The 55,453-nt window shown below is 74.5% G+C and carries 57 protein-coding genes and 1 tRNA gene (2 of these 58 running past the window's edge); 33 read left to right on the top strand and 25 right to left on the bottom strand.

Annotation, left to right across the window (positions count from 1 at the left end):
• Both HOP40_RS33865 and HOP40_RS33860 read right to left on the bottom strand, forming a co-directional pair.
• Positions 1-238: the 5' portion of an acyl-CoA desaturase gene (locus tag HOP40_RS33865; RefSeq protein ID WP_172167301.1), read on the bottom strand. It extends 698 nt beyond the left edge of the window; the window shows 238 of its 936 coding nt (coding positions 1-238); it begins with the start codon at positions 236-238; the stop codon falls past the left edge of the window.
• Between the two features lie 74 nt (positions 239-312).
• Positions 313-1,674: a mycothione reductase gene (locus tag HOP40_RS33860; protein ID WP_172167299.1), complete on the bottom strand. Its 1,362-nt coding sequence runs from the start codon at positions 1,672-1,674 to the stop codon at positions 313-315.
• A gap of 112 nt (positions 1,675-1,786) precedes the next feature.
• On the opposite strand from HOP40_RS33860, the gene HOP40_RS33855 reads away from it, so the two are divergent.
• The gene (locus tag HOP40_RS33855) at positions 1,787-2,251 is read left to right on the top strand and encodes a GNAT family N-acetyltransferase (protein WP_172167296.1); all 465 of its coding nucleotides are present in this window, start codon (positions 1,787-1,789) and stop codon (positions 2,249-2,251) included.
• 19 nt (positions 2,252-2,270) lie between these two features.
• On the opposite strand, the gene HOP40_RS33850 is transcribed toward HOP40_RS33855, so the two are convergent.
• On the bottom strand, positions 2,271-3,182 hold the full coding sequence (locus HOP40_RS33850; RefSeq protein WP_172167294.1) for an SCO6745 family protein: 912 nt from the start codon (positions 3,180-3,182) through the stop codon (positions 2,271-2,273).
• A gap of 91 nt (positions 3,183-3,273) precedes the next feature.
• On the opposite strand from HOP40_RS33850, the gene HOP40_RS33845 reads away from it, so the two are divergent.
• The gene (locus tag HOP40_RS33845) at positions 3,274-3,735 is read left to right on the top strand and encodes a lipopolysaccharide assembly protein LapA domain-containing protein (protein ID WP_172167291.1); all 462 of its coding nucleotides are present in this window, start codon (positions 3,274-3,276) and stop codon (positions 3,733-3,735) included.
• Between the two features lie 52 nt (positions 3,736-3,787).
• Here HOP40_RS33845 and panB read toward each other — a convergent pair whose 3' ends face one another.
• Positions 3,788-4,663, bottom strand: a complete 876-nt coding sequence (gene panB / locus HOP40_RS33840; RefSeq protein ID WP_172167289.1) for a 3-methyl-2-oxobutanoate hydroxymethyltransferase — start codon at positions 4,661-4,663, stop codon at positions 3,788-3,790.
• Between the two features lie 133 nt (positions 4,664-4,796).
• On the opposite strand from panB, the gene HOP40_RS33835 reads away from it, so the two are divergent.
• The 9 genes from HOP40_RS33835 to HOP40_RS33795 all read left to right on the top strand — a co-directional run bounded on the left by HOP40_RS33835 (position 4,797) and on the right by HOP40_RS33795 (position 15,677).
• Entirely contained in the window at positions 4,797-6,353 is a 1,557-nt protein-coding gene (locus HOP40_RS33835; RefSeq protein WP_172167286.1) for an alpha/beta hydrolase, read from the top strand.
• Positions 6,354-6,418: 65 nt separating this feature from the next.
• The gene (glnA, locus tag HOP40_RS33830; protein ID WP_172167283.1) at positions 6,419-7,762 is read left to right on the top strand and encodes a type I glutamate--ammonia ligase; all 1,344 of its coding nucleotides are present in this window, start codon (positions 6,419-6,421) and stop codon (positions 7,760-7,762) included.
• A 56-nt stretch (positions 7,763-7,818) separates the two neighbouring features.
• Entirely contained in the window at positions 7,819-8,649 is an 831-nt protein-coding gene (locus tag HOP40_RS33825) for a GNAT family N-acetyltransferase (protein WP_172167280.1), read from the top strand.
• Positions 8,650-8,719: 70 nt separating this feature from the next.
• The gene (dnaG, locus tag HOP40_RS33820; protein ID WP_172167278.1) at positions 8,720-10,573 is read left to right on the top strand and encodes a DNA primase; all 1,854 of its coding nucleotides are present in this window, start codon (positions 8,720-8,722) and stop codon (positions 10,571-10,573) included.
• A gap of 67 nt (positions 10,574-10,640) precedes the next feature.
• Positions 10,641-11,180, top strand: a complete 540-nt coding sequence (locus tag HOP40_RS33815; RefSeq protein WP_172167275.1) for a hypothetical protein — start codon at positions 10,641-10,643, stop codon at positions 11,178-11,180.
• Complete coding sequence (locus HOP40_RS33810) at positions 11,177-11,938, top strand: trans-aconitate 2-methyltransferase (protein ID WP_172167273.1); 762 nt, start codon at positions 11,177-11,179, stop codon at positions 11,936-11,938. The genes HOP40_RS33815 and HOP40_RS33810 overlap by 4 nt, the downstream gene beginning before the upstream one ends.
• A 163-nt stretch (positions 11,939-12,101) precedes the next feature.
• Positions 12,102-13,760, top strand: a complete 1,659-nt coding sequence (locus tag HOP40_RS33805) for an NAD(P)/FAD-dependent oxidoreductase (RefSeq protein WP_172169732.1) — start codon at positions 12,102-12,104, stop codon at positions 13,758-13,760.
• Complete coding sequence (locus HOP40_RS33800) at positions 13,757-15,190, top strand: ATP-binding protein (protein ID WP_172167271.1); 1,434 nt, start codon at positions 13,757-13,759, stop codon at positions 15,188-15,190. The genes HOP40_RS33805 and HOP40_RS33800 overlap by 4 nt, the downstream gene beginning before the upstream one ends.
• Positions 15,191-15,278: 88 nt before the next feature.
• A complete protein-coding gene (locus HOP40_RS33795; protein ID WP_172167269.1) occupies positions 15,279-15,677 on the top strand; it encodes an OsmC family protein in 399 nt (132 codons plus the stop codon).
• Here HOP40_RS33795 and galK read toward each other — a convergent pair.
• The 4 genes from galK to HOP40_RS33775 are packed head-to-tail and all read right to left on the bottom strand — an operon-like array spanning position 15,674 to position 20,694.
• A complete protein-coding gene (gene galK / locus HOP40_RS33790) occupies positions 15,674-16,753 on the bottom strand; it encodes a galactokinase (protein WP_240157418.1) in 1,080 nt (359 codons plus the stop codon). The two genes, HOP40_RS33795 and galK, sit on opposite strands and share 4 nt — an antisense overlap.
• A 55-nt stretch (positions 16,754-16,808) precedes the next feature.
• Positions 16,809-17,912: a galactose-1-phosphate uridylyltransferase gene (gene galT, locus HOP40_RS33785; RefSeq protein ID WP_172167267.1), complete on the bottom strand. Its 1,104-nt coding sequence runs from the start codon at positions 17,910-17,912 to the stop codon at positions 16,809-16,811.
• Between the two features lie 40 nt (positions 17,913-17,952).
• On the bottom strand, positions 17,953-18,720 hold the full coding sequence (locus tag HOP40_RS33780; protein ID WP_172167265.1) for a DeoR/GlpR family DNA-binding transcription regulator: 768 nt from the start codon (positions 18,718-18,720) through the stop codon (positions 17,953-17,955).
• Positions 18,721-20,694 (bottom strand): beta-galactosidase, encoded by a 1,974-nt coding sequence (locus HOP40_RS33775; RefSeq protein ID WP_240157417.1) that lies wholly within the window; start codon positions 20,692-20,694, stop codon positions 18,721-18,723. It abuts the gene before it with no gap.
• A 162-nt stretch (positions 20,695-20,856) separates the two neighbouring features.
• Here HOP40_RS33775 and HOP40_RS33770 point away from each other — a divergent pair.
• The 6 genes from HOP40_RS33770 (at position 20,857) to HOP40_RS33745 (ending at position 26,074) form a co-directional block, all read left to right on the top strand.
• Positions 20,857-20,928 (top strand) — tRNA-Asn (locus HOP40_RS33770).
• Between the two features lie 34 nt (positions 20,929-20,962).
• Positions 20,963-21,262, top strand: coding sequence for a hypothetical protein (locus HOP40_RS33765; RefSeq protein WP_205347024.1), 300 nt, complete (start codon positions 20,963-20,965; stop codon positions 21,260-21,262).
• A 104-nt stretch (positions 21,263-21,366) separates the two neighbouring features.
• Positions 21,367-22,548 carry an ABC transporter substrate-binding protein gene (locus HOP40_RS33760; protein WP_172167263.1) on the top strand — a complete coding sequence of 394 codons (1,182 nt, stop codon included), beginning with the start codon at positions 21,367-21,369 and terminating at the stop codon, positions 22,546-22,548.
• A 7-nt stretch (positions 22,549-22,555) separates the two neighbouring features.
• Complete coding sequence (locus HOP40_RS33755; protein ID WP_172167261.1) at positions 22,556-23,425, top strand: branched-chain amino acid ABC transporter permease; 870 nt, start codon at positions 22,556-22,558, stop codon at positions 23,423-23,425.
• A 10-nt stretch (positions 23,426-23,435) separates the two neighbouring features.
• Positions 23,436-25,295 (top strand): branched-chain amino acid ABC transporter ATP-binding protein/permease, encoded by a 1,860-nt coding sequence (locus HOP40_RS33750; RefSeq protein WP_172167258.1) that lies wholly within the window; start codon positions 23,436-23,438, stop codon positions 25,293-25,295.
• Entirely contained in the window at positions 25,292-26,074 is a 783-nt protein-coding gene (locus tag HOP40_RS33745) for an ABC transporter ATP-binding protein (protein WP_172167256.1), read from the top strand. Before HOP40_RS33750 ends, HOP40_RS33745 begins: the two co-directional genes overlap by 4 nt.
• A gap of 4 nt (positions 26,075-26,078) precedes the next feature.
• Here HOP40_RS33745 and HOP40_RS33740 read toward each other — a convergent pair whose 3' ends face one another.
• Complete coding sequence (locus HOP40_RS33740) at positions 26,079-26,393, bottom strand: biopolymer transporter Tol (protein WP_172167254.1); 315 nt, start codon at positions 26,391-26,393, stop codon at positions 26,079-26,081.
• 198 nt (positions 26,394-26,591) lie between these two features.
• Between HOP40_RS33740 and HOP40_RS33735 the strand changes: the two genes are divergently transcribed.
• The 4 genes from HOP40_RS33735 to HOP40_RS33720 all read left to right on the top strand — a co-directional run bounded on the left by HOP40_RS33735 (position 26,592) and on the right by HOP40_RS33720 (position 29,740).
• A complete protein-coding gene (locus HOP40_RS33735) occupies positions 26,592-27,644 on the top strand; it encodes an LLM class flavin-dependent oxidoreductase (protein ID WP_172167252.1) in 1,053 nt (350 codons plus the stop codon).
• 64 nt (positions 27,645-27,708) lie between these two features.
• Positions 27,709-28,911: a cytochrome P450 gene (locus HOP40_RS33730; RefSeq protein WP_172167249.1), complete on the top strand. Its 1,203-nt coding sequence runs from the start codon at positions 27,709-27,711 to the stop codon at positions 28,909-28,911.
• Positions 28,912-28,920: 9 nt separating this feature from the next.
• Complete coding sequence (locus HOP40_RS33725; protein ID WP_172167247.1) at positions 28,921-29,112, top strand: ferredoxin; 192 nt, start codon at positions 28,921-28,923, stop codon at positions 29,110-29,112.
• A 31-nt stretch (positions 29,113-29,143) separates the two neighbouring features.
• Positions 29,144-29,740: a TetR/AcrR family transcriptional regulator gene (locus HOP40_RS33720; RefSeq protein ID WP_240157416.1), complete on the top strand. Its 597-nt coding sequence runs from the start codon at positions 29,144-29,146 to the stop codon at positions 29,738-29,740.
• A gap of 3 nt (positions 29,741-29,743) precedes the next feature.
• On the opposite strand, the gene HOP40_RS33715 is transcribed toward HOP40_RS33720, so the two are convergent.
• Positions 29,744-30,313 carry a dihydrofolate reductase family protein gene (locus tag HOP40_RS33715; protein ID WP_172167245.1) on the bottom strand — a complete coding sequence of 190 codons (570 nt, stop codon included), beginning with the start codon at positions 30,311-30,313 and terminating at the stop codon, positions 29,744-29,746.
• A gap of 109 nt (positions 30,314-30,422) precedes the next feature.
• Here HOP40_RS33715 and speG point away from each other — a divergent pair, with 109 nt between their 5' ends.
• A complete protein-coding gene (speG, locus tag HOP40_RS33710) occupies positions 30,423-30,935 on the top strand; it encodes a spermidine N1-acetyltransferase (protein ID WP_172167243.1) in 513 nt (170 codons plus the stop codon).
• Between the two features lie 249 nt (positions 30,936-31,184).
• Here speG and HOP40_RS33705 read toward each other — a convergent pair whose 3' ends face one another.
• The 4 genes from HOP40_RS33705 to HOP40_RS33690 all read right to left on the bottom strand — a co-directional run bounded on the left by HOP40_RS33705 (position 31,185) and on the right by HOP40_RS33690 (position 33,875).
• Positions 31,185-32,186 (bottom strand): zinc-dependent alcohol dehydrogenase family protein, encoded by a 1,002-nt coding sequence (locus tag HOP40_RS33705; RefSeq protein ID WP_172167241.1) that lies wholly within the window; start codon positions 32,184-32,186, stop codon positions 31,185-31,187.
• Between the two features lie 112 nt (positions 32,187-32,298).
• Entirely contained in the window at positions 32,299-32,655 is a 357-nt protein-coding gene (locus tag HOP40_RS33700; RefSeq protein WP_172167239.1) for a TraR/DksA family transcriptional regulator, read from the bottom strand.
• On the bottom strand, positions 32,656-33,255 hold the full coding sequence (locus HOP40_RS33695; RefSeq protein ID WP_172167236.1) for a hypothetical protein: 600 nt from the start codon (positions 33,253-33,255) through the stop codon (positions 32,656-32,658).
• Positions 33,252-33,875 (bottom strand): TetR/AcrR family transcriptional regulator, encoded by a 624-nt coding sequence (locus HOP40_RS33690; protein WP_172167234.1) that lies wholly within the window; start codon positions 33,873-33,875, stop codon positions 33,252-33,254. Before HOP40_RS33690 ends, HOP40_RS33695 begins: the two co-directional genes overlap by 4 nt.
• 118 nt (positions 33,876-33,993) lie before the next feature.
• Here HOP40_RS33690 and HOP40_RS33685 point away from each other — a divergent pair, with 118 nt between their 5' ends.
• Genes HOP40_RS33685 through HOP40_RS33675 form a run of 3 tightly spaced genes read left to right on the top strand, consistent with a single transcriptional unit; the run spans position 33,994 to position 37,184 of the window.
• A complete protein-coding gene (locus HOP40_RS33685) occupies positions 33,994-34,785 on the top strand; it encodes an SDR family NAD(P)-dependent oxidoreductase (RefSeq protein ID WP_172167231.1) in 792 nt (263 codons plus the stop codon).
• Positions 34,786-34,810: 25 nt separating this feature from the next.
• A complete protein-coding gene (locus tag HOP40_RS33680) occupies positions 34,811-36,307 on the top strand; it encodes an acyl-CoA synthetase (protein WP_172167229.1) in 1,497 nt (498 codons plus the stop codon).
• 58 nt (positions 36,308-36,365) lie between these two features.
• On the top strand, positions 36,366-37,184 hold the full coding sequence (locus HOP40_RS33675) for a siderophore-interacting protein (RefSeq protein ID WP_172167227.1): 819 nt from the start codon (positions 36,366-36,368) through the stop codon (positions 37,182-37,184).
• On the opposite strand, the gene HOP40_RS33670 is transcribed toward HOP40_RS33675, so the two are convergent.
• The 3 genes from HOP40_RS33670 to HOP40_RS33660 form a co-directional block, all read right to left on the bottom strand.
• Positions 37,185-38,441 carry a geranylgeranyl reductase family protein gene (locus tag HOP40_RS33670; RefSeq protein WP_172167224.1) on the bottom strand — a complete coding sequence of 419 codons (1,257 nt, stop codon included), beginning with the start codon at positions 38,439-38,441 and terminating at the stop codon, positions 37,185-37,187.
• A 158-nt stretch (positions 38,442-38,599) separates the two neighbouring features.
• The gene (locus HOP40_RS33665) at positions 38,600-39,748 is read right to left on the bottom strand and encodes a fatty acid desaturase family protein (protein ID WP_172167222.1); all 1,149 of its coding nucleotides are present in this window, start codon (positions 39,746-39,748) and stop codon (positions 38,600-38,602) included.
• Positions 39,749-39,797: 49 nt separating this feature from the next.
• Positions 39,798-40,802 carry a ferredoxin reductase gene (locus HOP40_RS33660; RefSeq protein WP_172167220.1) on the bottom strand — a complete coding sequence of 335 codons (1,005 nt, stop codon included), beginning with the start codon at positions 40,800-40,802 and terminating at the stop codon, positions 39,798-39,800.
• A gap of 63 nt (positions 40,803-40,865) precedes the next feature.
• Between HOP40_RS33660 and HOP40_RS33655 the strand changes: the two genes are divergently transcribed.
• Entirely contained in the window at positions 40,866-41,633 is a 768-nt protein-coding gene (locus HOP40_RS33655; protein ID WP_172167218.1) for a MerR family transcriptional regulator, read from the top strand.
• 240 nt (positions 41,634-41,873) lie between these two features.
• On the opposite strand, the gene ilvA is transcribed toward HOP40_RS33655, so the two are convergent.
• Positions 41,874-43,121 carry a threonine ammonia-lyase IlvA gene (gene ilvA, locus HOP40_RS33650; RefSeq protein ID WP_172167216.1) on the bottom strand — a complete coding sequence of 416 codons (1,248 nt, stop codon included), beginning with the start codon at positions 43,119-43,121 and terminating at the stop codon, positions 41,874-41,876.
• A gap of 109 nt (positions 43,122-43,230) precedes the next feature.
• Between ilvA and HOP40_RS33645 the strand changes: the two genes are divergently transcribed.
• Positions 43,231-43,479, top strand: a complete 249-nt coding sequence (locus HOP40_RS33645) for a hypothetical protein (RefSeq protein WP_172167214.1) — start codon at positions 43,231-43,233, stop codon at positions 43,477-43,479.
• 78 nt (positions 43,480-43,557) lie between these two features.
• Here the strand turns inward: HOP40_RS33645 and HOP40_RS33640 are convergent, their stop codons facing one another.
• From HOP40_RS33640 to HOP40_RS33625, 4 genes are all read right to left on the bottom strand, one after another.
• Complete coding sequence (locus HOP40_RS33640; protein ID WP_172167212.1) at positions 43,558-43,899, bottom strand: UBP-type zinc finger domain-containing protein; 342 nt, start codon at positions 43,897-43,899, stop codon at positions 43,558-43,560.
• A gap of 305 nt (positions 43,900-44,204) precedes the next feature.
• On the bottom strand, positions 44,205-44,651 hold the full coding sequence (locus HOP40_RS33635) for a group II truncated hemoglobin (protein ID WP_172167210.1): 447 nt from the start codon (positions 44,649-44,651) through the stop codon (positions 44,205-44,207).
• 273 nt (positions 44,652-44,924) lie between these two features.
• A complete protein-coding gene (locus HOP40_RS33630; protein ID WP_172167208.1) occupies positions 44,925-45,986 on the bottom strand; it encodes a LacI family DNA-binding transcriptional regulator in 1,062 nt (353 codons plus the stop codon).
• Positions 45,983-46,399, bottom strand: coding sequence for a DUF1772 domain-containing protein (locus HOP40_RS33625; protein WP_172167206.1), 417 nt, complete (start codon positions 46,397-46,399; stop codon positions 45,983-45,985). Before HOP40_RS33625 ends, HOP40_RS33630 begins: the two co-directional genes overlap by 4 nt.
• Before the next feature lie 92 nt (positions 46,400-46,491).
• On the opposite strand from HOP40_RS33625, the gene HOP40_RS33620 reads away from it, so the two are divergent.
• Entirely contained in the window at positions 46,492-47,706 is a 1,215-nt protein-coding gene (locus HOP40_RS33620; RefSeq protein ID WP_240157415.1) for an MFS transporter, read from the top strand.
• On the opposite strand, the gene HOP40_RS33615 is transcribed toward HOP40_RS33620, so the two are convergent.
• Positions 47,645-49,045 carry a hypothetical protein gene (locus HOP40_RS33615; protein ID WP_205347023.1) on the bottom strand — a complete coding sequence of 467 codons (1,401 nt, stop codon included), beginning with the start codon at positions 49,043-49,045 and terminating at the stop codon, positions 47,645-47,647. The genes HOP40_RS33620 and HOP40_RS33615 overlap by 62 nt on opposite strands.
• Before the next feature lie 106 nt (positions 49,046-49,151).
• Between HOP40_RS33615 and HOP40_RS33610 the strand changes: the two genes are divergently transcribed.
• The gene (locus HOP40_RS33610) at positions 49,152-49,844 is read left to right on the top strand and encodes a GOLPH3/VPS74 family protein (RefSeq protein ID WP_172167200.1); all 693 of its coding nucleotides are present in this window, start codon (positions 49,152-49,154) and stop codon (positions 49,842-49,844) included.
• Positions 49,845-49,851: 7 nt separating this feature from the next.
• Here HOP40_RS33610 and HOP40_RS33605 read toward each other — a convergent pair whose 3' ends face one another.
• Together HOP40_RS33605 and HOP40_RS33600 are read right to left on the bottom strand one after the other, a co-directional pair.
• Positions 49,852-50,451, bottom strand: a complete 600-nt coding sequence (locus HOP40_RS33605; RefSeq protein ID WP_172167197.1) for a trimeric intracellular cation channel family protein — start codon at positions 50,449-50,451, stop codon at positions 49,852-49,854.
• A gap of 20 nt (positions 50,452-50,471) precedes the next feature.
• Positions 50,472-51,221: a helical backbone metal receptor gene (locus HOP40_RS33600; protein WP_172167195.1), complete on the bottom strand. Its 750-nt coding sequence runs from the start codon at positions 51,219-51,221 to the stop codon at positions 50,472-50,474.
• A gap of 133 nt (positions 51,222-51,354) precedes the next feature.
• On the opposite strand from HOP40_RS33600, the gene HOP40_RS33595 reads away from it, so the two are divergent.
• The 4 genes in view from HOP40_RS33595 to HOP40_RS33580 are tightly spaced (each overlapping or abutting the next) and all read left to right on the top strand, a layout consistent with a single transcriptional unit that may run on beyond the window.
• Positions 51,355-51,684 carry a bifunctional 3-phenylpropionate/cinnamic acid dioxygenase ferredoxin subunit gene (locus HOP40_RS33595; RefSeq protein WP_172167193.1) on the top strand — a complete coding sequence of 110 codons (330 nt, stop codon included), beginning with the start codon at positions 51,355-51,357 and terminating at the stop codon, positions 51,682-51,684.
• Positions 51,681-54,053, top strand: coding sequence for a GcvT family protein (locus HOP40_RS33590; RefSeq protein WP_172167191.1), 2,373 nt, complete (start codon positions 51,681-51,683; stop codon positions 54,051-54,053). Before HOP40_RS33595 ends, HOP40_RS33590 begins: the two co-directional genes overlap by 4 nt.
• Positions 54,050-55,174 (top strand): N-methyl-L-tryptophan oxidase, encoded by a 1,125-nt coding sequence (gene solA / locus HOP40_RS33585; RefSeq protein WP_172167189.1) that lies wholly within the window; start codon positions 54,050-54,052, stop codon positions 55,172-55,174. The genes HOP40_RS33590 and solA overlap by 4 nt, the downstream gene beginning before the upstream one ends.
• Positions 55,171-55,453 carry the 5' end (the start) of an aromatic ring-hydroxylating oxygenase subunit alpha gene (locus HOP40_RS33580; RefSeq protein WP_172167187.1) on the top strand. The gene runs 839 nt beyond the window's last position, so the window shows 283 of its 1,122 coding nt (coding positions 1-283); it begins with the start codon at positions 55,171-55,173; the stop codon falls past the right edge of the window. Before solA ends, HOP40_RS33580 begins: the two co-directional genes overlap by 4 nt.

Here is a 55,453-nt window from a genome sequence, read left to right as displayed (position 1 = left end):
TGAAGTAGCGGTGGAACCCGACGGTGATGCCGAGGCCGCTGGCGACGTAGAACGGCAGCGCGATGGCGACGTCGACCCACGTCAGCCCCCAGCCCCACGCGACCGGCACGGCGGCCAGCAGGGCGAGCAGCGGCACGATCACGAAGACGTAGACGGCGACGGTGGACGCGACGCCGCGCTGCCCGTCGAGGAGGGGCTTGGGCCCCGTCGCGCGGGCGGGGCTCTCGGCTACGGACATGCGCACCTCGGTGTCGACGGGGGAAGGGTGGCCTCACCAACCGGCCCAGTATCCAGCATTCGCGCCCCGGGCCCCTACAGATCGAGCCCGAGCAGTGCGTTCTCGACCACTTCGGGCAGCGCGGGGTGGATCCAGTACTGCCCGGTGGCCATCTCGCGGGCGCCGGTCCCGAACGCCATGGCCTGGACCAGCGGCTGGACGACCGTGCTCGCCTGCGGACCCATGACGTGCGCCCCGAGGATCCTCCCGGTGCCGCGCTCGGCGATGACCTTGCAGAAGCCGGTCGTGTCCTCCATCGCCCAGCCGTAGGCGACGTCGCCGTAGGCCTGGACCTTGACGACGTGGTCGAGCCCCCGCTCGCGGCACTGCGCCTCGGTGAGCCCGACCGAGGCGATCTGCGGCGAGGTGAACACCGCCGCGGGGACCGCGTGGTGGTTCGTGGTGCGCAGGTCGTCGGGGTGGGCGAGGTTGTGGGCGACGATCTTGGCCTCGTGGTTGGCGACGTGCTTGAGCGCGTAGGGCGAGCTGACGTCGCCGAGCGCGAACACGCCCTCGGCCGTGGTGCGCTGGTGCCCGTCGACGACGATCCGGCCGTCGTCGTGGACCTCCACACCCGCCTTCGCGAGGTCGAGCCGGTCGCCGTTGGGGGTGCGGCCGGTGGCGACGAGGAGCAGGTCGCCCTGCACCGTCGACCCGTCCTCCATGGTGAGCTCGACGCCGGCCGCGTCGTGGCGCGCCGCGGTGACCCACTGCCCGAGCCGGACGTCCCAGCGGTCGCGCACGGCGGCGGTGAAGCGCTCGGCGACGGTCTCGTCCTGCGAGCGCAGCAGGTGCCGCCCGCGGCCGATGATCGTGACGCGGGAGCCCAGCGCGGAGAAGACGTGCGCGAACTCGGCGCCGATGTACCCGGCGCCCACGACGACCAGGTGCTCGGGCAGCGCGTCGATGCGCATGACGGTGTCGGACGTCTCGTAGGGCACGCCCGAGTCGGTGATGACGGCCGGGATCGCCGGGCGCCCGCCCGCGGCGATGACGACGCGGTCGGCGGTGAACGGCTCGGCGCCGTCGACGGAGATCTCGCGCGGGCCGGTGAACCGGGCGTGCCCCTCGTAGACGGTGATGTTGGGGCAGCGGTCGACGCGGTACTCGCGCCCGCCGGCGGAGATGGGGTCGATCCGGCCGAAGACGCGGTCGCGGATGTCGGTCCAGCGGACCTTGTCGACGGTCGCGTCGATCCCGTAGCGCGCCGCGTGGCGGATGTGCTCGGCGACGTCGGCCGGGTAGACGTACATCTTGGTGGGGATGCAGCCCACGTTCAGGCAGGTGCCGCCGAACACCCCGTGCTCGACGATCGCCACGTCGAGGTGGTCGAAGCGCGAGTCGACGATGGAGTTGCCGGAGCCGGTGCCGATGACGGCCAGATCGTGGTGTCGCACCAACCGGAGGTTAGTCCGGCGTGCGACGCCACGCGGGGTGCGAGTGGCCGGTACCGCACCCGCTCGCCCGCCGGACCCGGTAGCGGCGGCCCGGGTCTGGTAGGTAGAGGGCATGACCAACGACGTGATCGCGGCGACCGTCCACCGGGCCTGGGCGGCGGACCTCGATCCGCGGACGCTCTACGCCATCCTGCGGCTGCGCGTCGACGTGTTCGTCGTCGAGCAGTCCTGCGCCTACCCCGAGCTCGACGGCCGCGACCTCGAGGACCGCGCCCGCCACTACTGGCTCGGCGGCGAGGGCCGGCCCGAGCCGGTGCTGGGCACGCTGCGGCTGCTCAAGGAGCCCGACGGGGAGCACCGCGTCGGCCGGGTGTGCACCGCGCCCTCGGCCCGCGGGCACGGCCTGGGCCGGCGGCTGATGGAGGCCGTGCTCGGCGAGGTCGGCTCGCGCCCGTGCGTCGTCGACGCCCAGGCGCACCTGGGGGAGTTCTACCGGTCGCTGGGGTTCGAGCCCACGGGCGAGGCCTACGACTGGGACGGCGTGCCGCACGTCCCGATGCGCCGCCCCGGCCGCTGAGAACCCGGCCGCCAGGAGCTCAGCCCGCCGCGCGCTTGCGCGGGTCCGGCGGGAACGCCCCCACCTCGACGCAGCGCCGCGACCACGCCGCCAGCTCCGCGGTGACCGGCGCCAGGTCGGCGCCCAGCGCGGTCACCAGCGCCTCCTGCGACGCGTCGGTGGCGGCCTCGATGCCGTCGCGGACCGCGCGTCCCGCCTGCGTGATCGCGCCGTCGCCGAGCAGGCCGTCGGCCTCCAGCCGGGCGACGGCGGCCGCGGCCGCCGCCTCGGGCCACGCGCGGGTGCCGGAGTACTCGCCGACGGGGTAGCCCAGCCAGACCTCCATGAGCACGCCCATCCGCACCGGGTCGAGCCCGGCCGCGACGCACGCGGCCACGTGGCCGTCGCCGCGGTGCTCGCGCACCAGGTCGGCGGCGCGCCACAGGCGCCCGAACGGGTCGGCGAGGCGCGGCTGGGCGCGCAGGGCGGAGAACAGCGGGCGGCCGGTGCCGTCGACACCCTCGACGGCGGCCTCCAGGACCCCCGCGACGCGCGCCGCGTCGTCCGCCGCGGCGTCCCCGAGGGCGGCCCGCAGGCTCGCCGCGGTGGCGGCGTCGCGCAGCGCGATCAGCTCCGGCAGCGGCACGAGCGCGCGGCCCGTCGTCCACATCGCGTCGACGAGCCCGGGCTCGAACACCGCGAACGCCGCCGCGACGACGGCCGAGGGCACCTCGCCGAGCGGGGCGGCACGGCCGGTGACGTAGCCGGTGAGGAAGTCGTGGCCGCGCGCGGCGAGCGCCGCGTTGACCGGCTCGGACCAGACGGCGTGCATCGCCACCGGCTCCAGGGCGTCGCGCAGGGCGCGGGCCGGGGTCGCGGCGGGCCCCGGGACGGCGGCGGGGGAGTCGGGCGGAGCGGCGAAGAAGGCGTCCCGGGCGGCGGCGTAGTCCACGGTCGGACGTTAACCGACCGTGCTCCGCCTCACACGGCAGGTTGCGGGATACTTCCCGGCGCAACCGCGCAACGACAGGAGTGGTGACGGCATGAGCGAGGACCCGACCCGGGCGACCCGATCAGGCGGGCCGGCCTACGGGAGCGTCGGGCCGAACGACCCGCACGCCGATCCGGCCACCGATCCCGGCATGCGCCCGGTCGGGCCGGGTGCCGGTCCCGACGGTCAGACCGTCGCGGTGCCGCAGGACCCGGACACCGCGCCGGTGCCCACCACCCCGGCGCCGCGGCGCGACCCGGTCCCCGTCGGCCGCTCCCGCACGGGCGGGCTGTGGACGGGGCTGATCCTCTCGGCGATCGTCGGCGTCTTCCTGCTGGTGTTCATCCTGCAGAACAACGTGCCGGTCGTGATCGAGTTCCTGGGCCTGTCGGGCACGCTGCCGCTGGGCGTGGCACTGCTGCTGGCCGCGATCGCCGGGCTGCTGCTCGTCGCCATCCCGGGCGGACTGCGGATCCTGCAGCTGCGCCGGATGGCCGGGCGCGCGGGCCACTAGGGGGTGGGTCACCGCACGGGCACGCGTCGGCGCGTGCCCGTGCGGGAGGTCCTCAGGAGTACGAGTGCTCGGCGTCGGGGTACTCCCCGCCGCGCACCTCGTCGCCGAACCGCTTCGCGGCGTCGAGCAGGATCGACCCGACGTCGGCGTACTGCCGCACGAACCGCGGCTTGCGGCCCCGGTTCATCCCCGCCATGTCCGACCAGACGAGCACCTGCGCGTCGCAGTCGGGACCCGCGCCGATGCCGATCGTCGGGATGGCGAGCTCGCCGGTGACGCGCTTGGCGACGTCGGCGGGCACCATCTCCAGCACGACGCCGAACGCGCCGGCGGCCTGCATCGCCAGGGCGTCCTCGATGAGCTTCTCCCCGGCGTCGCCGCGGCCCTGGATGCGGAAGCCGCCCAGCGCGTGCTCGCTCTGCGGGGTGAAGCCCAGGTGGGCCATCACCGGGATGCCGGACGCCGTGAGCGCCTCGACCTGCGGGGCGAACCGCGCCCCGCCCTCGAGCTTGACGGCGTGCGCGCCGCCCTCCTTCATGAAGCGGAAGGCGGTGGTGAGCGCCTGCTCGGGGCTGATCTGGTAGCTGCCGAAGGGCAGGTCGGCGACGACGAGCGCCTGCTGCGAGCCCCGGACGACGGCCTTGACCAGCGGCATCAGCTCGTCGACCGTGACCGGGATCGTGTTGTCGTAGCCGTAGACGTTGTTGCCGGCCGAGTCGCCGACGAGCAGGACCGGGATGCCGGCCTCGTCGAAGATCTCCGCGGAGTACACGTCGTAGGCGGTGAGCATCGGCCAGCGCTCGCCGCGGTCCTTCATCTCGCGCAGGTGGTGCACGCGCGTGCGCTTGGGCCTGGGGGCCGCCTCGCGGTACGGGGCCTGCACCTCGGTGCCGGGTCCGGTGCTCCGGGCTGCTGCGTTGTCAGACATCGTTGTCCGTCCTCCCTCGAGGCCCTCGCGGGTCCCCGGGTTGTCAGGTGGTGACGATCGAAGCGTGACAGCCCGGCGGCCCGGCGGCACCGGTGAGCGACGGAGTTCACACGGCCTGGCATGATCGCGGCCGATGGACGTCCGCCACGCCGCCCCCGCCGCCGCCCTCGCCGTGCTGGCTCTGGTCGCCGCGTGCACCACGACGACCACGGGTCGGGGGGCCGCCGCGGCCGGCGCCGCCCCGCCCGGGCTCGAGGCGTTCTACGACCAGGACCTGAGCTGGGGGCCGTGCGCCCCGTTCGCCGTCACGGCCGACGACACCGACGCCTACGCCGACCCCGCGCTGGACTGCTCGCGCGTCACGGTGCCGCTGGACTACGCGCAGCCCGGGGGCGAGACGGCCACGATCGGGGTCCTGCGCAAGCGCGCCACCGGCGACCGCATCGGGTCCCTGCTGATCAACCCGGGCGGGCCCGGCGCGTCCGGCATGAGCTACGCCCCGTCGATCGCCGGGCAGATCGTGGGCACCCCGCTCGCCGAGCGCTTCGACCTCATCGGCTTCGACCCGCGCGGCGTCGGGGCCAGCGAGCCCGCGATCGACTGCGAGACCGACGCCGAGCGCGACCAGGAGCGCGCCGACATCGACGCCGACGCGTCGCCGGAGGGCGTCGCGCTCCTGGAGGCCGACTCGCAGGAGTTCGTCGCCCGCTGCGTCGAGCGCGTCGGGGTGGACGTGCTGGCCAACGTCGGCACCCGCGACGTCGTGCGCGACCTCGACGTCGTGCGCGCCGCCCTCGGCGACGACGAGCTGACGTTCCTGGGCTACTCCTACGGCACGTTCATCGGTGCCAAGTACGCCCAGGCGTTCCCCCGCAACGTCCGCGCGCTCGTGCTCGACGGCGCCGTCGACCCGGCCCAGAGCGCGGTGGAGAGCGCGGTGGCGCAGAACGCCGGGTTCCAGCTCGCGTTCGACGCGTTCGCCGCCGACTGCACGACGCAGCCCGGCTGCGCGCTGGGCACCGACCCGGCGCGGGCCGTCGACGCGTTCAAGGCGCTGGTCCTGCCGCTCTACGACGCGCCCGCGGCCGTGCCCGACGGCCGCACGCTGGGCTACGCCGACGCCATGACCGGCGTCATCCAGGCGCTCTACAGCGAGCAGCTGTGGGAGCCGCTGCGGCTCGGGCTCTCCGAGCTGGCCGTCGGCCAGGGGCGCGTGCTGATGCTGCTCGCCGACCTCTACGAGAGCCGCGCCGAGGACGGCACCTACGACGACTCGCTCGAGGCGTTCCCGGTGATCAGCTGCCTCGACGAGGAGCGGCTCACCGACCCGGCGGTGTTCCTGGAGATCGACACGCGGGCCCGGGAGGTCGCCCCGTTCCGCGACGACGGCCGCGGCCCGACCGCCGCCCGCCCGCCGTGCGCGTTCTGGCCGGTGCCGCCCACGACCGAGCCCGCACTGCCGTCGGTCGCGGGCCTGCCGCCGGTGCTGGTGGTCTCGGTCACCGGCGACCCCGCCACCCCGTACGAGGCGGGCGTGCGCCTGGCCGACCAGATCGGCGGCGTCCTGCTGTCGGTCGAGGGCAACCAGCACACCGTCGCGCTGTCGGGGGTGCCGTGCGTCGACGACGTCGTCACCCGCTACCTGGTCGACCTCGCGGTGCCCGACGACGGCACGAGCTGCACGATCTGACGACGTCGACCGCCGTGACCGGCCACGAAACACGTTCGTAACGCGGCGTTCCTAGGCTCCGGCCCATGGATCGCCAGCAGGAGTTCGTGCTCCGCACGCTCGAGGAACGCGACATCCGCTTCGTGCGGCTGTGGTTCACCGACGTGCTCGGTTACCTCAAGTCGGTGGCGGTCGCCCCCGCCGAGCTGGAGGGGGCCTTCGCCGAGGGCATCGGGTTCGACGGCTCCGCGATCGAGGGCTTCGCGCGCGTCTACGAATCGGACATGGTCGCCCGCCCCGACCCGTCGACGTTCCAGGTGCTGCCCTGGGAGACGGCGTCGGGCGAGCACTACTCGGCCCGCATGTTCTGCGACATCGCCATGCCCGACGGCTCGCCGTCCTGGGCCGACCCCCGCCACGTCCTGCGCCGCGCCCTGAGCAAGGCCGCCGAGGCGGGCTTCACCTGCTACGTCCACCCCGAGATCGAGTTCTACCTCCTGCGCGACCTGACCTCCGACGGCTCCGAGCCGGTGCCGGCCGACAACGGCGGCTACTTCGACCAGGCGAGCCACGACGTCGCCCCGCACTTCCGGCGCAACGCGATCGAGACGCTGGAGTCGATGGGCATCTCCGTCGAGTTCAGCCACCACGAGGGCGGCCCCGGCCAGCAGGAGATCGACCTTCGCTACGCCGACGCCCTGACGATGGCCGACAACATCATGACCTTCCGGTACGTGGTGAAGGAGGTCGCGATCACCCAGGGCGTGCGGGCGTCGTTCATGCCCAAGCCGTTCTCCGCGCACCCCGGCTCGGCGATGCACACGCACTTCTCGCTGTTCGAGGGCGACCGCAACGCCTTCCACGACCCCAACGACCCCTACGAGCTGTCCGAGACGGGCAAGGCGTTCGTCGCGGGCGTGCTGCGCCACGCGCGCGAGATCAGCGCCGTCACCAACCAGTGGGTCAACTCCTACAAGCGCCTGATCACCGGCGGGGAGGCGCCCACGGCCGTGTCGTGGGGCCACGCCAACCGCTCCGCGCTCGCGCGGGTGCCGATGTACTCGCCCGGGAAGTCCTCGACCCGGCGCGTGGAGATCCGCACGCTCGACACCGCCTGCAACCCCTACCTGGCGTTCGCGGTGATCCTCGGTGCCGGCCTGCAGGGCGTCGCCAAGGGCTACGAGCTGGGCCCGGCCACCGAGGACGACGTCTGGTCGCTCACCGACACCGAGCGCCGCGCCATGGGCTACGAGCCGCTGCCGCAGAACCTCACCGAGGCGCTGCACGCGATGGAGGGCTCCGAGCTCGTCGCCGAGATCCTGGGCGAGCACGTGTTCGACTTCTTCCTGCGCAACAAGCGGGCGGAGTGGGACGCCTACCGGCGCAACGTCACCCCCTACGAACTGGCCACCTACCTGCCGGTCCTCTAGGCCGGCGCCGGGGAAATCGGGACGGTCCCGCCGCGCGGCGGTGGGACCATCGGGGCATGCGCGTCACCCTCCACGAGTCGGTCGCGGCGTTCGCCGCCGCGGCCGGCCCGCTCTACGCCGCCGACCCGGCGCGGCACACGATCGCGCTGACGGTCCTCGACGCGCTCCGGGCCCGGGGCGACCGCGCGGGGCTGCTGCTCACCGTCGCCCGCGGCGGCGAGACCGTGGGCGCGCTGCTGCAGGAGCAGGGCCGGCCCGCCACGGCGTCGGCGCTGCCGCCCGCCCTGGCCACGGCGGCCGAGCGGGTCGTCGACGCCGACCTGCCCGCCGTCAACGGGCCGGTGGCGGAGGTCGAGGCGTTCGCGGCCGCCCACACCGCGCGCACGGGCCTGCGCTCCGAGGTCGCGATGCGGATGCGGCTGTTCCGGCTCGTCGCGCTGACCCCGCCGTCGGCGGCGCCGGGGTGCGCGCGCGTCGCCGGGCCCGGGGACGTCGACCTGCTCACGGAGTGGCACAGGGCCTTCGCCGCCGAGGCCGTCAGCTCGCTGGACCCGCCAGCGGACCCGCGGCCCGGCGTCGTCGGGTCGATGGAGCAGGGGGCGGGGCACCTGCTGTGGGAGGTCGACGGGCGGCCGGTCGCGTACGCCGCGGCGCGGCGCCCGGTGGGCCCGATGTCGCGGATCGGGCCGGTGTACACGCCGCCCGAGCACCGGGGCCACGGCTACGGCACGGCGGTCACGGCGGCGGCCGCCGCGTGGGCGACCGGGGCCGGGGCGCGGGAGGTCGTCCTGTTCACCGACCTGGCCAACCCCGTCAGCAACGCGATCTACCCGCGGATCGGCTTCCGGCCCGTCCTCGACGCGCTGGAGCTGCGGTTCGTCCGCTGAGCCGGGGTCCCCGTGCCCGCCGGCCACGGCTCGGGCCGGGGACTCCGCGCGCGGGCCTAGACTCGCAGGCGTGGCGGGACGCATCCGGGATTCGGACATCACCGAGGTCCGCGACCGCACCCGCATCGACGAGGTCATCGGCGAGTACGTGGCCCTGCGTCGCGCCGGGTCGGGGTCGCTGAAGGGCCTGTGCCCGTTCCACGACGAGAAGTCACCGAGCTTCAACGTCCGCCCGACGCACGGCACGTTCCACTGCTTCGGCTGCGGCGAGGGCGGCAGCGTCTTCGACTTCGTCATGAAGATCGAGGTCGTCGGGTTCGCCGAGGCCGTGGAGCGGCTCGCCGACCGGATCGGGTTCCGGCTCACCTACACCGGCGGCGGCGCGTCCGTGCAGCGCGACCGCGGCACCCGCTCGCGGCTGCTGGAGGCCAACAAGCGGGCCGCGGAGTTCTACGCCGAGCTCCTGCGCACCCCCGAGGGCGCGCCCGGCGTCGAGTTCCTCACCTCGCGCGGCTTCGACGCGGCGGCGGCGGAGCGGTTCGGCTGCGGCTGGGCGCCCGCGGGCTGGGACACCCTCACCAAGCACCTGCTCGCGGGCGGCTTCTCCCTCGACGAGCTGATCAAGGCCGGGCTGTCGAAGGAGGGCAGGCGCGGGCCGATCGACCGGTTCCACCGCCGGCTGCTGTGGCCGATCCGCGACCTCGGCGGCGAGGTCGTCGGCTTCGGGGCGCGCCGGATCTTCGACGACGACGGCATCGAGGCCAAGTACCTCAACACCTCCGACTCGCCGGTCTACCGCAAGACCAACGTGCTGTTCGGGCTCGACCTCGCCAAGCGCGAGATCGCCAAGCGGCGCCAGGTCGTGGTCGTCGAGGGCTACACCGACGTCATGGCGATGCACCTCGCGGGCGTGCCGACGGCCGTCGCCTCCTGCGGCACGGCGTTCGGCACCGAGCACATCGCGGTGATCCGCCGGCTGATCGGCGACGACTCGTTCGACCTCGGCGAGGTCATCTACACCTTCGACGGTGACGCGGCCGGGCAGGCGGCGGCGCTCAAGGCGTTCGAGGGGGAGCAGAGCTACACGGGCCAGACCTACGTCACGATCGCGCCCGACGGGCAGGACCCGTGCGAGCTGCGCCAGTCCCACGGCGACACCGCCGTGCGCGACCTGGTGGCCCGCCGCGAGCCGCTCTACGAGTTCGTCATCCGCTCGATGCTGCGAGAGCACAACCTCGAGACGCCGGAGGGGCAGACCGCGGCGCTGCGCCGGGCGGTGCCGCTCGTCGCGCGGATCAAGCGCGAGGACCTGCGCGACGAGTACGCACGCCGCCTCGCCGGCTGGACCGGCTGGCCCGACGAGTTCGCGGTCGTCCGCCGCGTCCGCGAGGAGAGCGGCACGGCGCCGGAGAAGGTGCGCGGCCGCCGCGACGCCCCGACCCCGCCGCCGCGCGACGACCCCCGCCTGCACCTGCAGCGCGAGGCGCTCAAGGCGGCGCTGCAGCTGCCCGCGATCGCCGGTCCCGCCTACGACGAGCTGCCCGAGCAGGTGTTCAGCCACCCCGCGCTGGCGGGCGTCCACCGCGCGGTGCAGGCGGCGGGCGGGGTGTGCGCGGGCCTGGAGGGCTCGACCTGGCTCGACGCGGTGAGCGCCGAGTGCGTGCCGGAGTCGCGGCCGCTGGTGCACGAGCTGGCCGTGGAGCCGCTGCAGATGCCGCGGCGCGGGATGGAGGAGGCGCGGTACGTGGGGAGCGTGGTCGCCGGCGTGAAGCTGGCCCTGGTCGAGGCGCAGGTCGCGGAGCTGAAGGGGCGGCTGCAGCGCACCAACCCGCTGGAGGACGCCGACGCCTACCACCAGCTGTTCGGCGACCTGGTGCCGCTGGAGCAGTACCGGATCGCGCTGCGCGAGCAGGCGGCGCGGTGAGCGGCTGCGCCACCCGTGAGTGGCAACGAGTGCCAGAGCCCTCTTTTCCACTCACGGCAGGTTCCCGATGATCCGGCTCAATCCGCTGAAGGCGATCCGCAGGGTGCTGGGCCGCGACGACCTCCCCGCCGGGTTCACCGGCGAGCTGGAGCCCGACGAGCGGGTCCTCGCCGTCGCGCCGATGCCCGACGGCGCGAGCTGCGTCGTCACCACCTGGGGCATCTGGACGCCGGGCGAGGACGGCGCGCACCGCGTCGGCTGGCACCGCGTCAGCAAGGCCGTCTGGGGCGCCGGGGTGATCGCGCTCGTCGAGGCCGACGAGGAGCCCGCCGGGGGAGCGGTGGTCCTCACCGACCGGCCCGTGCGCCGGATCCGGCTCACCGAGCCCGGACGCGTGCCCGAGGTCGTGCAGGAGCGCGTCACCGCCTCCATCCGCAGCCGCCACCACCGCGAGCTGCCCGGCGGGGGCGCGTGGTTCGTGCAGCGCAAGGTGCCCGGCCGCGACGGCGTCGTCCTGCAGGTGCGGCCCGACCCCGGCACCGACCCCGCGGCGGTCCGCCAGGTCGCGTCCGACGCCGCGGCGGCGCTCGGGCTGGGCGCCCCGTGACGTCCTGGGACCCGGCGCTCTACCTGAGCTTCGACGACCACCGCGCCCGCCCGTTCCACGACCTGCTGGCGCGCATCGGCGCTGTCGAGCCGCGGAGGGTCGTCGACCTCGGCTGCGGTCCGGGCCACCTCACCGCGCTGCTGTCGGGGCGCTGGCCGGGCGCCGCGGTCACCGCGCTCGACTCCTCGCCGGAGATGGTCGCGGCCGCCCGGGAGAACGGGGTCGACGCCGACCTGGTCGACGTCCGCGACTGGACGCCCGCTCCCGACGCCGACGTCGTCGTCACCAACGCGGTGCTGCAGTGGGTGCCGGAGCACGTGGCGCTGCTGCCGCGCTGGCTCGAGGCGCTGCCGTCGGGGGCGTGGTTCGCGATGCAGGTGCCCGGCAACTCCTCGGCGCCCTCGCACCACCTCGTCCGCGAGGTCCTCGACCAGCCGCGCTGGCGCGGGTCGGTGGCCGTCGGCGACGGGGACGCGCTGCCCGAGCCGGCCGCGTACGCCGACCTGATCGCGGGCACCGGCGCCGAGGTCGACGTCTGGGAGACCACCTACCTGCACCGCCTCACCGGCGCCGACCCGGTGCTGCGCTGGATCAGCAGCACCGCCCTGCGCCCCGTCCGCGACGCCCTGCCCGCGGCGGAGTACGACCGGTTCCGCGACGAGCTGGCGCCCCGGCTGCGCGGCGCCTACCCGCCCCGCCCCGACGGCACGACCTGGTTCCCGTTCCGCCGGGTCTTCGCCGTCGCGCGCACCGCCTGACCCTCCCGCCAGTCAGTCGACTCCGCCGGGAGAACACCAGCGCCTCCCGACGCCCGACCGCCCCCGCCCCGGATCGGGGTAGGTTCGATCTCGGCGTGCAGCGTCGCGCGCACCGCCGCGTCCGTCGAACGTCGTCTGGGGAGTCCGCGTGTCCCAACCCACCGTGAGCAAGCCCGTCCTCCTGACGGTCGACGACGACCCCGGGGTGAGCCGGTCGGTGGCCCGCGACCTGCGCCGCCGCTACGGCCAGGACCACCGGATCGTCCGGGCCGAGTCGGGCGCCGACGCGCTCGAGGCGCTGCGCGAGCTGGTGCTGCGCGGGGAGCCCGTCGCGGCGATCCTCGCCGACTACCGGATGCCCGGGATGAACGGCATCGAGTTCCTCGAGCAGGCCATGGACATCGCGCCGCACGCCCGCCGCGCCCTGCTCACCGCCTACGCCGACACCGACGCCGCGATCCAGGCGATCAACGTCGTCGACGTCGACCACTACCTGCTCAAGCCGTGGGACCCGCCGGAGGAGAAGCTCTACCCCGTCGTCGACGCGCTCATCGAGACCTGGCGCGCGGTCGGCCAGCGGCCCGTCGACGAGATCCGGCTGGTCGGGCACCGGTGGTCGGCCGAGTCGTTCGCCGCGCGCGACTTCCTGGCCCGCAACGCCGTGCCCTACCGCTGGTACAGCAGCGACGACGCCGAGGGCGCCCGGCTGCTCGACGCCGCGGGCGCGGGCGCGGACGACCTGCCCGTCGTCATCACCGTCGACGGCACCGCGCTGCGCGCCCCCACCGACGCCCAGATCGCGTCGGCGTGCGGGCTCACCGTCGACCCGGCCACCGACTTCTACGACCTCATCGTCATCGGCGGCGGCCCGGCCGGGCTCGGCTCGGCGGTCTACGGGGCGTCGGAGGGGCTGCGGACGGTCCTGGTCGAGCGCCAGGCCACCGGCGGGCAGGCCGGGCAGAGCTCCCGGATCGAGAACTACCTCGGCTTCCCCGACGGCGTCTCGGGCGCGCAGCTCACCGACCGGGCGCGGCGCCAGGCCGCCAAGTTCGGGGCGGAGGTGCTGACGGCGCGCGACGTCGTGGCGCTGGAGGTGCGCGGCTCGGCCCGCGTCGTGCAGTTCGGCGACGGGTCGGAGATCGCGGCGCACGCCGTCGTCCTGGCCACCGGCGTCGCCTACCGCAGCCTCGACGCCCCGGGCGTCGCCGAGCTGGCCGGCCGCGGCGTCTACTACGGCTCGGCCGCCACCGAGGCCCCGGCCTGCGCGGGGCAGGACGTCTACATCGTCGGCGGTGCCAACTCCGCCGGGCAGGCCGCGGTGTTCTTCTCCCGGCACGCGCGATCGGTCACCGTGCTGGTGCGCGGACCGAACCTGGAGGCGTCGATGTCGCACTACCTGATCAAGCAGCTCGAGGCGATCGACAACGTCGTGGTGCGCACCGGCACCGAGGTCGCGGAGGCCTGCGGCGACGGGCACCTGGAGCGCCTGGTGCTGTCGGACCGGACGTCGGGGGAGAAGGAGACGGTCGAGGCGGGCGCGATGTTCGTGTTCATCGGGGCCGCGCCGCGCACCGACTGGCTCGACGGGGTCGTCGTCCGCGACGCCCGCGGCTTCGTCCCCACCGGCCCCGACCTCACCCACGGCGGCGGCCCGCCGCCCGGCTGGACGCTGGACCGCGACCCCTACCACCTCGAGTCCAGCGTGCCCGGGGTGTTCGTGGCGGGCGACGTGCGGTCGGAGTCGGTCAAGCGGGTGGCGTCGGCGGTCGGCGAGGGTGCGATGGCGGTGACGCTGGTGCACCGCTACCTGGCGGAGCAGTGACGACCCGGGCCGACCTGCGGACGCTGTTCCTGTTCGAGGCGCTCTCCGACGAGCAGCTCGCGTGGGTGTCCGAGCACGCCGACGAGGTCGACGTGGCCGCGGGCAACGACATCGTCGTCGAGGGCGAGCCGGCCGACTGCTTCTACGTCCTGCACGCCGGCACCGTCGCGATGAGCCGCGTGATCGCCGGCGACCCCGTGGAGACCACCCGCACCGACCACCGCGGGGTCTACTTCGGGGCCGTCCAGTTCTACCTCGACGACGAGAGCGCGCGGACCTACCCGGCGTCGGTCCGCGCCGTCACCGACTGCTGCGTGCTCGCGCTGCCGGCCCGGGAGTTCGCCGCGGAGTTCAGCCGCTGGTTCCCGATGGCGGTGCACCTGCTGGAGGGCATGATCCTCGGGCTGCGCAAGGGCGGGCAGATCACCGCCGAGCGCGAGCGCCTCCTCGCGCTGGGCAAGCTGTCGGCGGGGCTCACCCACGAGCTCAACAACCCGGCCGCGGCCGCCGGGCGCGCCGCCGACGCCCTGCGCGACAAGGTCACCGGCATGCGCAACAAGCTCGCCATGATCGCCGACGGGCGGATCGCCGGCCCGCAGCTGCACAAGCTGGTGATGGCGCAGGACGAGTTCGTCAAGAAGGTCCGCCACGCCCCGCCGCTCTCGCCGATCGAGACCTCCGACCGCGAGGACGAGCTGGGCGACTGGCTCGACGACGCCGGCATCAGCGGCGGCTGGGACCTCGCGCCGGTGTTCGTCGCCGGCGGGCTGGAGGTCTCCGACCTCGACGCCGTGCGCACCGCGACCGACCCGGCGGTGCTGGAGGGCGCGATCCGCTGGCTCGCCTACACCGTCGAGACCGAGAGCCTGCTGCGCGAGATCACCGACGCCACCAGTCGCATCTCCGACCTCGTCCTGGCGGCCAAGCAGTACTCGCAGATGGACCGCGCGCCGTTCCGCTTCGTCGACGTCCACGAGGGGCTCGACGCCACGCTCGTCATGTTCGGCCGCAAGCTCGCCTCCGCCGACGGCACGGGCGAGGGCGGCGTGCGCATCGTCCGCGACTACGACCGCTCGTTGCCGCCGATCCCGGCCTACGCGGCCGAGCTCAACCAGGTGTGGACCAACATCATCGACAACGCGGTCGACGCGATGGGGGGCTCCGGCACGCTGACGGTGCGCACCTCGCGCGACGAGGACCGCGTGCTCGTCGAGATCGGCGACTCCGGCCCGGGCATCCCGCCCGAGGTGCGGCAGCGGATCTTCGAGCCGTTCTTCACGACCAAGGGCGTCGGCAAGGGCACCGGGCTGGGGCTCGACGTGAGCTACCGCGTGGTCGTGTCGCGCCACCACGGCGACATCGCCGTCGTCTCGCAGCCGGGGGACACCCGGTTCCAGGTGCGCCTGCCGATCACGGAGGCGCTCGTATGACCCGGGCCCGCACGACCCGGGCCCGCACGACCCCGGCCCGCACGACCCCGGCCCGCACGACCCCGGCCCGCACGACCCAGGAGCAGCCATGACCATGCAGATGCCGATGGCCGCGGCCGACGCCCGCATCACCCCGTCCGGGCCGGTCGTGCTCGACCTCGGCGGCCACTCCGTCGTCGTCGACCACGAGGCGGCCGGGCCGACCCCGTTGGAGCTGATGACGGGCGCGCTGGCGGCCTGCAGCGCGATGTCGGCGCGCACCCACCTGGCCCGCGACGGCGACATCGGCGACGTCGAGGTGATCGTCACCCTCGACGCCGGCCCGCCCACCCTGTTCTACCGGCGGGTGGTCCTGCCGTTCTCGCTGAGCACCGCCGACGCCCACCGCCTGGCCGACGCCCTGGAACGCACGGAGCTGACGATGATGCTGCGCCCGTCGTTCCAGATCCGGACGTCGGTGGAGCACGCGGGCGAGGTGCTCAACTAGTCGTCGCGGCCGGCGCCCGCGCTCGGCTCGGCCGTGCGCACCTCGGGTGCGGTGAGCCCGGCCCGGGCGAACGCCGCCCGTACCGCGTCGGTGACGGCGTCGATCCGCTCGACCGGCACCAGCGCGATCGCCGAGCCGCCGAACCCGCCGCCGGTCATCCGCGCGCCGAGCGCCCCGGCGTCGCGGGCCACCTGGACGGCGAGGTCGAGCTCGGCGCACGACACCGCGTAGTCGCGGGCCAGGGAGGCGTGCGAGGCGTCGAGCAGCGGGCCGATGTCGCGCAGCCGTCCGGCGTCGAGCAGGGCGACGACCTCGCCGACCCGCGCGATCTCGCTCACGATGTGCCGCGCGCGTGGCAGCAGGTCGGCGTCGAGGCCCTCCAGGTCGGCGGGGGTGGCGTCGCGCAGGCTCGGCATGCCGAGCGCCGCCGAGGCCTTCTCGACGGCCGCGCGCCGCGCCCCGTACTGCCCGTCCGCGAGGTCGTGGCGCACCCGGGTGTCGATGACGAGGACGGCGAGCCCGTCGTCGGCGGGGGCGAAGGGGACCTGGCGCGTCGACCCGTCGCGGGTGTCGAGCAGCAGCGCGTGGCCCGCGGTGCACAGCAGCGCCGCGGCCTGGTCCATGCCGCCGGTGGCCGCGCCCACGACCTCGTTCTCCGCGCGCACGCACGCGCGCGCGAGCTCGTCGCGGGGCAGGCCGAGCCCGAACAGCTCGTCGGCGGCCACGGCCACCGCGCACTCCAGCGCCGCCGAGGACGAGAGGCCGGCGCCGAGCGGGACGGTCGCGGTGACGGTCAGGTCCATCCCGCCGACGGGGTGCCCGGCGTCGCGCAGGGCCCAGAGCACGCCGGCGGCGTACCCGGCCCAGCCCGCCGGCGAGCCGGGGCCGACGTCGTCGAGCGCGAGGTCGACCCCGCCGCCCTCGGCGTCGCTGCGCGCGGTGAAGCGCCCGTCGCTGCGTACCGCGGCCTCGACGACGGTGCGCTCGGCCAGCGCGAAGGGCAGGCACAGGCCCTGGGCGTAGTCGACGTGCTCGCCGATGAGGTTGACCCGTCCGGGTGCGGACCAGCGGCTCACGCGGCACCACCCGTGAGTGGATATCGGTGCTCTGGCACTCGTTGCCGCTCACGGGTCACGGGCCCGCCTCCCTCAGCCGCTCCGCGATCCGCTCCGGCGAGGCGTCGTTGAGCCACGCCGCCATCCCCGACTCCGACCCGGCCAGGTACTTGAGCTTGCCCGGCGCCCGGCGCAGGGAGAACAGCTGCAGGTGCAGGCGGGTGAGGTCGCGGCCGGTGTGCACCGGGGCCTGGTGCCAGGCCGCGATGTAGGGCGGGTCCTCGCTTCCGGGGCCGAAGTAGCGCTCGACGCGCCCGAGCAGGTCGCGGTAGACCACCGCCAGCTCGGCGCGCTCGTCCTCGTCGAGGGCGGCCAGGTCGGGCACCGGGCGGTGCGGCACGAGGTGCGCCTCCACCGGCCAGCGCGCGGCGGCGGGCACGAACGCCGTCCAGCGCTCGCCGTCGACCACCACGCGGGTGCCGGCCTTGCGCTCGCTCGCCAGGACGTCGTCGAACAGGTCGCGGCCGGTGCGCTGGCGGTGCGAGCCCGCGCGGTTCAACAGCTGCGCGGTGCGGGGCGTGACGTAGGGGTAGCCGAACACCTGCCCGTGCGGGTGCTGCAGCGACACCCCGATCTCGACGCCGCGGTTCTCGAAGGCGAACACCTGCTCGACGCCCGGGCGCGCCGACAGCTCCGCGATGCGGTCGGCCCACGCCTCGATCACGGTGCGGACCCGCTCCACCGGCAGCGCGGAGAACGCGGCGGTGTGGTCGGAGGTGAAGCAGACGACCTCGGCCGTGCCGGTGGCCGGGCGCTGCGGCCACAGCGGGTCGGCGTCGACCTCGGGCGGCACGGGCGCGCTGCCCTCGCCGAACGAGGGGAAGCGGTTGTCGAACACGACGACGTCGTAGTGGTCCGACGGGATCTCCGACGCCTCGTGCCCGGGCTTCGTCGGGCACAGCGGGCACAGGTCGGCGGGCGGCATGAACGTGCGGTTCATGCGGTGCGCGGCGATCGTGACCCACTCGCCGGTGAGCACGTCGAAGCGCATCACCGACCCGTGCTCGACGACGGGCAGGTCGCGGGTGTCGGGCGGCGGCACGCGCCCGGGGCTCTCGTCATAGTAGCGCAGCGTGCGGCCGTCGGCCATGGGCGCGTCGGTGCGGTGGACGCGTGTCATGACTGCGCCTCCGTGGAAGTGCGGATGTCGGCGGAGGGGATCACGACGCCAGCACCAACCGTCCGCACGACTCGTCCAGCGCGCGGCGCGCGGCCGGCTCCAGGCCGTCGTCGCTGACCAGCACGTCCACCTCGTCCAGGGCCGCGATCGTGCTCAACCCCACCACCCCCCACTTCGAGTTGTCGGCCACCACGGCCACCCGGCGGGCGCTGGCCACCAGCGCCCGGTTGGTCTCTGCCTCGGCCAGGTTCGGCGTGGTGAAGCCGGCCCCGACGTCCATCCCGTGCACCCCCATCAGCAGCCAGTCGACGTGCAGGCCGCGCAGCGCGTTCACCGCGACCGGCCCGACCAGCGCATCCGACGGCGTCCGCTCGCCACCGGTGAGCACCACGCACAGGTCGCTGCGACCGGACTCGTGCAGCACCTCGGCCACCCGCAGCGAGTTCGTGACGACCGTGAGCCGCGGGATCGCGACGAGCTCGGCGGCCACGGCGTGCGTGGTGGTGCCCGCCGACAGCGCGACCGACGCCCCCGGCTCGACCAGCGTGACCGCGGCCCGCGCGATCGCCCGCTTCGCGTCGGTGTGCAGGCCCGACTTCGCCGCGAACCCGGGCTCCTCGACGCTCGACCCGGCGGCCGTCGCGCCGCCGTGGACGCGCGTGACCAGGCCCCGCGCGGCCAGCACCTCGATGTCGCGGCGCACGGTCATGTCGGAGACGCCGAGCCGCTCCACCAGGTCGGACACGCGCGCGCCGCCGGTGCTGCGGACCTCGTCGAGGATCAGCTCCTGGCGTTGTCGGGCGAGCATTCAGCGACCTCCCCGCACCACGGCCGCGGACGCCGGCGCGACGGTCACGCTGCCGGTGACGGCCCCGCCGCCGAGCAGTTCGGTGCCCGTCGCCGGCACGGTGACCGGCCGCTCGCCGCGGTTGAGCACGAACAGGAAGTGCCCGCGGCGGACGACCTCCACACCCTCCTGCGGCTCGTCGAGCCGGGCGACGCCGGCGTCGCGGGTGAGGCGGTCGGCGAGCGCGGTGGTGGCGGCGTGGTCGAGGCGGGTGGCGACGTACCAGGCCGAGCCCGCGCTGACGGCCCGGCGGGTGACCGCCGGGGTGCCGGGCAGCGGGCCGTCGGCGTAGCGGGCGACGACCTCGGCGTCGGTCACGCCCAGCACCTCGGTCCACAGGTCGGCGGTGCCGCCGTCGTCGAGCGTGACGGTCGCTCCCACCGGCAGCGGCGTGAACTCCTCCGCGCGCACGCCGAGCAGGTCTCGGAACGCGCCCGGGTAGCCGCCGAGGCGCACGTGGTCGTGGCCGTCGACGATGCCGGAGAAGTAGGTGACGAGCACCGTCCCCCCGGCCGCGGCGAACGCCTCCAGCGCCGGCGCGACGCGGTCGGAGCACAGGTAGAGCGTGGGCACGACGACGAGCCGGTACGCCGACAGGTCCGACTCCGGGTGCACGACGTCGGCGGTGGCGCCCAGCTCCGTGAGGGCGCGGTGCCAGCGGTGCGCGGCGTCGAGGGCGCGGAGCTCGCCGCTGGGGTGCGAGTCGAGGTCGCAGGCCCAGTGGGACTCCCAGTCGTGGAGCAGGGCGACGTCGGCCCGCACCGGCTCGCCGGCGACCTCCCCGATCGCGGCCAGCGCCGCCCCCAGCCCGACGACCTCGCGGAACCGCGCCGAGTCGCGGCCGGCGTGCGGGACGAGCGCGGAGTGGAACTTCTCCCCGCCGGCCTTCGACGCGCGCCACTGGAAGAACCCGATGCCGTCGGCGCCGCGGGCGACCTGGCGCAACGAGTCGACGAGCAGCTCGCCCGGCAGCTTCGTGATGTTGACCGGCTGCCAGTTGACGGCCGAGGTCGCCGACTCCATCAGCAGCCACGGCCGCCCGCCCGCCGTGCCGCGCGTGAGGTCGGCGGCGAACGACTGCTCGGCGTGCGGGTGCGCGTGCCGGTGGTCGAGGTAGTGGTCCTGGCTGACGACGTCCATCTCCGGGCCCCAGCCGAAGTAGTCCTGCTCGTACTGGTGGTCGGCCACCATGAAGTTCGTGGTGACGGGAACGCCGGGGGAGTGGCGGCGCAGCACGTCGCGCTCGGCGCGGTAGTGGTCGAGCCACGCGTCGGAGGAGAAGCGGGCGAAGTCGAGCTCCTGGGTCGGGTTGGGCACCGCGGGGGTGATCCGGGGCGGCAGGACCTCGTCGAAGCTCGTGTAGTGCTGGCTCCAGAAGGCCGTGCCCCACGCCTCGTTGAGCGCGTCGACGTCGCCGTAGCGGTCGGCGAGCCAGACGCGGAACGCCGCCGCACTGACGTCGGACCAGTCCTTGCCGATGTGGCACCCCAGCTCGTTGCTGACGTGCCACATCCGCACCGCGGGGTGGCTCCCGTAGCGCTGCGCCATCTGCTCGACCAGGCGCAGCGCGTACTCCCGGAACACGGGCGAGGAGGGGATGAACGACTGCCGGCTGCCCGGCCACAGCGTCCGCCCCTCCCGGTCGACGGGCAGGACCTCCGGGTGTCGGTGGGTCAGCCACGGCGGGGGCGCCGCCGTGGCCGTCGCCATGTCGATCGCGATGCCGCCCTCGTGGAGCAGGCCCACGACCTCGTCGAACCACCCGAAGTCGAACTCGCCGGGGCGCGGTTCGAGCAGGCCCCAGGAGAAGACGCCCAGGGTCACGAAACCGACCCCGGCCTCCTGCATCAGGGCGACGTCCTCGGGCCACACCGACCGCGGCCACTGCTCGGGGTTGTAGTCGCACCCCAGCGAGATGCCGTCGAACGGAAGCACGCTCGTCCCTTCGTCGCGATCCGACGAGTATCCACAAGTTCCCACAAGAACGCACATCGAGGGCAGGGGGAGCCCGGTGCCCACCCCCCACCCCCGCCCGGGCCGCCGGGGGCGGTGCGCTACGCTTTCCAGGCCGATCGGGGCGGTGCCCCGGCGATACGGTCCTCCGTAGCTCAACGGCAGAGCACCCGACTGTTAATCGGGCGGTTACTGGTTCGAATCCAGTCGGAGGAGCAACAACCCCAGCTCAGCGCCCTACGATCGGCGCGTGGAGCACCGCGATCCGGGACCCGACACCGACGAGCGTCCGGTGACGGCACTGCGCGGGATCCTCAACGCCTGGGACCCGATCGGCGTCGTCGAGGACGGCGAGCCGCCCGACGAGTACGACTGCCTGATCGCACCGGTCCTGGACCGGCTGGCGAACGGCGAGGGGGCAGGGGAGATCGCGGCCTTCCTGCGGGCGGAGCTGGCCGACCACTTCGGGCTCGACACCGAGCGGTACGACTTCCAGGTCGAGCCGGTGGCGCGGGCCGCGGTCGACCTGAGGGACCGTCGCGGCGGCTAGGACCCGCACATCGGCTCCACATCACGGACGCGTTGCGGTCCCCTTGCGCCCACCCGGATGCGGTGTCACGCTCCCCGCGATCTTTCCAGCGTCGGGAGGCTGCCGTGTTCGGTCCGGTCAAGAGGCTCGCGGTCGTGCTGGCCGCAGGTGCGCTCCTCGCGGCGGGGTGCGCCGAGGAGCAACCCGCCCCCGGGGCGCAGGGCGGGGGGGCCGAGGACGGCCCGTTCCGGATCGGTGCGGTCCTGGACATCACCGGCGCCGGGGCCAGCCTGGGCGTGCCCGAGCGCGACACCCTGACGCTGCTCGCCGACCAGCTCAACGCCGAGGGCGGCATCGACGGCCGGCAGGTCGAGCTGATCATCGAGGACAACGCCTCCACCGAGGACGGCGCCGCCCGCGCGGCCTCCAAGCTCATCACCGAGGACCAGGTCGACATCCTGCTCGGGGCCAGCCGGACCGGCCCGAGCCTGGCCATGCGGCCGATCGCCGAGTCGACCCCGCTCCCGATGATCTCGCTGGCGGCCAACGCCGCGATCGTCAACGGGTCGGAGTGGGTGTTCAAGACCGCCCAGAACGACTCGGTGGTCATCGAGAACATCGTCCGCGACGCCGCGGCCAAGGGCTACAAGACCCTCGCGCTGGCCCGCGACGCGTCCGGGTTCGGCGAGGGCGTGCAGCAGCTGTTCGACGAGATCGGCGGGCCGTCCGGGGTCAGCGTCGTGGCCGTCGAGAGCTTCGCCCCCGACGCCACCGACTTCACCGCGCAGATGGTCAACATCCGCAACGCCAACGCCGACGCCGTCGTCATCTGGGGCATCCCGCCGGCCGCGGGCCTGGCCCAGAAGGCCTACACGCAGCTCGGCGTGGGCAAGCCCGTCTACCAGAGCCACGGCATCGGCAACCAGGTCTTCCTCGACACCGCCGCGGAGAGCGCCGACGGGCTGGTCGCCCCGCTGGGCCGCCTGGTCGTCGCCGACCAGCTCCCCGCCGACGACCCGCAGAAGCAGGTCATCACCGACTTCATCGCCGACTACCGCGGCGCCTACGGCACCGCGCCGTCGACGTTCGCCGGGCACGCCTACGACGGCTGGCAGCTGGCCGTGGACGCGCTGCGGGCCGCGGGCACCGACCCGGAGGCGCTGCGCGAGCACCTCGAGGGCGTCACCGACTTCGTCGGCGTCTCCGGCACGTTCACCATGACCGCCGAGGACCACAGCGGGCTGCAGGCCGACGACCTCGTGCTGGTCACCGTGCGCGACCGGCAGTTCCAGCTCGCCACCCCGTGACCCGCTGATGGCAGACCTGCTCCAGTTCACGATCGCCGGGCTGTCCCAGGGAGCGGTCTACGCACTAGTGGCCATGGGCTTCGTGGCGGTGTTCTCCGTCAGCGGGGTGATCAACCTGGCGCAGGGCGAGTTCGCCGCGCTCGGCGGCCTCGTCGCGCTGTCGGGCGTCGGTGCCGGCCTGCCGATGCCGCTGGCGCTGGTGGTCGCGCTGCTGGTCGTCGGCCTGGTGGCGGTGCTCATGCAGCGGCTGGCCATCGCCCCCGTCCGGCGGATGACGACGCTCGTGTCGATCATCCTGACGCTCGGCGTCTCCACCGCGCTCAAGGCCCTGATGCTGCTGCTCTACGGCCCGCAGGGGCGCGGGCTGCCGCCGCTGCCGGGGCCGGACCTCGTCATCGGCGGCGTGTCGGTGCGCGCCCAGGAGCTGTGGATCCTCGGCGTCACCGCCGTCGTGGCGGTCGCGGTGACGGTGTTCTACGACCGCACGATGCTGGGCAAGGCGTTGCGGGCCTGCGCGGAGCAGCCCGTCGCGGCCCGGCTCGTCGGGATCTCGCCCGTGGCGGCGGCCACCGTCGCGTTCGCGGTGGCCGGGCTGCTCGGGGCGATCGCCGGGGTGCTGGCCAGCCCGATCCAGCTCACGCAGTGGGACTCCGGACTGCTGCTCGGGCTCAAGGGCTTCGTCGCCGCGACCCTGGGCGGGCTGGTGTCCATCCGCGGCGCGGTGCTCGGCGGGCTGGTGCTCGGCGTGCTGGAGTCGCTGGTCGCGGGCTACATCGACTCCGGTTACCGCGACGCGGTGGCGTTCGTCCTGCTCATCGTGGTCCTGGTGGCGCGGCCCGAGGGCGTGTTCGGCCGGCACGCGCAGGCGAGGGTCTAGGGGTGCCGCGGTGAAGCGCCGGTCGGACGCCGTGGGCGTCGTCGTGCTGCTGGTGGCCCTGCTCGGGCTGCCGCTGCTGCTGCCGGTCTGGGTCACCAGCACCGCCGTCTACGCGACGATCTACGCCATCGCCGCGATCGGGCTGTCGCTGCTGATGGGGCTGGCCGGGCAGGTCAGCCTGGGGCACGCGTCGTTCTTCGCCGTCGGGGCCTACACCCAGGCGATCCTGGTCACCCGCACGCAGGTCCCCGGCCTGCTCGCGGCGGCGATCGCGGTCGGGCTGGCCGTGCTCGCGGCGCTGCTGGTCGGCCTGCCGCTGCTGCGGCTGCGCGGGCACTACCTGGCGCTGGCCACACTCGGCCTCGGGATCATCCTGACGGTGGTGGCCATCGAGACCCCGTTCCTGGGCGCCACGTCGGGGATCTTCGGCATCCCCAAGCCGGAGTTCGGCGGCCGCCGCTACGACACCCCGGCCGAGTACCTGTGGCTGCTGGCCCCGGTGGTGGTCCTGGCCGTCGTGGCCGCGCGCAACGTCGTCGACAGCCGGGTGGGGCGCGCACTGGGAGCGGTCAACGACTCCGAGGTGGCCGCGGAGACCCTGGGCGTCGACACCTTCCGCCTGCGGCTGCAGGTGTTCGTGCTGTCGGCCGCCTACGCGGGCGTGGCGGGGGTGTTCTTCGCGCACTGGCTGGCCGTGGTCAACCCGAACGCGGCGAACTTCTCGCTGTCGGTGGAGTTCCTGCTCATGGCCGTGCTGGGCGGGCTCGGGACCGTCTGGGGGGCCGTGGTGGGCGGCTTCGCCGTGGAGTTCCTCGACGAGGGGCTGCGCGAGGCCGTGCCGCTGCTGGTGCCCGGGGCGACCGGCGAGGTGCAGCTGATCGGCTTCGGGCTGGTCCTGACCCTGGTCATGATCTTCCTGCCGGGCGGGCTGCACCAGCTCTTCCGGATGCTGACCGGCGTCCGACCGGCCCCAGCCGGTGACGGCGCGGAGGTGCCGGCCGGCCCGGACCGGGACGACGGCCCGCTGCTCGCCCGCGACGGGCGCCCCGAGCCGGGCACCGTCCTGCTCTCGGTCCGCGGCCTGACCAAGCGCTACGGCGGCGTCGTCGCGGTGGACGGGGTGGACCTGGACGTCGCGGCGGGCGAGATCGTCGCCCTGATCGGTCCCAACGGCGCAGGCAAGACCACCTGCTTCAACATGGTCAGCGGCGTGACCGAGCCCAGCGCCGGCACCGTCGAGCTGCGGGGCGAGCGGATCGACGGCCGCAAGCCGCACGTCTTCGCGCGGGCGCGGGCCACGCGGACGTTCCAGAACCTGCAGGTCTTCGGTTCGGCGACGGTGCTCGGCAACGTGATGGTCGGCCGGCACCTGCGCAGCCGGGCCGGGCTGCTGCGCGGCATGCTCGGCGTCGCCGCCCGCCGGGAGGAGCGCGAGGTCGTCGAGGCCTCCCGCGCAGTGATCGACCTCGTCGGGCTGACCGCCGACGCCGACCGGCCCGCCGCGGACCTGCCCTTCGGGCGCCAGCGGCTGATGGAGGTGGCCAGGGCGCTGGCCGTCGAGCCGGACCTGCTGCTGCTCGACGAGCCGCTGGCCGGGCTGTCGGGCGCCGAGCGTCGGGACCTGGCGCTGCTCCTGCGGCGGCTGCGCGCCGGTGGGATGGGGATCGTGCTGGTGGAGCACGACGTGGAGGCGGTGCTGGCGCTGGCCGACCGGGTCGCGGTGCTCGACGACGGCGTGCTGATCGCGCTGGGCACGCCGCAGCAGGTCCGGGAGGACCCCGCCGTGGTGGCCGCCTACCTCGGCGTCGACGACGACGACCCCGAGGCGGAGCGGGCGCGGCGGGCGCTGGCGGCGGGGAGCGAGGGATGACGGCGGCGGGCGGCGCGTCCGGGGCTGCGGACGTCGCCGGTGGTGGGATCGAGGCGGAGGCGGTCGAGGCCGGCTACGGCCGCATCGCGGTGCTGCACGGGGTGTCGCTGGCCGCGCGGCCCGGCGAGATCGTCGCCGTGGTCGGCGCGAACGGCGCGGGCAAGTCGACCCTGCTGCGCGCGCTGTCCGGGCTGCTGCCCCTGACGGGGGGCCGGGTCCGGCTGGCCGGGAAGGACGTGACGGGCCGCGGTCCGGAGGCGATCGCCGCGGCCGGGCTGGCGCACGTGCCGGAGAACCGGCTGGTGTTCCCGACCCTCGCGGTGGAGGACAACCTGGCGCTCGGCGGGTGGACCCGGCGCCGCGACCGGACCGGCCGGCGCGCCCGCCGCGAGCAGGTGCTCGAGTACTTCCCCCGCCTGGCCGACCGGCTCGGCCAGGCCGCCGGCACGCTGTCGGGCGGCGAGCAGCAGATGCTCGCCATCGGCCGCGGGCTGATGGCGAGCCCGTCGGTGCTCGTCCTGGACGAGCCCAGCCTGGGGCTGGCCCCCCGGGTCGTGCGGGAGATCTTCGCGACGCTGGGCCGCCTGCGCTCCGAGGAGGGGCTGGCGATCGTGCTGGTCGAGCAGAACGTGCGGGCCGCGTTCCGGGTGGCCGACCGGGCCCTGGTCATGGACCGCGGGCGGGTCCTGCTGGAGGGCGTCCCGGCCGACCTGCTCGACGACGAGCGCATCCAGCGCGCCTACCTCGGCGGCGGCTACGCCGTCGGCCCCGACGCCTGACCGCTCACCCGTCCTCCAGCTCGGCCAGCGCCGCCGTCCAGCGCTCGCGCCGCGCCGCGTCGTCCTGCTCCCACCACGGGTCCCCGCGCTCCCCGAGACCGCGCTTGGCGGTGCCGACGCGGGAGCGGGCGCGGGCGAGGGCGTCCGCGTCGTCGCTCTTCTTCGAGGTGCGCACGGCGGAGCGGGCCACGCCGAGGTGGTGCAGGAGCGCGGTGCGGACGTCGTCGGGGAGGGTGGGGTCCTCGGCCCGCCAGCGCCGGCCGTCGACGACGATGAAGCGGCCGTCGGGGGTGCGGGGCGGGGTGCTGTCGGTCGCCACGGCTCTCGCCTCCCGGGTTCGTCGTCCGCCGGGGAGTGTCGCCGAGACCGCGCACCCGCGCACGGCCGGACGAGTTGCAGGAAGGCCACCTTGCTGTGCGGAAGCGTCCACAAGGTGGCCTTGCTGCAACGTGAGCCGGGCCCGCCAGTGCCACACCTCACCGCTGGACCCGGTGTCCGTGCGGGGAGCATGGGGATCATGCACATCGGCATCGACAGCTTCGTCTCCGCGGTCACCGACCCGGGCACAGGCCGCACCGTGAGCCCCGAGGACCGGGTCGCGCACCTGCTGGAGGAGGTCCAGCGGGCCGACGAGGTCGGGCTCGACTCCTTCGGCATCGGCGAGCACCACCGCAGCGAGTACTACGACTCCGCGCCCTCGGTGCTGCTGGCCGCCGCCGCGGCGCGCACGAGCCGGATCCGGCTCAACAGCGCCGTCACGGTGCTCAGCGCCGACGACCCGGTGCGCGTGTTCCAGGAGTTCGCCACGCTCGACCTCGTCTCCCGCGGTCGCATGGACCTCGTCGTCGGGCGCGGGTCGTTCACCGAGGCGTTCCCGCTGTTCGGGCTGTCCCTGCGCGACTACGACGAGCTGTTCGCCGAGAAGCTCGACCTGCTGCTGCGCATCCGCGAGTCGCGGTCCGTCACGTGGTCGGGCAAGCACCGCCCGCCGCTCACCGGGCAGGGGGTCTACCCGCGACCGCTGCAGGACCCGCTGCCGGTCTGGGTGGGCGTCGGCGGCACGCCGGAGTCGTTCATCCGGGCCGGGATCCTCGGGCTGCCGCTGATGGTGGCGATCATCGGCGGGGAGCCGCACCGCTTCCGCCCGCTGGTCGACGCCTACCGCGAGGCGGGACGCCGGGCCGGGCACGACCCCGCGCAGCTGCGGGTCGGGCTGCACTGCTTCGGCTTCGTCGGCGACACCACCCAGCAGGCGAAGGACGACTTCTACCCCGGCTGGTCGGAGATCTTCACCAAGATCGCCCGCGAGCGGGGCGGCTCGGCGCCGACGCGCGCCGCCTACGAGGCCACGACCGGCCCGACGGGCGCGTACTTCATCGGCGACGCCGAGGCGGTGGCAACGAAGATGCTGGCCGTCTCCGACGCGCTCGGCGGCGTCGACCGGATCGCCCTGCAGATGACCAACGTCCGGCTGGCCCACGACGACCTGCTGCACGGCATCGAGCTGCTCGGCACCGCGGTCGCGCCGATCGTGCGGGAGCGGGCGGTTCGCGCCGTAAGTCCGAACTGAGAGTCCACTCTCACTTCGCTGGTAGCGTCGGACGGGTCGATCGCCGTCGGGGAGAGGACGCACCATGACCCAGGCACCACCGCTCCCGCCGCTGCACATGCAGCGCGACCGCTTCGATCCCGTGCCCGAGCTCGCCGAGGTCCGCGAGGGCCCGGGGATCCGCCGCGTGCAGTCGGTGTTCGGGGCGCCGGCGTGGCTGGTGGCCCGGCACGAGGACGTGCGGGAGGTCCTCGCCGACGCGAGCCGGTTCAGCAACGCGGGCGGCCTCGCGATGCGGATGCCCGGCGACACCCGCTCGGCGGAGGAGAAGCGCCGCGCGATGGCCGGGCAGATGCTCGCGGCCGACCCGCCCGACCACACCCGGCTGCGCCGGTTCCTGACCCCGGAGTTCACCGTCCGCCGGATGCGCCGCCTCGAGCCGCGGATCGTCGAGATCGTCGACGAGCACCTCGACGCGATGGAGCGCGCCGGCAGCCCGGCCGACCTGGTGCCCTCCTTCGCGCTGCCGATCCCGTCGCTGGTGATCTGCGAGCTGCTCGGCGTGCCCTACGCCGACCGCGACGAGTTCCAGCACCGCACCGGCCGCCAGCTCGACCTCTCCATCCCGATGGACGAGCGGGTCGCGCTGCAGCGCGAGAGCCGCGCCTACATGGACCGCCTGGTCGCCGGGGCGAAGGCCGATCCGGGCGAGGACGTGCTGGGCATGCTGGTCCGGGAGCACGGTGACGAGATGACCGACGACGAGCTCGCCGGCATCGCGTCGCTGCTGCTGATCGCCGGCCACGAGACGACGTCGAACATGCTGGGCCTGGGCACGCTCGCGCTGCTGCGCCACCCCGACCAGCTCGCGACCGTCCGCGACGATCCGGAGTCCGTCGACGCCGCCGTCGAGGAGCTCATGCGCTGGCTCTCCATCGTGCACACCGGCGTCGCCCGCACCACGACGACCGAGGTGGAGATCGCCGGGCAGACGATCCCGGCGGGCGAGCTGGTCCTCTGCGCGCTGCCCACCGCCAACCGCGACCCGGGCTTCGTCGACGACCCCGACACCCTCGACGTCTCCCGCGGCGCGATGGGCCACCTCGCCTTCGGCCACGGCGTGCACCACTGCCTCGGCGCGCCCCTGGCCCGCATGGAGATGCGGATCGCGTTCCCGGCGCTGCTGCGCCGCTTCCCGCGCCTCGCGGCGGCCGTGCCGTTCGAGGAGGTCCCGTTCCGGGCGTTCCACTTCGTCTACGGGCTGCACTCGCTGCCCGTCACCTGGTAGGAGTCGAGCATGGAGATCATCGCTGACCGCGACCTGTGCATCGGGGCGGGCCTCTGCGTCACCAGCTCCGAGGCCGTGTTCGACCAGGACGACGACGGCATCGTCCTGCTCCTGGTCGGGGAGCCGGAGGGCGCCGACGCGGACGCGGCGCGGCAGGCCGTCTCGCTGTGCCCGTCGGGGGCCCTGCGCGTCGAGGAATGACGCGCCGCCCGGCGGATGGGAGAGTCGGGCCGTGACGGCCGGGCGCGCGATGCGGGTGGACGCCGCGCGCAACCACGAGCGGATCGTGGTGGCCGCCGGCGCCGCGTTCGAGGAGGACGGCCCGGGGGTGGCGCTCGACGAGGTCGCGCGCCGCGCCGGGGTCGCCCCCGCCACCCTCTACCGGCGCTTCCGCAACCGCGACCAGCTCGTGCGCGCGGTCGTCGAGCACGTCCTCGCCACCGAGGTCGCGCCGGCCGCCGAGGTGGTCACCGACGACCCGTGGGACGACCTGGTCGGGATGCTCGGCGCCGTCGTCGACTCCCTCGCCGCGCACCGCACGGTGCTGCGGCTGGCCCGCGAGGTGCGCGCGGTCGACGTCGACCTGGTCGGGGCGTGGGTCGCGGCGATGGAGCGGCCGCTGCGCCGCGCGATCGACGCCGGGCGGGCGCGGCCCGAGCTGCTCGGGCGCGACCTGGCCGCCGTCGTCGTCATGGCGCTGGCCACGGTGCACGAGCGGGACCCCGCCGGGGCCGACCGCCGTCGCTACCTGGCCCTGCTCGTCGACGGCCTGCGTCCCGCGCCCGCCCCGCTCCCGCCCCCGTCGGAGCGGACGCTCGGCGAGCGGTAGCGCTCAGGCCCCGGGGGTGCCGGGGTTCGGCGCGTAGGCCAGGTGGACGACGCCGTTGTCGAAGCTCTGCGCCGACTTCAGGGTCATGGCCCGCTTCGGGGTGCCCGGGCCGAACAGCGTCGGGCCCTCGCCGAGCGCCACCGGGTAGACGAACAGGTGCAGCTCGTCGACCAGGCCGTCGTCGAGCAGCGCGCGCACCAGGGTGGTGCTGCCGAAGACGTAGATGCCGCCGTCGACGCCGTCCTTGAAGCGGCGGATCGCGTCGGCGTCGTAGGCGCCGAGCAGCGTGGAGTTGTTCCAGCCGTCGACCTCGGTGCGCGAGCCGGACACCACGTACTTGGCGGTCTCGTTGAAGAACGGGGCGCCCGGGTCGTCGGCCATGTCGCGGCCCGACCACGCCGGGCCCGACTCCTCCCACGTGGTGCGCCCGAGCAGGATCGCGGTGGCGCTGCCCGTGGTGAGCTGCCCGATCGCGGCGCCCATCTCGTCGGTGAACGGGTAGTCCATGGTCCACATCGGCGCGCCGACCGCGTTGTCGACGGTGGTGAACAGCTGGACCTGGATGGTGCCCATCGGTGCTCCTCGTGCTCGGTTCGGGGGTGTCGGGGTGGGGACGACGGCCGGCCGCCGATCTCATCGCTGGCCGAACCTACCCACCGGGGGCGTGCGGGAGGATGGCCCCATGGCGATCCGGCTGCGCGCCCTCGAGCGCGACGACCTGGAGTTCGTGCACGGCCTGACGAACGACTCCAAGGTCATGTCGTACTGGTTCACCGAGCCGTACGAGGCGCTGGTCGAGCTGCGCGACATCTACGACCGGCACGTGCACGACAACCGCGAGCGCCGCTTCGTCATCGAGGCCGCGGGGGAGCCCGCGGGCGTCGTCGAGCTGATGGAGATCGACTACATCCACCGCGTCGCCGAGTTCCAGATCATCGTGCACCCCGACCACCAGGGCCGCGGGTACGCGCGCGAGGCGACGATGCAGGCGCTCGACTACGCATTCGCCGTGCTCAACCTGCACAAGGTCTACCTGATCGTCGCCGTCGAGAACCCGAAGGCGATCCACATCTACGAGAAGGCCGGCTTCGTGACCGAGGGCGAGCTGCGCGAGGAGTTCTTCGCCGACGGCCGCTACCGCAACGCCCTGCGCATGGGCATCCTGCAGCGCGAGCACCTCGACCCGCGGTCGTAGCCGGCGTAGCGTCTGCCTCGGCCGCCCGGGGCTGATCCCGCCCCGCACGTCGGGTCCGGCACCTGTAGAGGATGCTCGCCCGGACCCGTTCCACGGCGGCCCCGCTCGTCCGATCGCGCGCCCCGGCGCGCCGAGGAGCCCCCGTGTCCGACAAGTCACCGCGCCAGTCCGCGAGCAAGAAGTCCGGCAAGTCCATCAAGGAGAAGCGCGCCGAGAAGAGGGACAAGAAGGACGGCGGCTCCGGCAGCCTCACGGGGAAGTAGGCCGCACCCGCAGCACCGGCTTGCCCGGCGCGCGGTCGGGGGAGTCGACGTAGGCGTGCGCGGCGGCCACGTCGTCGAAGTCGAAGACGCGGTCGACGGTCGGCACGAACGCGCCGCACGCCAGCCCGGCCCGGACGAAGTGCTCCGCGCGCCGCAGCGCCGCCGGATCGCCGGTGATCTCGAAGACGAGGTAGCGCCGCATCCAGACCGGGGCGTACCGGCCACCGGGCAGCGGCGTCGGCTCGCCGGACAGGCCGCCGTGCACGAGCACCGTGGCGCCGGGCGCGCACGCCGCCACGAGCTCGGCCACCCGCGGCCCGCCGACGGCGTCGAGCACGAGGTCGGCACCGGCCCCGCCGGTGGCCGCGCGCAGCGGACCGGCGAGGTCGGACCCGTCGTCGACGACGACCTCCGCGGCGCCCGCGGCCAGCAGCGCGTCGCGGCCTGCGGGCGCGGTGACCGTCGCGACCGGCACCGCGCCGAGGTGGCGCAGCACCTGCACCGCCGCCAGGCCGATGCTGTTGGCCGCCGCGGTGACGACGACGCGGTCGCCGGGCCGGACCCGGACGACCTCCTGCACCATCCCGTAGACGGTGACGTAGGGCATCCACACCGCCGCCCCCGTGACGGCGTCCATGCCCGGCGGGCGCGCCACCAGCGCCGCTGCGGGCACGACCGCCTCCTCCGCGTAGACGGGGAAGTCGTTCTGGGAGAACGCGGGGATCACGCAGACGGCGTCGCCCGGCCGCCACCGCGTGACGTCCGGGCCGACCTCCAGCACCTCGCCCGCGGCCTCCGAGCCGAGCCCGGCCGGCAGTCTCGGCCGCTCCAGGTAGGTGCCGCGGCGGAAGTTGACCTCCGCGCGGTTCAGCCCGACCGCGTCGACCCGGATCCGCACCTCGCCCGGCCCGGGTGCGCGGACCGGGAGGTCCTCGATCCGCAGGACCTCCGGACCGCCGGTCTCGTGGAACCTGATCGTGCGCGCCATGCCCGGCAATCTACGGCCGCCCACGGGCGGTCGGGCAGCGTGCACACCGGACGGCCACCGTGCACGCGGTCGACCGTGTGCACGGTGACCGTCAGATGTGCACGGCGCCCGGCTAGCGGTGCCGCCGCCGGGCCGTGGCGCAGGCGATGCAGGTCTCGGCGGCGGGCAGGGCGTCGAGGCGCTCCGGGGCGATCGCGGCGCCGCACCGCGTGCACCGGCCGTAGGTGCCGTCGGCGAGGCGGGCGGCGGCGCGGTCGAGCGCCTCGATCTCCTCGCGGGCGCCGGCGAGCAGGCCCTGGAGCTGGGCGCGCTCGAAGCCGATCGTGACGCCCTCGGGGTCGTGCTCGTCGTCGTGGGTGGTGTGCGCCTGCTGCTCGGCGAGCCCCTCGACCTGGCGGGCCAGCGCCGCGGCGCGCTCGACAGTGGCGGCGCGCTCGGCGTCGATCGCGGTCCTCCGGTCGGTTCCCACCTAGCCCGCCGGCCCCGGATGCCGAGATCCATCCGTGTCGGAGTCGCGGGGGAAACGCGCGACCCGGTGTGCAGCGAACCGCGTCCCGACATCCTCCTGTTCCTCGACCTCGGACAACCGACCGTGGAAGTCCCGGAACCACCTGCGGTTCACCGAGTCCCGGAACGCCGCGGCGCACACGAGGTGACCGGACTCCAGGAGTTGCGTCCAGCCCGGTCTGTAGGTGCTCTCGCAGATCTGACGTTGCAAGTCATCGGTACCTCGGACCATCGTCTTCGACTCGGCCGACGGGCCGTCGACGACGTAGACGATCGTGAAGGTCTGCTCGGGAGTGGCGACCCACAGCACGAGGTCGTAGATCGGCATCCCACTCGCGTTGACGTAGCGCAGTTCAGGCAGAGCGCTCATCGCGTCGATGCGCACCCACACTGCTACGCGCGAGGCGTCCCGGATCTTCTCGGCGCGCTGGCGGTACTCCTCCTGGTCCTCGAGCACCCTCAACTGCCGGTACGCCACGCGAGCGGCGTAGGAGGCGGCGAGCAGCGCTGCGACCGTGGCCGAGGCGGACACCCAGTCGGCGACCGACCCCCAGTCGGTCACGGCAGGAGGCGGCCGAGGAGGTCGAGCGCGCGGGCGTGCAGGTCGGGGCCCGCGGTGGGGGAGCCCGCGACGTGGTGCAGCAGCGCCTGCTGGAACAGCCCGTCGAACAGGGCGTAGGTCATGGCGGGGGAGGTGGGCACCGGGCGGTCGCACAGCTCGCCGTAGCGGCTGACGATGCGCCAGACCATGCGCTCGAGCGTGGCGTCGATGTCGAGGACGTCGGCGCGGAAGGACTCCTCGAACAGCGACTGCGAGCGCAGGTCGTACCAGAGCCGGTGCATCCGGGCGTCCTCGACGAGCGTGGCGACCAGCCCGTCGGCGAACCCGGTGGCCAGGGCGTCGGCGGTGCCGGCTGTGGCGACGATCTGGTCGTAGCGCAGCACGCAGGCGGCCTTGTACTGCCGGACGCAGTAGGTGATCAGGTCGACCTTGTCGCGGAAGTAGTAGTGCAGGACGCCGTGGCTGAACGCGGAGTTCTGGGCGATCTCGCGCAGGCTGGTGCGGGCGTAGCCGAGCTCGGACAGCGTCGTGAGCGCCGCGTCGGCGAGCTCGCGGCGCCGCTCCTCGACCCTGTCGGACCGGTTGCCGGAGGCGTGCCCGGCCTTCTCTGCGGTGCTCATGACGGCAACGAGAGTACCCCGGCCGGTCCGTCTGGACAGTCGTCCAGACGTGTCTTGACACTCGTCCAAGCCGCCTCCTACGTTGTGGTCCGCATCACCGGCGATGAGAGGACCACGGATGAGCTCGATCGATCTGACGGGGAGGCGCGCGCTGGTCACCGGCGGCGCCCGCGGGCTGGGCGCCGGCATGGCGCAGGCCCTCACGGCCGCCGGAGCCAGGGTGATGATCGCCGACGTGCTCAAGGACGTCGGCGAGCAGACCGCCGCGGGCCTGGAGGGTGGCGGCTTCGTCGAGCTCGACGTCACCAGCGACAGCCAGTGGGAGGCCGCGGCCGCGCACACCGTCGCGGAGCTCGGCGGGCTCGACATCCTGGTCAACAACGCCGGCATCGAGGTCACGCAGCTCCTCGCCGACACCGACCCGGACGAGATCAAGAAGATGCTCGAGGTCAACATCCTCGGCACCATGCTCGGGATCAAGCACGGCTTCCGCACGATGCGCCCGGGCGGGGCGGCGGGCGGCGGCGGCTCGATCATCAACATCGCCTCGGTCGCCGCCACGATCGCGTTCCCCGCGATCGCGGGCTACTCGGCCACCAAGTCCGGCGTCGACCGGCTCACCCGCGTCGCCGCGATGGAGGCCGGCAAGCTCGGCTACGGCGTGCGCGTCAACTGCCTCTACCCGGGCCTCGTAGCCACCGACATGGGCGTCAAGCTCGCGGTGGAGACGGCCGGGCTCGGCCTGTTCGAGAGCCCCGACGCGGCCGTCGGCGCCGTCATCGAGCTGACGCCCTCGGGTCGCCTCGGCGAGGTCTCCGACATGGCCGACGCCGTCGTCTTCCTCGCCTCGGACGCGTCGCGGTTCGTCAACGGGGCCGGTCTCCCCGTCGACGGCGGCATGGGCATGTGACGGTGACCCTCCCGGGAGCCCCCGCATGGGTCTGACCGCCTACCTGGACAAGGGGGCGTCGCTCGGACGCGACGCCCCCTGCCTCGTGATGGGTCCGACCACGCTCACCTACGGGGACGTGCAGGACCACAGCCACGCCGTCGCCCGGGCGCTCGCGCGCTCGGGCGTCCGGGCGGGGGACAAGGTCGGGATCCTCTCGGGCAACGACCCCGTCGCCTTCGCCACCGTCTTCGGGATCTCCCGCCGCGGCGCGGTCTGGTGCCCGATCAACCCGCGCAACTCGGCGTCGGAGAACGCCGAGCTGCTCGACCTGTTCGACTGCGTCGCGCTGTTCCACTCCCGGGCCTACGCCCCGATGGTCGCGGAGATGGACCTGCCGCAGGTCACCACGACGGTGTGCCTCGACGAGCTCGACGACTGGTTGGCCGAGGGCAGCGAATTCGACGATGCCGGCTCCGGTGAGACCGTCATGATCGTCGGCACCGGCGGCACCACCGGCCGGCCCAAGGGCGTGCAGCTCACCGACCGCAACATCGAGACGATGACGGCGCTGGCGCTCATGGGGTACCCCTTCGAGGGACGGCCGGTGTACCTCGCCATGGCCCCGCTGACGCACGCGGCCGGGGTGCTCTGCTTCCCGGTGCTGTCGCTGGGCGGGCGGATCGTCGTCATGCCGGCGCCCGACGTCGGCGGGTTCCTCTCGCTCGTCGAGGAGCACGGCGTCACGCACACGTTCCTGCCGCCGACGCTGATCTACATGCTGCTCGCGCACGAGCAGCTGGAGTCGACGGACCTGAGCTCGCTGCAGTGCTTCTGGTACGGCGCGGCGCCGATGTCGCCCGCCCGCCTGGAGCAGGCGCTCCGCGACATCGGGCCGGTGATGGCACAGCTGTTCGGGCAGTCCGAGGCGCCGATGTTCGTGTCGATGCTGTCGCCGCGCGACCACTTCCTGCCCGACGGCTCGGTCGCCGTGCAGCGGCTCGCGTCGGCGGGGCGGCCGGGGCCGCTGGTCACCGTCGGCATCATGGCGTCGGACGGCTCGCTGCTGCCCGGCGGCGAGCGCGGCGAGATCGTCGTGCGCAGCTCGCTGGTGATGGCCGGGTACTACAAGAACCCGGAGGCCACGGCCGAGGCGTCCGAGCACGGCTGGCACCACACCGGCGACATCGGCTACCTCGACGAGGACGGCTTCCTGTTCATCGTCGACCGCGCCAAGGACATGGTCATCACCGGCGGCTTCAACGTCTACTCCGCCGAGGTGGAGCAGGCGCTGATGGCCCACACCGCGGTGCGCGACTGCGGCGTCGTCGGGCTGCCCGACGAGAAGTGGGGCGAGCGGGTCGTCGCGGTGGTGCAGCTGCAGCCGGGGGCCACGATCTCCGGCGAGGAGCTGCGGGCGTTCGTCAAGGAGCGGATCGGGAGCGTCAAGGCGCCCAAGCAGGTCGAGTTCTGGCCGGACCTGCCCCGGTCGACGGTCGGGAAGATCCTCAAGACCGACATCCGGGCGCAGCTCCTGCGATAGTCCGCGCCGCCGCCCCCTTGTAGGTTAGGGTGCCCTTATCGATCGATGAGGGGGCGGCATGGCACGGACGAACATGGCGGCGACGGCGGTGAAGCCCGAGGTCGCGGAGACGCTGCGGCTGCAGGTGCTGCGCCGCACGGAGGTCTCGCCGCACATGGCGCGGGTGACGCTGGGCGGCGGCGACGTCGACCGGTTCCGCTCCATGGGCTTCGACCAGTGGTTCCGGCTGTTCATCCCCGTCTCCGACGACTCGCTCGACCACGTGCCGCCGGTCTTCACCCGCATCGCGTGGGCCAAGCTGCTCGCCGCGCCGAAGGCTTCGCGGCCGGTGGTGCGCAACTACACCGTGCGCGCGCACCGGGCGCTGGGGACCGACGGCCCCGAGATCGACGTCGACGTGGTCCTGCACGGCGAGGGCGACGACGCCGGTCCGGGCTCGACCTGGGCCCGCACCTGCGCCCCGGGCGACCCCGTGGCCATCCTCGACGAGGGGATCGGCTTCGTCCCGCCGCCGGCGACGGCGGGGCGCACGGTCCTCGTCGCCGACGAGTCGGGGCTGCCCGCCGCGGCCGGGATCCTCGCGTCGCTGCCCGCCGACGCCGAGGGCCTCGCGCTGCTCGAGGTGCCCGCCGAGGCCGACCGCCAGGACCTGGCCCCACCGCCCGGCGTCGAGGTGCGGTGGATCGTCCGTACCGACCCCCACGACGTGCCCGGCCGCGCCGCGGCGGCCCTCGCGCAGGCGCAGGCGCTGCCCGACGGGCCGTTCTACGGGTGGACCGTCGGCGAGCAGGCGCTGCCCACCGGCGTGCGCCGGCACTGGGTGCGCACCGGCGTGCCCAAGGACCACATCATGTTCTGCGGGTACTGGAAGGTCTGATCAGACCCGGAGGTCGGCCGCCGGGAACGGGGGCCGCTCGTCCAGGCGCAGGCTGAGCCGGCCGGCGGCGCGCCAGGCGCGGGCGGTGAGGTCGAGGTCGGCGTCGGTGACGAGGTTGCCCATCACGCGCAGGGCCACCGTCATCAGGGCGCGCGAGCGCATCCCGACCGGGCCGGCGAGCGGCAGCAGCCGCGGCAGTGTGAGCAGCCCGGCGAGGCGGCGCGCGATGGAGAACGCCTGGCCGTAGTGGGTGCGCAGGGTGGCGGGCCAGGCGAGCTCGAGGTCGCGGTCCTGCGCGATCAGCTCGGCGACGAGGCGGCCGGTCTCCAGGCCGTAGTCGATGCCCTCGCCGTTGAGCGGGTTGACGCAGCCCGCGGCGTCGCCGATCAGGGCCCAGTTGCGGCCCGCGACGCCCGACACCGCGCCGCCCATCGGCAGCAGCGCCGACATCGCGGCGCGCACCGGGCCCTCGAGCTGCCAGTCCTCGCGGCGGGCGTCGGTGTAGTGCTCGATGAGGCTGCGCAGCCGGATCTGGGCGGGGCGCTTCGCCGTGGCGAGAGTGCCGACGCCGATGTTGACCTCGCCGTCGGACAGCGGGAAGACCCAGCCGTAGCCGGCCAGCACCTCGTCCTGCTCGCCGCGCAGCTCCAGGTGGGAGGAGATCCACGGGTCGTCGCTGCGGCCGGACCTCACGTACCCGCGGGCGGCGACGCCGTAGGCGGTGTCCTTGTGCCACTCGCGGCCGAGCACGCGCCCGAGCGTCGACCGTGCGCCGTCGGCGACGACGAGGCGCTCGCAGCCGATCGTGGTGCCGTCGTCGAACACGACGCCGGTGACGCGGTCGCCGTCGCGGACGACGTCGACGGCCTTGGCGCCCTCGACGGGCACCGCCCCGTCCTTGAGCGCCACGTCGCGGATGCGGGCGTCGAGCTCCAGGCGGGGGACCGCGCCGCCGTGGTCGGGCAGCGAGCCGCCGGGCCACGGCAGCTCCAGCACCTGCCCGAAGCCGGTGGCGCGCAGGCCGCGGTTGGTGCCGTGGGCGCGGACCCAGTCGCCCAGGCCGAGCCCCTCCAGCTCCGCGATGGCGCGGGGCGTCAGGCCGTCGCCGCAGGCCTTGTCGCGGGGGAACACGGCGGCGTCCGCGAGGACGACGTCGCGCCCGTGCCGCGCGGCCCACGCCGCGGCCGCCGACCCGGCCGGCCCGGCGCCCACGACGAGCACGTCGGTCGAGGTGGGCGGGGTCAGCGAGGCGGGCATGGTCCCAGTATCCCGGCCGGTGGGGCGGGGAGCGCGCCCACCGGACGCGACCCCCGTCTCATACGGGCGCCACCGGACCCCGACACGGCCGCAACGAGACCCCGACTCGCGGGCCCTCTGTCCGCGAGTCGGGGTCTCGTGGTGCGCGTGTTGCGGTGTCAGGCCTTCTTCGGCGGCAGGGCCAGGCGGTTGATCGTGCGCAGGACCTGCAGGTACTGCGTCGGGAGCGTGCCGGAGGTGTACTCCAGGCCGTACTCGGCGCAGATCGCGCGGATCTCCGGGGCGATCTCGGCGTAGCGGTTGCTGGGCAGGTCGGGGAACAGGTGGTGCTCGATCTGGAAGCTCAGGTTGCCCGTCATGAGGTGGAACAGCGGGCCGCCCTCGAGGTTGGCCGAGCCGAGCATCTGGCGCAGGTACCACTGGCCGCGGGTCTCGTCCTCGAGCTGCTCCTCGGAGAACTGCACGGCACCGTCGGGGAAGTGCCCGCAGAAGATGACGGCGTGCGACCAGAGGTTGCGCACCAGGTTGGCCGTCGCGTTGCCCGCGAGCACCGGCAGGAAGAACGGCCCGGCGAGCGCGGGGAACGCGATGTAGTCCTTCGTGAACTGCCGGCGGATCTTGCGGCCGATCGCCTTGAGCTGCGGCCACACCGACCGGAGCGTCTTCTCGCCCGAGGCGATCTTCTCCGCCTCCAGGTCGTGCAGCGCGACGCCCCACTGGAAGAACGTCGCGAGCAGGGCGTTCCACAGCGGGTTGAGCAGGAAGTACGGGTGCCACTCCTGCTCGTCGCTCATCCGCAGGATGCCGTAGCCCACGTCGCGGTCCTTGCCGACGACGTTGGTGTAGGTGTGGTGCTCGTAGTTGTGGGTGTACTTCCAGGCCTCGGCGGGGCTGGTGTTGTCCCAGTCCCAGGTGGTCGAGTGGATCTTCGGGTCACGCATCCAGTCCCACTGGCCGTGCATGATGTTGTGCCCGAGCTCCATGTTCTCGATGATCTTCGACGCCGAGAGCATCGCGGTGCCGGCGAGCCACGCGGGCGGCAGGATCCCGGCGAACAGCAGCGCGCGGCCGCCGATCTCCAGGTAGCGCTGCGTGCGGATCACGGAGTGGATGTAGGCGGCGTCGCGCTCGCCGCGGTCGGCGACGACGCGGTCGCGGATGGCGTCGAGGCGCCGGCCGAGCTCCTCGACCTGCGCGGCGGTCAGCCCCGCGGCCTCCGGTCCGGGCCGCGAGGCGACCGTGCGGACGGGCGGGCTCGGGGTGCCGGTGGGGGCGTCGGAGATCGGGCGGTCCAGCGTCGCGGTCATGGTCCGGGCTCCTTCTGCGGGTCGGGATCAGGCGGACTGGGAAGGGGGATCAGCGGGTCAGGTCGAGCCGGGCGGTGCCGGTCGCCCCGGTGATGCAGGTCTGCACGAGGTCGCCGGGCTCGCCGTGGACCTCGCCGGTGCGCAGGTCGCGCACCTGGCCGTCGCGCAGGGGCAGGACGCAGCTGAAGCAGATGCCCATGCGGCAGCCACTGGGCAGGAGCACGCCGGCGTCCTCCCCGGCCTCCAGGAGGCTGGCGCCGCCGTCGACCTCGACGGTCGTGTCGCCGTAGGTCACGGTGCCGCCCTCGCCGCCCGTCGAGCGGGCCGGCGGGGTGAAGCGCTCCAGGTGCAGCCGCGACCGGGCCTCGCCCCAGTGCTCCTCCGCGGCGTCGAGCAGGCCGGTGGGGCCGCAGACGAAGGCCTCGCGGTCGCGCCAGTCGGGGCACAGGTCGTCGAGGTCGGCCAGGTCGAGGCGGCCCTCGTCGCGGGTGGCGCGGACGGTGACGCCGGGCAGCGCGCGCAGCTCGTCGTCGAAGAGGACGTCGGCGGCGGTCGGGGCGCTGTGCAGCACGACCGCGTCCGGGTGCCCGTCCAGCGTGCGGAGCATGCCCATGACGGGCGTGATGCCGCTGCCCGCCGTGATCATGAGCAGCTTCGCGGGCACGGGGGAGGGGAGGACGAAGTCGCCCGTGGCCTGCTCCAGGCGCACGATCGACCCGACCGGCGTCGCGTCGACGAGGTGGCGGCTGACGAGGCCGTCGGCGAGGGCCTGCACGGTGATCGTCAGGTGCTCGTCGGACTCGGCGCCCGAGAGGGAGTAGGTGCGCCAGTGCCGCACGCCGTCGATGTCGACGCCGATGCGCACGTACTGGCCGGCGCGGTGCCCGGCCCACGCCCTCCCCGGCTTGATGCGCAGGGACGTGGCGCGCTCGGTCTCGCGGCGGACGCCGACGACCCGGCCGCGCAGCTCGGTGGTGGACCACAGGGGGTCGACCAGCGAGAGGTAGTCCTCGGGCAGCAGAGGAGTGGTGAGAGCGACCAGCGCCTTGAACATGACATCAGTGCAACACGAGTTGATGTCACATAGCAACCGGGGGTCCCTGATAAGGTGTGTCACATGTCTGAGGACGGCGACGATGTCGAACGGCGGACCATCGACGAGCTGGCCCGGGTCAGTGGCGTCACCGTCCGCAACATCCGCGCGTACCAGGCCCGCGGCCTGCTGCCGCCGCCCGAGGTGCGGGCGCGCACGGGCTACTACGGGCCCGGCCACGCGGCGCGCCTGGAGCTGATCCAGGAGCTGCAGGGCGAGGGCGTCAAGCTCGACGTGATCAAGAAGCTGCTCGACACCACCGGCGGCTCCACCGAGCAGGTCGTCCGGTTCATCCGGGCGGTGCGCACGCTGTTCGCGGTGGAGGACCGGCAGATCGTCACGCTCGCCGAGCTGGTCGAGCGGTTCTCCGAGACCGATCCGAACCTCGTCAAGCGGGCGCAGAAGATGGGCCTGCTCACCGAGATCGCCGACGGCACCTACGAGGAGACCAGCCCGCGGCTGATGGCGGCGGCGCAGGCGATGACCGAGATGGGCATCCCGATGACCCGCTCGCTCGACGTCGTCGAGCAGCTCCGCCGGCACGCCGACGGCATCGCGAAGATCTACGTCGACCTGTTCCTGGGCGAGGTCTGGCAGCCCTTCGACGCCGAGGGCCGCCCGGACGACCAGTGGCCGCGCCTGTACGAGGTGATCGGCAACCTGCGCAAGGTCTCCGGCGACGCGATGCTGGCGGTGCTGGAGCTCGCGGTGGCCGAGCGGCTGGACGTCACGTTCGGGCGCGACATCGTCCGCAACGTGCGCACGAGCAGCCGCCCGCCGGCCGCCGAGTGAGCACGGCGTCCGTCCCGGGCTCGCACCCGGGGTAACGCCGGGGGCCGGGCGGACGCACTCGCCGACGGGTCCCCGCGTTCGGCGCGCACCGCGTCCGCACCGCGCCTACATTCGATGGAGCGCAGCCTCCGGGGTGCCCCTCGGGGTTTGCGCACCGGCGGCCGCCGCGTGGATGTCCCCTCCGCCCCGACGGCCGCCGGTCCACCCCGACGTACGTGGGCCGGGTGGTGGTCGGTTCGATCAGACCAGGAACCGGTAGGCGGCGGTACCCGGGGCGACGAGCTGGATCCGCAGCGGGCTCGCCTCCATCCGCTTCCACAGCGTCTCGTAGCCCTCGCGCTCGGCGAGCTCGATGCCGCAGAGCGCGGCGCCGGTCTCGCGGTTGTCGCGCTTGACGTACTCGAACAGCACGATGTCGTCGTCGGGCCCGAGGACCTCGTCGAGGAACCGGCGCAGCGCCCCGGGCTCCTGCGGGAACTCCACCAGGAAGTAGTGCTTGAGCCCGCGGTGCACCAGCGAGCGCTCGACGACCTCGGAGTAGCGGCTGACGTCGTTGTTGCCGCCGGAGAGCAGGCTGACGACCGTGGACCCGGGGGTGAGGTCGAGCCCGTCGAGCGCGGCGCAGGCCAGGGCGCCCGCGGGCTCGGCGATGATGCCGTCGACCTGGTAGAGGTCGAGCATCTCGGTGCAGACGCGCCCCTCGTCGACGGTGACCAGCTCGGCGCGGGAGTCGCGCACCAGCGGAAAGCTGACGTCGCCGACGCGCCGGACGGCCGCACCGTCGACGAACGTGTCGAGCTCGGGCAGCAGCACGGGCGCGTCGGCGGCCAGTGCGGCGCTCATGCTGGCGGCCCCGGCGGGCTCGACGCCGACGACCCGCACGCCCGGGTGCCGCGCGGCGAGCCAGGTGCCGACGCCGGCGAGCAGTCCGCCCCCGCCGACGGGCACGACCACGACGTCCGGCGGGTGCGCGAGCTGGTCGAGCACCTCCACCGCGACCGTGCCCTGCCCGGCGATCGTGCGCACGTCGTCGAAGGCGGGGACGACGGTGGCGCCGGTGCGGGCGGCGTGCTCGGCCGCGGCGGCCGCGGCCTCGTCGTAGGTGTCGCCGCCGACGACGAGCTCCACCGCCGACCCGCCCAGCGCCGCGATCCGCTCGCGCTTCTGGCGCGGCGTCGTGCTCGGGACGTGGACGCGGCCGCGGATGCCCAGCCGGGCGCACGCGTAGGCGACGCCCTGGCCGTGGTTGCCCGCGCTCGCGCACACCGCGCCGGCCGCGCGCTCGTCGGCGCCGAGCCCGGCGAGCAGGTTGTAGGCGCCGCGCAGCTTGTAGGAGCGGCCGACCTGCAGGTCCTCCCGCTTGAGCCACACGTGTGCGCCGGTGGCCTCGGAGAGGCGGGTGCTGTGCTGGAGCGGGGTGGTGCGGGCGACGCCGGACAGCCGGACCGCGGCCTCGGCGACGGAGGCGGCGAAGGCGTCGGGGTGCACCCGTCGATCCTCCCCGTCGACGTAGCCGGGCCGGGCAGGGGGTCACCCGTCCCGGTGGTCTCGCGCCGGGTTCACGAACCTGTCACGATCCGTAGGCAGAATGCCCGTCATGGCGACGGTGGGTGACGAGCACGGCGGGTACGTCGCCGGCCGCTACCGCGACGGCTCGCTCAGCGACGGCTGGACCGACGTCGAGCGCTGCGCGGGCGGCACCTTCGTCCGCTACGTGGCCCGGTGCGCCTGCGGCTGGACCGGGCGCAGCCACCCCGCGAGCCCGGCGGGGGTGCGGGCGGCGAAGCAGGAGTGGTTCCTGGGGCACGTGGTGGCGCTGCCGCTCTCGGAGGTGGCAGCCCGCTGACCCTCCCGCATTTCGGAGCCAGGACGGGGTGCGGTGGGGGCGTGGACGGCGTTCCGGCTCCGAAGTGCGGTGGTTCCGTCAGTGGATGTGCTGGCGCCAGTCGGTCGGCACGCGGCCGGCCGGGCCGGGGGCGGGCTGGTCCTCGGGGTGGTGCGTGGGGGGTGCGAGCTGGGGGCCGTCTGCGGCCGAGCTCGTCGCGTAGTCCCAGAACCAGTCCTCGCCGGGCTCGAAGCTCTGGACGACGGGGTGGCCGCTCGACCTCCAGTGCGCGGTGGCGTGCTGGGCGGGGGAGGAGTCGCAGCACCCCACGTGCCCGCACTGCGCGCAGCGGCGCAGGTGGACCCACCAGCCGCCGGCGGCGTCGCAGTCGAGGCAGCCGGGGCCGCTGGGTGGGACGGTGGGGTCGACGGAGTCGCTCATGCGACCACTATGGCGCGCCCCCACCCCGCCCCCACGTCCACCCGCGAGTCGGGGTCTGAGTGCGAGCGAGTCGGGGTCTCGTTGCGAGCGAGTCGGGGTCTGACGGTGCGCGAGTCGGGCTCTCGTTGCGACCGAGTCGGGCTCTGACGGCGAGCGAGTGTGCCGCGAACTTCCGGCGAGTTTGCCGCCTCCGCCCCGGCGAGTTCGCCGCCTGTGCCCGGCGAGTTCGCCGCCCGCCCCGGCGAGTTCGCCGCTGACGCCCGCCGAGTCGGTCATTCCTGCTCAGCCCGTTTGCGCCTCCGACGTCACTGCAATCCGTTCCAGCCCCACCGCGGCATCGGCAGCCCGGCCGGTACGGCTGCGGGTTCCTCGTGCGCCAGCACGTCCGCGACGGCCCATTCCATGTACGCGCGCACGGCGGTCCGGAACTCGGGGTCGGCGGGCAGCCCCGCATCGTCGAGCGCCGCCACGAAGCAGCGGACGAACCGTCGGCCGAGGTCGCTGATGTCGCCGTTGCCGCCGTGCAGCACGAGGACGTCGGTGTGGCCCCCGCACGCGCGCGAGAAGTGGGGCGGCCCGCCGAGCACCTCCGCCCAGTAGTCGGCGAGCCGCTCGGTGTGCTGCGGGTGCTGGTCGGGGCGGGAGAACGGGTGGTTGAGTTCGGGATCGGCGAGGCAGCGCAGGTGGTGGGCACGCGCGAGTGCGCGGAACGCGGGACGACCGCCGGCGAACTCGTAGAGCGTGGGGCGCACGTGGGCAGGGTGGCAGGTCGGGCGAGGGCTCGACAGCCCCGAACCGCGGGAAGCCGTGATACCGGCCACTCGGCGAGCACGAGCGGCGAACTCGCCGGGCAGGACGGCAAACTCGCCGGGCAGGGCGGCGAACTCGCGCAACGAGAGCCCGACTCGCGCGCAACGAGAGCCCGACTCGCGCGCAGACAGACCCCGACTCGTGAGCAGCTACAGCCCGGCTCGCGCGCAACCACAGCCCGACTCGCTCGCAACCAGAGCGCGACTCGCGGGGTTCTAGGTGCCGGTTCTCGGCGGCCCCGTCGTCGTCCCGATCCTCAGCGCCACCGGGAGGACCGTGTCCGGGGGGCGGGTCCCGTCCACCAGGTCCATCGCCGCCTGCGCCGCCCGCCTGCCCTTCTCGTCGGTCGGCTGGACCACCGTCGTCAGGCGGGTGGCGCCGAGCCAGGGGAGCTCGGCACCGTCGAACCCGGCCACGCTGACGTCGCCCGGCACGTCCAGCCCCAGCTCCGCGGCCGCCTGCAGCACCCCGGCGGCGAGGACGTCGCTCTGGGCGAGCACGGCGGTCGGACGGCGGGCGGCGGGCACGTCGAGCAGCACCCGCCCCGCGTGCGCGCCCTCGTCGACGGCGTTGCTGGCCGTCTCGAACGCCGGCACCGCCCCGAACACGTCCTCGACGCCCTCCAGCCGGTGCCGCACGTCGCGGTAGTGCACGCGGGCGCGACGGGCCCCGTCGATCGGCCCGCGCCGCCCATCGAGGCGCAGCGGCATCGCCACCACCTCGACGCGGCGGTGCCCGAGCCCGTGCAGGTGGCGGGCGAGGTCGGCGGTGCCGGAGCGGTCGTCGATGTCGACGAGCACCACCCCGTCGACGTCCGGCCCCTCGACGGCCACGATCGGGACTCCGCGGGCGCGCAGGAGGTCGAGCGCGGGGTCGTCCTCGAGGCCGCAGGTCGCGAAGATCGCGGCGTCGAGCGGCATGCGCGCGATCTGGGTGACCGACGGGCGCCCGGTGTCGCCCGCGAGCAGCAGCAGCCCGACGTCGTGCGCGCCGAGCACCTCGGTGATGCCGTCGAGGAGCTGCACGGCGACCGGGTCGCGGAACGCGTACAGCAGCCGCTCCCCGATGAACGCCCCGACGACGCCGCTGCGGCCGCGGCGCAGGGACGCCGCGAGGGGGTCGGGGCCGGCGTAGCCCAGCGCGGCCGCGGCCGCGAGCACCCGCTCCCGCGTCGGCGGCGAGACGCGCGTGCTGCCGGAGAACGCGAGGGAGGCCGTGGACGGGGACACGCCGGCGCGCGCGGCCACCGTGGCCAGGGTCGGACGGGCGCCGCTCACGGGGAGAACGGTAGCGCCGACGCCAGCTGCACGGCCGACACCACGGTCGCCGCACTCCACACGAGACTGCGCAGGAGGTTGGCGCGGAGCAGGATCCGCAGGTCGCGGTCGCCGTCGAGCCCCTCGTGCGCGGGCACGGCGGCCAGCACCGTGAGCGCGACGCCCGCCGCGGCGAGCACACCGAGCAGCGCGTACTCCCACGGCGAGGCCAGCAGCAGCATCCCGACCGACACGCCCTGCACCAGCCACGGCGGCCCGACGACCCAGCCGATCCGCGCCACGTGCCGCCGGTGGTAGTCCGGCCACTCCGCCGGGCCGACCAGCGCGAACGCCGGGTAGACGACGACCTGCACCACCCAGCCGACGCCGGCCAGCACCGCGGTCGTGACGAGGTGCACGAGCAACCAGAGCACGCCGGACCGTACCCGTGGCGTACTCTCGCCACCGGCATCGAATCGATTCGATGCCGGAACTCGTCAGAAGATCGTCGGAAGGGAGCCGAGGGGTGTCGACGGAACTGCGCCGGGCGCGCAACGCGGTGGTGGTGGCGTTCGCCGTCAACGGGCTGGCGTTCGCGTCGTTCATCAGCCGCACGCCGGCCATCGCCGACGGCCTGGGTCTCTCGACCTCGCAGCTCGCGCTGATGCTGCTCTGCCTCTCCGCGGGGTCGGTCGCCGGGCTGCCGCTCGCCGGGCCGCTCGTGGCGCGGCTGGGTCCGGCCCGGTCGGTGCTGGTCGCGGCGCTCACCGAGACCGTCGGCCTCGCGAGCCTCGCCACCGGCCTGCTCACCGGCACCGTGTGGCCCGCCGCGCTCGGCCTGGTCGTCACCGGTCTGGGCACGGGCGTGTGGGACGTCGCGATGAACGTCGCGGGGGCCGAGGTCGAGCAGCGCCGCGGCCGCACCCTGATGCCGCGCCTGCACGCCGCCTTCAGCATCGGCACCGTCACGGGCGCCGGCCTGGGTGCGCTCACCGCCGCCACCGGCGTGCCGCTGGCCGCGCAGATCCTCGGCGTCGTCGTGCTCATCCCGGTCGTCATGACGGTCACCGTCCGCGGCTTCCTCCCCTCGACGCCCGTCCCCACGCGCGCCGAGGGCGGCCCGGGCGTGCTGGCCGCCTGGCGCGAGCCGCGCACGCTGCTGATCGGCGTGCTGGTGCTCGGGTTCGCGTTCACCGAGGGCTCGGCCAACGACTGGATCGCCTACGCGCTCGTCGAGGGCTACGGGTCGAGCGAGACCGTCGGCGCCGTCGCGTTCGGCGTGTTCGTCACCGCGATGACGGTCGGGCGCACGTTCGGCGGCTCGCTGCTGGAGCGCTTCGGTCGGGTCGTCGTGCTGCGCGCCGCGGCCGGGCTCGCGCTGGTCGGGCTGCTGCTGGTGCTCGTCGGCGGGTCGGTGCCGGTGGCGCTGGCCGGCGCGCTGCTGTGGGGTCTGGGCGCGTCGCTGGGCTTCCCGGTCGGCATGAGCGCCGCCGCCGACGACCCCGCGCACGCCGCGGCGCGCGTGTCGGTCGTCAGCTCGGTCGGCTACACCGCGTTCCTGGCGGGCCCGCCGCTGATCGGCCTGCTGGCCGAGGGGTCGGGCATCCTGCGCGCGCTGTTCGTCGTGCTCGGCGCCCTGCTGGTCGGGCTGCTCGCCACCGGCGCCGCCCGCCCGGTCGCTACTGGAACGACACGAACACCGGCGGAACCGGCCCGACGCGGAGGGTCTCCGCAGGCGTGAACATCGGCGTGTCCTCGTCGTAGAAGTTCTTCCAGCCCCACGTGACGCCCGCGGGCTCGCCCTGGTGCAGGGCGGTCCAGGTCTCGAGCTTCTCCCCGGGGACGCCGAACCCGTCGGCGTGCAGGACGACGGCGAGCTCGTCGCGCGAGGTGTCCAGGCGCTCGCGCTCGCGGATCATCGTGAGCCGGAACTGGTGCACCATCAGCAGCTTCTGCGGCAGCGCGTTGTCGCGGGTGAGGTCGGCCAGCCAGGTCGCCACGGCGTTGACCTCGTCCACGCTCACCGTCCCGATCTGCTGCGACGGCCGCTGGCCGGGCTCGAGGCGCCACTCCGGGTCGAGCGCGAGCCCGACGTGCGGCTGCGCGAGGAGCTCGGCGTAGCGCTGGGCCTGGGTGAGGAAGTCCGTGCGCCCGGGCTGCAGGTCGAGGACGACGTAGACGCCCGCCTCGCGCGCCGCGTCGACCCAGGGCCGCAGGAACTCGACGGTCGCCTCGGAGCTGAAGTCGCCGTCGGGGCCCGGCCCGGCGTCGGCGACGGTGCTGATCACCTCGAACGCAGGCACGACGGGCACGTCGGACACCGGCTGGTACTCCGCGGCCAGCGCCTGCGCCCGCGCCACCGACTCCGCGACGCCCTGCTCGCCGAGCACGCCGAGCGCGGGCGCACCGGGGTGGCCGTACAGCGCGACCATCCGCCGCCCGGGGAACAGCACCTGCCCGCCCCCCGGGAGCGCCGTCCCGGTCGCCGCCACGTCCAGGCGCGCGGAGAGGCGCTCCGCCGGGCCGAACGCCCCGCCCAGGGCGACGACGTGCGCCGGACGCGGCTCCAGACCGCCCGGCGGCGTGACCCGCGGGTCGGGATCGGCGACGGCCTCGACGCGCGCCCCCGACGCCCGCGCGGTGGCCGCGGCGGGTGAGGCGGCGTCGACCGCCAGGGCCAGGACGTCCCGCGCCGGCGGCGCGACGAGCTGCGGGTCCTCCACGACGTCGCGCCCGGCGTCGTCCGCCCACTGCTGCGCACCCGTCCCGACGGGCAGCACGCCGGTGGCGCCGAGGCGGTCGAGCTCGGCGGACGGGTCGGGCGTGAGCAGCAGCGGCACGCCGAGCGCCGCCGCCCGCTCGCCCGCCTCCGCCTGCGCGGCGGGATCGTCGGCGGCGGCCAGCACGGCCAGCGGTGCGGAGGCGAACAGCGCGGCGCTGGTGGCGGTGGCGAGCGCGGCCGGGTCGGCGCCGTCGAGCACCGTCACGGCGTCGGCGGGCGTCGCGACCTGCGGCGCCGGCAGCGGCGGGGGAGGGGCGGCGGCGCACGCCGCCAGCAGCAGCAGAGCGAGTGCCGTCACCGCTCCGTGTCGTACCCGTTCACCCGTGCGCCCGCGCAGTCCCCCCACCCGACGTGACCCTAGGTGACGACCGGTGCACGCGCCGGACGGCGGCTACCGTGAGGGTGTGGCGGAGCTGACGCTGGACGAGGAGCTGTTCCTGATCTCGCGCGACCCGGTGTCGGGACGCGACCGCAGCTCGGTCGGCATCGACGCGCCGCTGGCCGGGGCCGTGCTGATCTCGCTGGCGGTCGCCGCCGCGATCACGATCGAGGACGGCCGGGTGGTGGCGCACAAGTACGCGACGCTGCCGCGCCCGCACCTGCAGGCCGCGCTCGACGCGATGGCCGCCGACGCCCGCCCGCGCAAGCCCTCCCACTGGCTGACCAGGCTGCCGCGCACGCTGAAGCTGCAGGAGACCCTCGGCGTCGCGCTGGCCGGGCGGGGGATCGTGCGCGACGAGCGCGGCTCCTTCCTGGGGATCACCGTCAAGCGCTTCCCGGACGCCGGGCCCGAGCCGCGGGCGTTGCTGGAGGCCCGCCTCGCCGCCGCCCTGACCGGCGCGGACCCCGACCCCGAGCCGCGCACCCGCCTGCTCGCGGGCCTGCTCGGCCCCGCCGACCTGGTGAAGAAGCTGGTCGCGCGCCCGGACCGGCGGGCCGCGGGCAAGCGCGCCAAGGCGTTCACCGAGGAGGCCCCGCTGGGCGACGACGTCGCCGACGTCGTGGCCGCCGCGCAGCAGGCCGTGATGGTGGCGGTGATGGCCTCGGTCGTGGTGTCCGGGGCGGACGGCGGCGGGGGCGGGGGCGGCGGGTCCTAGGAGCGCCCTAGGCCTGCGGCAGCGGCGCGTTCCACCGCCGCCACAGCGCCAGCACCCGCAGCCCGGCCACGAGCACGGCGGCCACCAGCGCCACCGGCACCTGGGGCAGCGCCAGCGCGTCCCCGGCCACGACGACGGCCGCCCCCGCGGCGGCGGCGAGCGCGTAGATCTCGCGGCGCAGGACCGTCGGGATCTCGTTGAGCAGCATGTCCCGCAGCACGCCGCCGCCGACGCCGGTGATCACCCCGACCAGCGCCGCCGTGATCGCCGGCGCCCCCGTCTCCAGCGCCACCGCGGTGCCGGTCGTGACGAACAGCGCGAGCCCGAACGCGTCGGCGAGCTGCACCCCGCGCCGCAGCCGCGCGACCGCCGGGTGCCAGCGGAACACCAGCAGCGCCACGACCGCCGGCACCACCAGGTAGGGCCACTGCCGCAGCGTCGACGGCGGGGTGACGCCGACCAGCACGTCGCGCACCACGCCCCCGCCGAGCGCCGTCACCGCGGCCAGCACGACCACCCCGAACACGTCCAGCCGCGCGTGCACCGCGGCCAGCGCCCCGGAGGCGGCGAACACGGCGACGCCGAGCAGGTCGAGGACGAGGAGCACGCGGGAAGCGTAGAGCGCGCTCAGCTCTCCAGGGCTCCCGGCAGGACTCGGGCGGCCTCGGTGAGGCTCGGGCCGTACCAGGTCAGCAACCGCCCGCTGACCAGCGCGGACGGGACGTCCGGGAACGCCTCCGGCCCGTCGTCGGCGGTGAAGAGGTAGGGCTCGTCGGGCAGCACGGCGAGGTCGTGCGGGGGCAGCGCCGCCGGGTCGAAGCGCGGGTAGCGCTCCGGGTCCTCGCCCAGGACGTTGTCGACGCCGAGCCGGGCCAGCAGCGCCCCGGTGAACGTGTCCGACCCCACCGCCATCCACGGCTTGCGCCAGATCGGCACGACCGCGCGCCGGCGCCGCGCGGGTTCCGGGACCGCCGCCCACGCGGCCTCGGCCTCGGCGAGCCACGCCGGTCGGTGGAGGCGGCAGGCGGCGAGCATGCGGGCGAGCGAGCCGAAGGCGTCGTCGAGGGTGCGGATGTCGGTGACGTACACGGGCACGCCGGCGGCGCGCAGCGCGTCGAGGTCGGGGACGCGGTTCTCCTCCTGGTTGGCCACGACGAGGTCCGGGCGCAGCGCCACGATCGCCTCGACGTCGGGGTTCTTGGTGCCGCGGATGCGCGGGACGTCCAGGTCGGCGGGGTGCGTGCACCAGTCCGTCGCGCCCACGAGGAGCCCTGGAGCGGAGGCGGCGACGGCCTCCGTGAGCGACGGCACGATCGACACCACCCGCCCCACGGTGTCCGGTACGTCCACGTCTGTCCCGAGATCGTCCAGAGCCACGCCCCGACCCTAGGCGGCCACTCGTGACGAGCGCGTTTCCGGTGCCACGAGCCCCTTGACAGCGCCCGGGGCAGAAGTCACCGTCTGTTGCGTCAGGTGCTCGCCGTTCCGTCCTGCGCTTCCGGAGCCCCCCATGATTCACGTCTGCGCCCTCAGCGACCTCCCTCGAGGCGGGGCCCGCCGCCTGCCGCTCAGCCCGCCGATCTCGGTCTTCCACACCACCGACGGCGAGTTCTACGCGATCGACGACACCTGCACCCACCAGGACGCCTCGCTCGCCGACGGATGGCTGGAGGGCTGTGAGGTCGAGTGCCCGCTGCACGCGGCGATCTTCGACCTGCGCACCGGGGAGCCCGACGGCCTCGTCGCGCGGCGCCCCGTCCGCACGCACCAGGTCGTCGTCGACGCCGACGACGTCTACGTCCTCGTGGCCTCCGACACCGCGTTCGAAGCCGCGTCGTGAGTCCCCGCGTCGTCGTCATCGGGGCCGGCGTCGTGGGTGCCGCGGTGGCCGACGAGCTCACCGCCCGCGGCTGGACCGACGTCACCGTGCTCGACCGCGGCGAGCTCCCGCTGCCGGGCGGCTCGTCGTCGCACGCGCCGGGCCTGGTGTTCCAGACCAACCCGTCGAGGACGATGGCCGGGTTCGCCCGCTACACGGTCGAGAAGATGACCGAGCTCGGCGCATTCACCGCCGTCGGCGGCCTGGAGGTCGCGACCACCCCGGAGCGGCTGCTCGACCTGCGCCGCCGCCACGGCCTCGCGCAGAGCTGGGGCATCGACTCCCGCCTGGTCGACGCCGACGAGTGCGCCGCGCTGCACCCGCTGCTGCCCGCGGGGAACGTCCTCGGCGGCTTCCACACCCCCACCGACGGCCTGGCGAACGCGCCCGCCGCCGTCGCCGCGCAGCTGGCCCGGGCCGCCGACCGCGGCGCCCGCGTGCTCGGCGGGCACCGCGTGCTGGAGATCCTCACCGAGCGCGGCCGCGTCACGGGCGTCCGCACCGACCACGGTGACGTCCCCGCCGACCGCGTCGTCTCGTGCACCGGGTTCTGGGGCCCGCAGACCGGCGCGCTGGTCGACCTGGCGATCCCGCTGCTGCCCATGGCGCACCAGTACGTCACGACCACGCCGCTGCCCGAGCTCGCCGGCGCCACCCGCGAGGCGAGCGCGGTGATCCTGCGCCACCAGGACCGCGACCTCTACTTCCGCGAGCACACCGAGCGCATCGGCATCGGCTCCTACGCCCACCGCCCGATGCCCGTCGACCTCGACGACCTGCCCACGGTGACGTCCCCCGCCGACCCGATGCCGTCCAAGCTCGCGTTCACCGAGGAGGACTTCGCCGCCTCCTGGGACGACGCCCGTGGCCTGCTGCCCGCGCTCACCGGCATCGAGACCGGCTTCAACGGCATCTTCTCCTTCACCGCCGACGGGGCGCCGCTGATCGGCGAGCACCCGTCCGTCGCCGGGTTCTGGGTGGCGGAGGCCGTGTGGGTCACGCACTCGTGCGGCGTCGCGCAGGCCGTGGCGCGCTGGCTCGTCGAGGGCGAGCCGGGCGTCGACCTGCACGAGGCCGACCTCGCCCGCTTCGAGGAGCCGCAGCTCGCGCCGGACTACGTGCGCACGCGCAGCACGCAGGCCTTCGTCGAGGTCTACGACATCCTGCACCCGCTCGAGCCGCCGGTGCAGCCGCGCCCGCTGCGCGTCAGCCCGTTCCACGCCCGCCAGGTCGAGCTCGGCGCGGTGTTCACCGAGGGCGCCGGGTGGGAGCGCCCGCTGTGGTTCGAGGCCAACGCCGGGCTCCCCGAGGTCGGTCGCATCCCGCGCCGCGGGGAGTGGGCGTCGCGGTTCTGGTCGCCGATCGCCGGGGCGGAGGCCCTGGTCACGCGCGACCGCGTCGCGATGTACGACATGACGCCGCTCAAGCGCCTCGAGGTCAGCGGCCCCGGCGCGCTCGATCTGCTCGACGGCCTCACCACCAACGACCTGCACAAGAAGCCCGGGGCGGTCACCTACACGCTCCTGCTCGACGGCGACGGCGGCGTCCGCAGCGACCTCACGGTGGCGCGGCTGGGCGAGCAGCGGTTCCAGGTCGGCGCCAACTCGAACATCGACCTCGACGTGCTCCAGCGCGCCGCGGGCGACGACGTCCACATCCGCGACATCACCGGCGGCACCTGCTGCATCGGGCTGTGGGGCCCGCGGGCGCGCGACGTGCTGTCCTCGCTCACCCGCGACGACGTCTCGCACACCGGCTTCGGCTACTTCCGCGCGCGCAGGATCCACGTCGGCGAGGTGCCGGTGACGGCGCTGCGCCTGTCCTACGTCGGCGAGCTGGGCTGGGAGCTGTACTGCAGCGCCGAGCTGGGGCTGCGGCTGTGGGACCTGCTGTGGGAGGCCGGCGAGCGCCACGGCGTCATCGCGGCCGGGCGCAGCGCGTTCAACTCGCTGCGGCTGGAGAAGGGCTACCGCTCGGCGGGCACCGACATGACCACCGAGCACGACCCGTACGAGGCCGGCGTCGGGTTCGCCGTCAAGCCCGCCGCGGACGTCACGCCGGCGCGCCGGCTCGTCCCGCTGCTGCTCGACGACCCCGCGCACGTCGTGATGGGCAAGGAGCCGGTGTTCCACGCGGGCACCTGCGCCGGGTACGTCACGAGCGCGGCGTACGGCTACACGATCGACGCCTCCATCGCCTACGCCTGGCTGCCCGCCGCGGCCGCCGTCGCGGGCACGCCGGTGCAGGTCGAGTACTTCGGCGAGCGCCTCCCGGCGGTGGTCGCCGCCGAGCCCCTGTTCGACCCCGAGATGAAGCGGATCCGCGCGTGAGCACTCCCTACGACGTCATCGTGGTCGGCCTGGGCGGCATGGGCTCGGCCACGGCCCGCCACCTCGCCGCCCGCGGCGTGCGGGTGCTCGGGCTGGAGCGGTTCACCCCGGCGCACGACCGCGGCTCCAGCCACGGCGGCTCGCGCGTGATCCGCCAGTCCTACTTCGAGGACCCGGCCTACGTGCCGCTGCTGCTGCGCGCCTACGAGCTGTGGACCGACGCGGAGAAGGAGGCCGACACCGACCTCCTCACGCTCACCGGCGGCCTCTACCTCGGCCCCGAGCAGAGCACGACGTTCGCGGGCAGCCTGCGCGCGGCGCAGGAGTGGGGGCTGCCCCACGAGGTGCTCGACGGCGACGCCGTCCGCGCCCGCTTCCCGACGATCACCCCGGCCGAGGGCGAGGTCGCCGTCTACGAGGAGCGCGCCGGGTTCGTCCGCCCCGAGGCGACGGTCCGCGCGCACCTCGACCTCGCCGCCCGCGACGGCGCCGACCTGCGCTTCGGGCAGCAGGTCCTGGACGTCACCGAGACCGCCGACGGCGTGGTCGTCCGCACCGCCGACGGCACCTTCACGGCCGGGCACGTCGTCGTCAGCCCGGGCGCGTGGGCGCCGTCGCTGCTGGCCGACCTCGGGCTGCCGCTGCGCGTCGAGCGCCAGGTGCAGTACTGGTTCGCGCCCCCGGGCGGCGTCGAGCCGTTCGTCGGGCACCCGGTGTACGTGGCCGAGCAGGCCGGGGGAGCGCAGATCTACGGCTTCCCGTCGATGGACGGCCCCGACGGCGGCGTGAAGGTCGCGTTCTTCCGCCGCGGGAAGGACACCGACCCGGACGCGCTCGACCGCGTCGTCACCGAGGCCGAGGTCGAGGAGATGCGCACGCGCGTCGCCGACACCCTGCCGGGGCTGGCGGGACCGCTGGTCAGGGCCGTGCCGTGCATGTACACGACCACGCCCGACGAGCACTTCGTCCTCCGCCGCCGCGAGCACGTGACCATCGCCTGCGGGTTCTCCGGGCACGGCTTCAAGTTCGTGCCGGTGATCGGGGAGATCTGCGCCGACCTCGCGACGACCGGCACCACCGCCCACCCGATCGGCCTGTTCGACCCGGAGCGCTTCGGATGACCGCCGTGCAGCCCACCCCCGTGGTGTCCAGCCTCGTCCCGACCCTGTCCGGCTCGGCCTACACCGACGCGTCGGTGTTCGCCGCCGAGCAGGAGCGGATCTTCGAGCGCTCCTGGACCTGCGTCGCGCTCGCCGCCGACCTCACCGGCCCCGGCGCGTTCCGGACCGTCACCGTCGGGCGCGAGTCCGTCGTGCTCGTGCGCGGCCGCGACGGTGTCGTCCGCGGCTTCCTCAACGTCTGCCGCCACCGCGGCGCTGCCCTGTGCACCGAGGAGGCCG

It is taken from the genome of Pseudonocardia broussonetiae (genome assembly GCF_013155125.1).
GTDB lineage: Bacteria > Actinomycetota > Actinomycetes > Mycobacteriales > Pseudonocardiaceae > Pseudonocardia > Pseudonocardia broussonetiae.
Note: the sequence above shows the minus strand (reverse complement) of the source record. Positions and strands in the feature narration are given on the sequence as shown.

Bases quoted from the DNA above. Each gene is read 5' to 3' on its own strand.
- HOP40_RS33855 (WP_172167296.1), top strand. From the start codon at position 1,787: ATGACCAACGACGTGATCGCGGCGACCGTCCACCGGGCCTGGGCGGCG.
- HOP40_RS33845 (WP_172167291.1), top strand. From the start codon at position 3,274: ATGAGCGAGGACCCGACCCGGGCGACCCGATCAGGCGGGCCGGCCTAC.
- panB (WP_172167289.1), bottom strand. From the start codon at position 4,663: ATGTCTGACAACGCAGCAGCCCGGAGCACCGGACCCGGCACCGAGGTG.
- HOP40_RS33835 (WP_172167286.1), top strand. From the start codon at position 4,797: ATGGACGTCCGCCACGCCGCCCCCGCCGCCGCCCTCGCCGTGCTGGCT.
- glnA (WP_172167283.1), top strand. From the start codon at position 6,419: ATGGATCGCCAGCAGGAGTTCGTGCTCCGCACGCTCGAGGAACGCGAC.
- HOP40_RS33825 (WP_172167280.1), top strand. From the start codon at position 7,819: ATGCGCGTCACCCTCCACGAGTCGGTCGCGGCGTTCGCCGCCGCGGCC.
- HOP40_RS33815 (WP_172167275.1), top strand. From the start codon at position 10,641: ATGATCCGGCTCAATCCGCTGAAGGCGATCCGCAGGGTGCTGGGCCGC.
- HOP40_RS33795 (WP_172167269.1), top strand. From the start codon at position 15,279: ATGACCATGCAGATGCCGATGGCCGCGGCCGACGCCCGCATCACCCCG.
- galT (WP_172167267.1), bottom strand. From the start codon at position 17,912: ATGACACGCGTCCACCGCACCGACGCGCCCATGGCCGACGGCCGCACG.
- HOP40_RS33780 (WP_172167265.1), bottom strand. From the start codon at position 18,720: ATGCTCGCCCGACAACGCCAGGAGCTGATCCTCGACGAGGTCCGCAGC.
- HOP40_RS33755 (WP_172167261.1), top strand. From the start codon at position 22,556: ATGGCAGACCTGCTCCAGTTCACGATCGCCGGGCTGTCCCAGGGAGCG.
- HOP40_RS33745 (WP_172167256.1), top strand. From the start codon at position 25,292: ATGACGGCGGCGGGCGGCGCGTCCGGGGCTGCGGACGTCGCCGGTGGT.
- HOP40_RS33735 (WP_172167252.1), top strand. From the start codon at position 26,592: ATGCACATCGGCATCGACAGCTTCGTCTCCGCGGTCACCGACCCGGGC.
- HOP40_RS33730 (WP_172167249.1), top strand. From the start codon at position 27,709: ATGACCCAGGCACCACCGCTCCCGCCGCTGCACATGCAGCGCGACCGC.
- HOP40_RS33725 (WP_172167247.1), top strand. From the start codon at position 28,921: ATGGAGATCATCGCTGACCGCGACCTGTGCATCGGGGCGGGCCTCTGC.
- HOP40_RS33715 (WP_172167245.1), bottom strand. From the start codon at position 30,313: ATGGGCACCATCCAGGTCCAGCTGTTCACCACCGTCGACAACGCGGTC.
- speG (WP_172167243.1), top strand. From the start codon at position 30,423: ATGGCGATCCGGCTGCGCGCCCTCGAGCGCGACGACCTGGAGTTCGTG.
- HOP40_RS33705 (WP_172167241.1), bottom strand. From the start codon at position 32,186: ATGGCGCGCACGATCAGGTTCCACGAGACCGGCGGTCCGGAGGTCCTG.
- HOP40_RS33690 (WP_172167234.1), bottom strand. From the start codon at position 33,875: ATGAGCACCGCAGAGAAGGCCGGGCACGCCTCCGGCAACCGGTCCGAC.
- HOP40_RS33685 (WP_172167231.1), top strand. From the start codon at position 33,994: ATGAGCTCGATCGATCTGACGGGGAGGCGCGCGCTGGTCACCGGCGGC.
- HOP40_RS33680 (WP_172167229.1), top strand. From the start codon at position 34,811: ATGGGTCTGACCGCCTACCTGGACAAGGGGGCGTCGCTCGGACGCGAC.
- HOP40_RS33675 (WP_172167227.1), top strand. From the start codon at position 36,366: ATGGCACGGACGAACATGGCGGCGACGGCGGTGAAGCCCGAGGTCGCG.
- HOP40_RS33670 (WP_172167224.1), bottom strand. From the start codon at position 38,441: ATGCCCGCCTCGCTGACCCCGCCCACCTCGACCGACGTGCTCGTCGTG.
- HOP40_RS33665 (WP_172167222.1), bottom strand. From the start codon at position 39,748: ATGACCGCGACGCTGGACCGCCCGATCTCCGACGCCCCCACCGGCACC.
- HOP40_RS33660 (WP_172167220.1), bottom strand. From the start codon at position 40,802: ATGTTCAAGGCGCTGGTCGCTCTCACCACTCCTCTGCTGCCCGAGGAC.
- HOP40_RS33655 (WP_172167218.1), top strand. From the start codon at position 40,866: ATGTCTGAGGACGGCGACGATGTCGAACGGCGGACCATCGACGAGCTG.
- HOP40_RS33645 (WP_172167214.1), top strand. From the start codon at position 43,231: ATGGCGACGGTGGGTGACGAGCACGGCGGGTACGTCGCCGGCCGCTAC.
- HOP40_RS33640 (WP_172167212.1), bottom strand. From the start codon at position 43,899: ATGAGCGACTCCGTCGACCCCACCGTCCCACCCAGCGGCCCCGGCTGC.
- HOP40_RS33595 (WP_172167193.1), top strand. From the start codon at position 51,355: ATGATTCACGTCTGCGCCCTCAGCGACCTCCCTCGAGGCGGGGCCCGC.